We start from the raw sequence: 55,407 nt of genomic DNA, 5'->3' as shown, positions 1-55,407 counted from the left end.
CATCGTATGACGCCGATCACCGAGGTGGAGGGGCGGCGGCTGGCCCTCAGCAATCTCGACAAGGTCCTCTACACCGCATCCGGCTTCACCAAGGGCGAGATGCTGCACTACTACGCCAGCACCGCCCAGGCCCTCCTCCCCCATCTCCGCAACCGGCCCGCCTCCTTCCTCCGCTTCCCTGACGGGCCCGACGGCCAGCGCTTCTTCGCCAAGAACGTGCCGCCAGGCACCCCCGACTGGGTGCACACCGCCGACGTGCCGCGCTCGGACGGGAACACCCGCCAGATCGTCGTGAACGATCTGGCCACCCTGATGTGGGCCGCCAATCTGGTGACCGAGTTCCACACCCCCCAGTGGCAGGAGGACACCCCGGCCATCGCCGACCGGCTCGTCCTCGACCTGGACCCCGGCGCCCCCGCCACCGTCGTCGAGTGCTGCCGGGCAGGCCTCTGGCTGCGCGATCGCCTCCGTGCGGACGGCCTGTACGTCTACGCGAAGACCTCCGGCTCCAAGGGCCTGCATCTGCTCTGCCCCCTGGAACCGACGCCCTCCGAGCAGGTCACCGCGTACGCGAAGGAGCTCGCCAAGGAGGCCGAGGCAGCGCTGCCCGATCTCGTCGTCCACCGGATGACCCGTAGCCTGCGCCCCGGCAAGGTCTTCGTCGACTTCAGCCAGAACGCCGCGGCGAAGACGACCGCCACCCCCTACACCCTCCGCGCCCGCCAGGAACCGACCGTCTCCACCCCCGTCACCTGGGAGGAGGTCGAGGAGTGCGGCGACCCCGCGGACCTCGTCTTCCGGGCGGACGACATCGCACCCCGCCTCAAGCGATACGGCGACCTCCTGGCCCCCCTCACGGACCGAACCAAGAGTCATGACCGAGCCCGCCCCCTGCCCCACGGGGCGGGCCGGTGATCACCCCACCCCTCCGGGTCGCCCTCGCCGATTCCGTCACCGCCCTGCCGCAGGGCGACGGCTGGGCCTACGAACCGAAGTTCGACGGCCACCGGCTGCTCGTCTTCGCCGACGGCCGCCGCGTGCGACTGCAGGCCCGCTCCGGCCGCTTCGTCACCACCGCGTTCCCCGACCTCGCCCAGGCGGCGGAGCAACTGCCCGACGGGACCGTGCTCGACGGCGAGGTGGTCGTCTGGGCGGACGGCCGCATCGACTTCAGCGCCGTCCAGCAGCGCGCAGCCGCCACCCGCGCGCGCTCCACGCATCTCGCGCGCACGCTCCCCGCTTCGTACGCCGCCTTCGACGTGCTCGCCGACCGGGGCGAGGACTGCCGCGCCCTGCCGTACGAGGAGCGGCGCGCACGCCTCGTACGCATCCTCGAACCGCTCGGCCCGCCGCTCCAGCCCGTACCGATGACAACCGATCGCGAACTAGCCCTCACCTGGTACGAGACCCTGCCCGCCACCGGCATCGAGGGCCTGGTGATCAAGCGGCTCGACGGCGCCTACCGGGGCGCCACGCGCGCGTGGCTGAAGCTGCGGCACAGCGACACCCGGGACGCGGTGGTCGTCGGGTTCACCGGGAGCGGGGCCCGGCCGCAGGCGCTCGTGCTCGTCCTGCCGGGGGACGGCACGCCCGTGGTGTCGTCCCCGCTCTCCCCCGCGCTGCGCACGGCGGCCGGGGACGCGCTGCCCGCGGCCAGGGGCGAGGGGACCGCGATCGCCATCGGGATCGGCGAGGTCACGTACGCCGCCCTGCCCGCCGAGCCGCCCGTCACGGTGGAGGTGCGGCAGAACACGACCCGGCACGCGACCGCGGTGGTCGTCCGGTTCCGCTGAATCTTGCGCCTCCGCCGACACATCGCCTCCCGCCACATGTGACCGGCATCACTGCTAATCAAGTTTGACTAGCGCAAGAATCGAGCATACCTTTCTCCACGTAGTCAAACTTGATTAGGAGCCCACATGACCGTACTGCCCGACACCGGATACGTCCCGACCGACGAGGACCGCGCGAGCCTGGCCGCCTGGTTCGCCGAGTACGACGCACACAGCGCCAAGCGCGACGTGGAGCGCATGGCCGACCTGGCCGTCTTCCCGCTCAACCTGGTCAGCGACGACTCCGCGGGCGACGGGCGCTCCGCACAGTGGGACCGGGAGCAGTTCGTCGCGACCATGACGCACGTGATGGGGGAGGGGAGCGAGGACATCACCTTCGAGTCCACGCGCACGCCCGTCTTTCTCTCCCCCGCCATGGCCGTGGTCTTCACCGACTCGGTGATGACCGCGAACGGCGAGACGCAGCAGCTGCGGTACGCCGACATCCTGCTGAAGCGGGGCGGGGCCTGGGCGTTCCAGACCATGATCCAGGGCGGCTGGAGGGACAACCTCTGATGAAGAACTAGACCCATGACGAAGAACTAGACCCGCAGCCACGTATGCCGGTCGCGCGCCATCGCGTGCAGCGCCTCGACATCCGCCGGCTTCAGTACGCCGCCGACCCCCGCCACCGCCGCCACCTCCCCGTCGCGCACGATCCGCACCTCGCGCGGCAGGGCGGTCACGTCGAGGCCCGACGCGCCGGAGAGGGCGAGGACCGGGCGGATCTCGGCCGTCAGCGCGAAGGACGCCCGGTCGGCGTCGGCGCGGAGCTCCCGCAGGAGTGGACGCGGGTCCGCGCGGCCGACCGTGACCATCGGATCGGCGACGCGCACCCGCTGCTTGCGGGCCCAGAGGGCGTGGACCGCGAACAGGCCGCCGGGCCCGATCAGGAGGTGGTGGATGCGGGCGCCGCCCGGCAGCGGCACCGAGTGCAGGGTGTGCCAGCCCGCGCCCTCGAGTCCGTCGAGCACCTCGCCGATGGACTCCTCGGCGGCGAGCGCCCGCTGCCTGGGGTCGGCGCGAAGCCTGCGGGCGGGCGCGGGGTCGCGGTCCAGGGCGATCAGGAGGGCCTCGCCGGGGCGGTTCGGGGCGAGGTCGTCGTCCGGGTGGAGGGCGAGGCGTGCCAGCTCGGCGGGGGTGGGAACGGGTGGTGGGCCGATCGAGAAGCCGCCCGTCAGGAAGGGGGCGAGGGCGCGCAGGACGGCCTCTCTGTGGTCCTCGCTGAGCAGGTTCACGCGGGACGACTCCCTCTCGTACCACGCCACGTTCCTACCGTCCGTGCGACAGACGTACAGCCGCTCCTGCCCGTGCCGCCAGGTCGGTATGACGCGCAGTCCGTTCATGCACCATCACCCCACCGACCATGGGAGCAGCAAGGACATGCCTTGGGCAAGAACCTGTGCGGCGCGGAAGGAAGTTGAGCCGCTCGCGCCGGGCGCGCCGCCCGGAATTGCGCCGCCCAGGGTTGCGCCGCCCGTAACAGCACCGCCTCCGCGGGTACGGCTCGTTGTTACATAGCCGATGAATTGCCGCAATGGCGGACATCTAGCATCACAGGTGCCCTTTCGCTCCCTCGCAGCGATCAGCCGCCAGCCGTAAGGACCGACCGCTCATGAGCAGCCACCGCCGCCGCGCCCTCTTCCGTTCCGCCGCCGTGACCGCCGTCGCGGGCGGTGCGCTGCTCGTGCCGGCCGTTGCCGCCGTCGCGGACTCACCCGCGCACGCGCAGGACACGAAGGCGGCACACGCGCAGGACACGAAACCGGTGCGCGCTCAGGACACGAGGACCGTCGCCCCCGGCGCCCCCGAGGGCGGCGTCAAGGCCGGCACCGAAGGGTTCCACGGCGGCGACCCGGTGTTCATCGCCGCCGGTGGCGCCATGGCGGCGGCCGGTGCGGCCGGTCTCGGGTACGCGATGCTGCGCCGCGGCCGTACCGACGCCTGAGCCCCCCCCTCCCCCACGCACCCGCAGGAGTCTCCGTGAACACCCCCACCGAAGAAGCCACCACCCCCGCCCCCGGTTCCGCGCCCGCCGCGATCAAGCGCCGCCGCCACCCCCGCCACACCACCCGCATCGCGGCCGCCGCCACTCTGACGGCCGCCCTCGGCGTCGGCCTGATCGCCTGCGGCCAGGGCTCCGGCGACCCGGCGCCCGACGTCAAGGTCCACAACGCCGCCGCCGCGCCGACCGCCGACCCGCACGCCCCGCTGAAGAAGTCCCGGCCCACGGGCCTGCGGATACCCGCGGCCGGTGTCGACGCCACGTCGATGCTCGACCTCGGCGTGGGCGCGGACGACGCACTGGAGGTGCCGCCCGTGGACAAGGCGGACGAGCCCGGCTGGTGGACCGGCGGTGTCACACCGGGCGAGAAGGGGGCGGCCGTTCTGGTGGCGCACTACGACACCGCGAAGGGGCCCGCGCTGATGAAGGACGTGGCGAAGGTGAGAATGGGGGACGAGATCGAGGTGCCCCGAGCGGACGGGAGTACCGCGACGTTCAAGGTGCGCGAGATCGAGCAGGTGGACAAAAAGAACTTCCCCACCCATAAGGTGTATGGGGCGACCGACCGGCCCGAGCTGCGCCTGCTGACCTGCGGCGGCCCGATCAAGGACGGTCACCGCACCGACAACATCATTCTCTACGCCGACCTCGCGCCGTAGCCGGACCCGGGCAACGGGACCCGGCCCCGCGGCGCCGCAACCGACCCCTCGCCGCAGCCAGCCGCCCCCGGGCGACTCCGCCGGCAGGCAGGAGTGCAGTGCAACGCAGCCGTCTCGCGCTCGCCGCGGGCCTCGCCCTGCCCGCAGCCCTGCTGGCCGGCGGCTGCGGCGACCCGGGCGACCTGCGCGGGGCGGGAGCGACGCCCACCGCCGAGGCGCCCACGCGCCTGTGGCCGAAGCTGCCGCCTCCGTCGGCGCCCGCCGAGGACTACGGCACCGTGGAGAGCGTGCCGGTGAAGGGTGTGGACGTACCGGGCGGGAATCTGCACGAGGTGGATCCCGTCACCGTCGCCAGGACCGACTTCGACAAGAACCCGGGGATATACAGCCGTTCGGACGCGGTCTACAAGGAGACGGCCGAGCAGTTGGACTCCTGCGGCACCAACCACACCGGCGACGCGAAGTGCCCCGTGCTCAGCGCCTACTACCGCGATCTCACCGGCGACGGCAAGGACGACCTCATCGTCGGCATCCGGCTGGCCCGCGGCCACGCCGAGAACCTCGACATCCGCGCCTACGCCATGGAGAAGCGGCAGTTGACGCAGATCATGGACATGGGGGACGCGGTGCTCGGCGTCGAACTGGCCGGTCACGAGGTGATCGTGCGCGCGGTCTCCGGCATGCAGGGATACGAGTACCGCACCGTCTGGTCCTGGGACTCCCACCGGAAGGCCATGCTGCCGACGACCGACGAGATCGTGCGCTCCCCGAACGCACCGTCGAGGAAGCCCGAGCGCAAGCCCGAACCCGCGGCCAGTGCCCACGCCACGCCGTCCGCGGGCGAGAGCCGATGAGCCACCGGCTGCCGCGCGGACCGCGGCTTCCCGCCTGGACGGCGACGCTGACCTGGAAGGCAGCGGTCTTCATCACCGTCATGTGCTGCGCGCTCGCCGCGCTGCTCGGCGCGCTCGTCCATGTCTCGGTGACCAACCAGACCGTGGGCCAGGCCCGCGACCACGCCCTCACCCGGCTCGACGACGCCACCGAGGCGTTCGAGGCGGGCGATGACCTCGGTCCCGGCGCGGGGGTCGACCCGGCGGGCCTTCCCGAGCGGCTGCGGGATCTCGCGGCGGGCGGGGAGCGCGGGACGATGGTCGACACGCACGACTCCCGGCCGACGATGTGGGCCGCGGGGCCCGCCACGGACGGGCGCACCCTCGCCGTCCGGGTCGACTACGCCCAGGGCGCCCGCACCATCGACGGACTCGACCGGGCCATCCTCGGCTCGTCCGTCCTCGCGATCGGGGCGACGCTCCTGGTCGGCGCGTTCGCCGTGACGCGCGTGACGCGGCGGCTGCACCAGACGGCGACGGTGGCACGCAAGATCAGCGCGGGCGACCTGGACGCACGCGTGAACGACCCGCGCACCCGCGAGCCCTCGCGCCATCAGGACGAGGTGGCGGCGGTCGCCGGCGCCCTCGACACGATGGCGTCCTCGCTGCAGGGCAAGCTCCAGAGCGAGCAGCGGTTCACCGCGGACGTGGCGCACGAACTGCGCACGCCGCTGACGGGTCTGCACGCCGCGGCGGAGCTGCTGCCGCCGGGCCGCCCCACCGAGTTGGTGCGTGACCGGGTCGCCGCGCTGCGCACGCTCACCGAGGACCTCCTGGAGATCTCCCGGCTCGACGCGAAGAGCGAGCGCGTGGACCTGGACGACCACCATCTCGCCCCACTGGCCGAGCGCGCCGTACGGGGTTCGGGGGTCGGTGCCGAGCTGGTCGTCGTACGTGACGTCTGTGTGGTGACCGACCGGCGGCGCCTTGAGCGGGTGCTCGGGAATCTCATCGCCAACGCGGACAAGCACGGGCGGCGGCCCATCGTCCTGACCGTCGACGGGCCCGTGGTCTCGGTGCGCGACCACGGCGACGGATACCCGGACTACCTGGTGGAACACGGGCCGCAGCGCTTCCGGACGGAGGGCACGACCAGGGGGCACGGGCTCGGTCTGACGATCGCGCTGGGCCAGACGGCGGTGCTCGGCGCCCGGCTCTCGTTCGCGAACGCGGCGGACGGCGGGGCGGTGGCGACACTGACCCTGCCCTACGAGGAGTCCGCGGAGAGCGGTGTCAGAGGTCCCGACGGGGCGGCTTGACGGGCGGTCTGACGGCGCGTGACCTTTTGCGCACTCAGCGAGCCGATTTTAGTGTGAATTGCGGCTTACGACCCGCATTCCACGGAGTCAGGGCCGCGTCGCATCCGCACCTTCCAGAGGAGGACCCCATGTCCCTTCGGCCCACCGCGACCAGGACCCGACTCGGCATACTCGCCGCCGGCGCCGCGCTCGCCGCCCTCACCGTCACCGGGCCCGCCTTCGCGGCCGACGACGCCGGAGCGAACACGAACGCCAACGCCAACGCCAATACCAACGCCAGCGAGAGTGCCGGTAACCACCCGCGCATCTACAAGGGCCGCGTCACCGCCAGACACGGACTGCTGCTGCGCACCGCCCCCACCCGGGGCAGCCACGTGATCCGCAGCGTTCCGTACGGAAAGGTCGTCTCCATCTACTGCAAGACGACCGGCGACCACGTGAACGGCAACAACCGCTGGTATCTGCTCACCAACGGCACCTGGGCATGGGGTGCCGCGCACTACATCGCCAACATCGGGCCCGCGCCGCGCTGGTGCTGACGCATCACGAGGGCACGGTGACATAAACGGACATTGGGGCCCATCGCTTGCTACGTTCCGGGCATGACCCGAACAGCAGCGGCGCCCCCGTCCGTACCCGCTGTTCGCGTACCCCGTCGCCGTGGCACCGAAGTCGCACTGATCGTCGTGGCCGTCCTGCTCTCGGTCTACGGCTACTGCGACGTCGGCCTCGCCAAGAACGGCACCGTCCCGCCCGGCGCCGCCGGTTACGGCGCCGGGCTCGGCGTGCTCGCGCTCCTGGCCCATCTCGCGGTCCGCTTCCGCGCGCCGTACGCCGATCCGCTGCTCCTGCCGATCGCCGTGCTCCTCAACGGCCTGGGCCTGGTCCTCATCTACCGGCTCGACCTGGAGACCCCCGGCGACGAGGCGGCGCCCACGCAACTCGTCTGGTCCACCGTCGGCGTGGCGCTCTTCATCGGCGTCGTGGTCTTCCTGCGCGACCACCGGGTCCTCCAGCGGTACGCGTACATCTGCGTGGTCGCCGCGCTCGTCCTGATGATCGTGCCGATCTTCTTCCCGGCCGTGAACGGCGCCCGGATCTGGATCAGGATCGGCGGATTCTCCATCCAGCCCGGGGAGTTCGCGAAGATCCTGCTCGCGATCTTCTTCGCCAGCTATCTGTCCGCCAACCGCAACGCGCTGGCCTACACCGGCCGTACGGTCTGGAAGCTGACGAGGCTCCAGCTGCCGACCGGCCGTGTGCTCGGGCCGATCGTCGCGATCTGGCTCCTGAGCGTCGGTGTCCTCGTACTCGAACGGGACCTCGGCACCTCGCTGCTCTTCTTCGGGCTCTTCGTGATCCTGCTGTACGTCGCCACCGGGCGCACCGGCTGGATCGCCGTCGGCCTGGTGCTCGCCGGGGTCGGCGCGTTCGCGGTGGGCTCGCTCGAACCGCATGTGCACAGCCGCGTCGAGGACTGGCTGCACCCCTTCGCCTCCATCGACGCGGGGGACGGGCCCAACCAACTGGCCCAGTCCCTCTTCGCGTTCGCAGCGGGCGGCATGCTCGGGGCCGGGCTCGGGGAGGGGCACTCCATCCTCATCGGCTTCGCCGCCAAGTCCGACTTCATCCTGGCTACGGCGGGCGAGGAGCTTGGTCTGGCGGGCCTCGCCGCGATCTTCCTGCTGTACGCCCTGCTCGTGGAGCGCGGCTACCGGGCGGGGCTCGCGCTGCGGGACGCCTTCGGGCGGCTGCTCGCGGTGGGGCTCGCCTCGATCCTCGCGCTCCAGGTGTTCGTGATCGCGGGCGGCGTGACCGGGCTCATCCCGCTGACCGGCATGGCGATGCCCTTCCTGGCGCAGGGCGGCTCCTCCGTCGTCACCAACTGGATCATCGTGGCCCTGCTCATCCGGGTCAGCGACTCGGCACGCAGCCAGCCCGTGGGCCCCCCGAAGGAGGACGCGTGACGAGGTACATCCGGCATGCCGCCGCCTTCTGCGCGCTGCTCCTGATCGCCCTGCTCGTGAACGCGACCCGCGTCCAGGTCGTCCAGTCCGAGCACTTCGACGAGAACTCCGCCAACCGCCGCCAGGCCATCGCCCGCTTCGGCCAGCCGCGCGGCGACATCATGGTCGACGGCCGCCCGGTCACCGGCTCCCAGGACACCGAGGAGCAGCTCCGCTATGAACGGACGTACAGGAACGGCCCGTTGTACGCCCCGGTGACCGGCTACGCCTCGCAGGTCTACGGCACGACCCTCCTGGAGAACGCCGAGGACGACATCCTCTCGGGCACCGACCCGATGCTCGCCCCGCTCCCCCTGTGGAACGACATCAGCCGCGCCCAGAACCCCGGCGGCGAGGTGCGGACCACCATCGACCCGGCGGCGCAGCAGGCCGCGTACGCGGGGCTCGGCGGCAAGAAGGGGGCGGTGGCCGCGATCGAGCCGTCGACCGGGAAGATCCTCGCCCTGGTCAGCACGCCTTCGTACGATCCCGGGCTGCTCTCCGGCACCAGCGACGCGGTGGCGAGGTCCTGGTCCTCGCTGAACGGCAGCGCCGACAAGCCGATGCTGAACCGGGCGATCCACCAGACGTACCCGCCCGGTTCGACGTTCAAGGTGGTGACGGCGGCGGCCGCTCTGGACTCCGACACGGTCACCGATCTGGACGCCGCGACCAAGTCCCCGGCCCCCTACACGCTGCCGGGCACGAGCACGCAGCTGTCGAACGAGGTCGAGGGCTGCAAGAACGCGCCCCTGCGCTACGCCTTCGAGTGGTCCTGCAACACGGTCTTCGCCAAGCTGGGCGCCGACACCGGCCTGAGTGACATGCTGGGCACGGCACGGAACTTCGGCTTCAACGACAGCGACCTGAAGATCCCTTCGCCGGTGGCCGCGAGCAACTTCGACGCCTCGATGGACGACGCCCAGCTGGCGCTCTCCTCGATCGGCCAGTTCAACACGCGGGCGACGCCCCTGCAGATGGCGATGGTCTCGGCGGCCGTGGCGAACGGCGGCCAGCTGGAGTCACCGCACCTGGTGGACGAGACCACGACGGACGACGGCGACGTGGTGCGCACCACCGGCACGAACTCCCTGCGCCAGGCGATGAACCCGGCCACGGCGATGCAGCTGCGGGAGATGATGACCGACGTGGTCGAGGAGGGCACCGGCGGCAACGCGGCGATCCCGGACGTGACGGTCGGCGGCAAGACGGGCACGGCCCAACACGGCATCGACAACTCCGGCACGCCGTACGCCTGGTTCATCTCCTGGGCCCAGAAGTCCGGCGAGGTCCAGCCGTCGGTGGCGGTCGCGGTGGTGGTGGAGGACGCGGCGGCGGACCGGGGGGACATCAGCGGGGGCGGGAGCGCGGCGCCGATCGCCAGGGCGGTGATGGAGGCGGTGGTCAGCGGCGGTTGAGGGTGGTGAGGTCGAGGCGCCCGCCGGCGCGTACTTGTGGCTTGACCTCCCGGTCACGCTCCACGGAGTCGTCCGACACCGTCATGTCGGGGCAGATTCGGGAGCGGGTCAAGGTCGTCCGACACCCATCTGCCCGCAGGCGGACGGGCCCACTCGTACGGGTCGTCGAGCCCGTACTCGCGTGCAGCTGTCATGATCACCCCCTGCGACGGAGTTGGCCCGGCATTCCCGGCGCGCCCATCGGGAATGCCGCGCCGCCCGCCCATCGATTGACCACCGCGCGCCGCGTTGACCTCAGTCCGAAGCCCCGCCGGCGGCGATCGCGTCAGCCACCTCCGCCACCCGCTCCCCCTCCTCCGCCGCGAACCGCTCCGCGTCCAGCTTCTCGGCGATCTCCTCGTCCTGGGCCATCAGCTGGTCGAGGTTGGCGTTGCCCATCTCGAACACGCCCATGTCGACGTACGCCTCCTGCAGCCGCTTGCCCCACAGGCCGATGTCCTTGACGCACGGCACGATGCGGCTGAACAGCAACTGCCGGAACAGGGCCAGGAATTCGGAGTTCTCGCTGGCCTCCTCCGCCTCCGCCTTCGGGATGCCGAAGTTCTCCAGGACCTCGACGCCGCGCAGGCGGTCGCGCATCAAGTAGCAGCCCTCGATGACGAATTCCTCGCGCTCGCGCAGTTCCGCGTCGGAGAGCTGCTTGTAGTAGTCCCGCAGGGCCATGCGGCCGAAGGCCACGTGCCGGGCCTCGTCCTGCATGACGTACGCGAGGATCTGTTTCGGCAGCGGCTTGTCCGTCGTGTCGCGGATCATGCCGAAGGCGGCGAGCGCGAGGCCCTCAATCAGGACCTGCATGCCCAAGTAGGGCATGTCCCAGCGGGAGTCGCGCAGGGTGTCCCCGAGCAGCGACCGGAGGTTGTCGTTGATCGGGTAGAGCATGCCGATCTTGTCGTGCAGGAAGCGGCCGTAGACCTCCGCGTGCCGCGCCTCGTCCATCGTCTGGGTCGCGGAGTAGAACTTCGCGTCCAGGTCGGGCACGGACTCCACGATGCGCGCCGCGCAGACCATCGCGCCCTGCTCGCCGTGCAGGAACTGGCTGAACTGCCAGGAGGCGTAGTGCTTGCGCAGCTCGCCCTTGTCGCGGTCGGTCATCTTCGCCCAGTGGCGGGTGCCGTAGAGCGACATGGACTCGTCGGGGGTGCCCAGAGGGTCGTACGGGTCGACCTCCAGATCCCAGGCGATGCGCTTGGCACCGTCCCACTGCTTGTCCTTGCCCTTCTGGTAGAGGGCGAGGAGCCGGGCGCGGCCCTCGTCGTACTCCCAGCTGAAGCGGGCCGCGCCGTTCGCCGGTATCTGCCAGGTGGTTCCGTCCGGAGGGTTCGTGTACAGCTCGTGCGTGGACACTGACGACTCCTAAGAATTGGCCTTGGATTCTCCGTAATCACTTGTACTGATTGGTAGTTGGAAGGCTCACACGGTCGTAGACACTCGGTCAACAAGTCGTGCGCAAGGGATTGACGCCCTTGCTGACAGGCAGTCTCATAAGTCGTGACCGCCGGTAACTGTGACGACGAAGCAGACGATGAGGCAGGGGCAGAGTCATGACGACCATCACGGAGGACGCGGCGATCGAAGGGCTGCGGGACGCGCTCGGACTGCTCAAGGACCGGGAGCAGGTGGCCGAGCGGCTGCTCGACTCCTCCGCCAAGCACTCCTTCGACCCCGACAAGGAGCTGGACTGGGAGGCGCCCTTCGAGGAGGGCAAGTGGTTCTGGCCCCCGGAGCTGGTCTCCCTTTACGGCACGCCGATGTGGCGGCGGATGAGCGAGGAGCAGCGCATCGCGCTCTCCCAGCACGAGGCCGCAGCGCTCGCGTCCCTGGGCATCTGGTTCGAACTGATCCTGATGCAGCTGCTCGTACGGCACATCTACGACAAGCCGGCGACGAGCGCGCACGTGCGGTATGCGCTCACCGAGATCGAGGACGAGTGCCGGCACTCGAAGATGTTCGCGCGCCTGATCACGCGCGGGGACACGCCGTACTACCCGGTCAGCACCGTGCACCGGAACCTCGGCCGGCTCTTCAAGACCATCTCGACGACGCCGGGGTCGTTCACGGCGACGCTGCTCGGCGAGGAGATCCTCGACTGGATGCAGCGCCTGACGTTCCCGGACGAGCGCGTCCAGACCCTGGTGCGCGGTGTCACGCGGATCCATGTCGTGGAGGAGGCGCGCCATGTGCGGTACGCCCGTGAGGAGCTGCGCCGCCAGATGGTGACGGCACCGCGCTGGTCCCAGGAGTTCACCCGCCTCACCTCCGGTGAGTTCGCCCGCGTCTTCTCGATCGCCTTCATCAACCCCGAGGTCTACGCGAACGTGGGCCTGGACAAGCGCGAGGCCATGGCCCAGGTCAAGGCGAGCGCCCACCGCCGGGAGATCATGCAGACCGGGGCCAAGCGCCTCACCGACTTCCTGGACGACATCGGGGTGCTGCGGGGTGCCGGGCGGCGGCTGTGGAAGAGTTCCGGACTCCTGGCGTAGCGAAGAGAGTACGGAGGGTTCCGGGGCGCTTGTTCGAACGGGCGGTTACGCTGCGGGGCATGACCTCGCCTGCTCCCACCCGCGCGTACCGGCGCCTCAGTGTCGAAGAGCGGCAGCGGCAGCTCAAAGAGGCGGCCCTGTCCCTCTTCGCGGTGCGCGCACCCGACGAGGTGTCCCTCGACGACGTGGCGGAGGCGGCCGGGGTGTCACGGCCGCTCGTCTACCGCTACTTCCCCGGCGGCAAGCAGCAGTTGTACGAGGCCGCGCTGCGGTCCGCCGCCGACGAGCTGGAGCAGTGCTTCGCCGAGCCGCCCGAGGGTCCGCTCACGCAGCGCCTTGCGAACGCGCTCGACCGCTATCTCGCCTTCGTCGACCAGCACGACGCGGGGTTCAGCGCGCTGCTGCAGGGCGGCAGCGTCGTGGAGACCTCGCGGACGACCGCCATCGTGGACGAGGTGCGCAGGACGGCCGCCGAGCACATCCTGGCCCACCTGGAGGTCGTCGGCGCCACGGGCCCGCGGCTGCGGATGACCGTGCGGATGTGGATCACCTCCGTCGAGGCGGCGTCCCTGATCTGGCTGGACGAGGAGAAGCAGCCGCCGCTGGACGAGCTGCGGGACTGGCTCGTCGAACAGTTCATGGCGGTCCTGGTGGCCTCCGCGGGCCGCGACCCGCAGACCGCGGAGGCGGTACGGACCGCGCTGGCCATGGAGACGCCCGAAGGACCCGCGGGCTCGCTCGCCCGGCGGGTCCTGCCCGTGGTGAGCGACGCGGCGCACCTGCTGTGAGGCGCGGCGGGCGCCTGCTGTGACACTGGCCGGGTGAAGAGCGAAGACACCCCCTTCGTGGGTGGCCCCCTGGACGGCCGCGTACTGCCCATCCTGCTCGGCCCGACCGGCCACCCCCCGAAGGTGTACCGCGTCCCGGTGCCGGACGACGCGGGCGGCCCGCCGACCGTGCTCGTGTACCGCCGGGTGGGCAGGGCCGGAGGAAAACGGCTCGGCCTTCACCAGGGCTGGACGTACGAGTACGACCCCGAGGGCGACAAGGCCAAGCCCGGCCTGAAGTGGCCGTGGTCGAAGCCGGACGGGGCCGCCTGAGGCCTCCCCGTGGCAAGCGAGCCGCGCCGTGGGGCCCTGGACGAGTGACCGCATTGCGCCAACCCGCGCACCTTCCGCAGGCGGGCTCCGCCGGGGCGGCTGATGCTCGCGGTGCGGGGCGGACGTGCCGCCGCGCGCCGGAGGTGATGGCATGTCAGGCAGGCTGCTGCGGTGGGTCGGTACGGGAGCCGCGGTCGGGGCGCTGCTGGCGACGGCTTCCCCCGCCTGCGCCGTACCGGAGCCGTCGGGCCCCGGGGGGCGCTCGGTGGCCGAGCTCCTGACGGACCTTCAGGAGCTGTACCGGAAGGCCGAGGAGTCGACGGAGACGTACAACGCGGCCCAGGAGAAGCTGAAGGACCAGCGCGCCGAGGTCACCCGTCTCAACGGCAGCCTGGCCCGCGCGAAGACCTCGGTCCGCGACAGCCGGGGCGAGGCGGGCCGCTTCGCGCGCCAGCAGTACCAGGGCAGGACGAACATCTCCCCCTACGTACACCTCCTCCTCGCCCGCAACCCGCAGCAGGCCCTGGACCAGGGTCATGTCATCGGGCGGGTGTCGGCGGAGCGGGCGGCGACCATGGAGCGGCTGGTCGGCGGGGAGAAGAAGGCATCAGCGCTCGCGGCCAGGGCGAAGGGGGCCCTGGCGACCCAAGTCGCCCTGGCCGCACGGGAGAAGGAGGCCCGGGACACGGCCGAGGACCGGCTGAAGGAGGTGGAGGAACTCCTCGCGTCGCTGAGCACGGAACAGCTGAAGGAGCTCGCGAAGGCGGAGGAGGAGGGAATGGCGGCGGCACAGAAGAAGTTCCTGAAGTCGGGCTCCCTGAGCGGCTCCCCGGGCTCGGCACCGACCCGGCCGCCCTCCCGGCGGGGGGATTCGGCCCTGGACTACGCGGTACGGCAGATCGGCAAGCCCTACAAGTGGGGCGCGGAGGGCCCCACGTCCTTCGACTGCTCGGGCCTCACTTCCCAGGCATGGGCGTCCGCGGGCCAGGAGATCCCCCGCACGTCACAGGAGCAGTGGGCACAGCTGAAGCGGGTCTCGCTGCGGAAGCTGCGGCCGGGCGACCTGATCGTCTACTTCCCCAAGGCCACGCACGTGGCGATGTACCTGGGCGACGGCATGGTGATCCAGGCCCCGCGCCCCGGAACCCGGGTCAAGGTCTCCCCCATCGCCTCGAATCCCCTCCTCGGCGCGGTACGCCCTGACCCCTCGGCCAAGCCGATGAAGGACTACGTCCCGCCGAAGCTGCCCCGCGAAGCGATGAAGGGGGACGACGCGGGTTACGGGCGAGCGGGAGCGCCCCCGGCGTGACCACCGCCGGGGAGCGGGCTCCGCGCGCCTTCAGGGAGACTCAGCCGGTCAGGCTCGCGAGGTACGCGCCCGTCTTCTCCGGCTCATAGAAGAAGTTCTCGAAGTCCGACGGGTCGTTGAAGCCGTTCGCGAAGCGGTCCGCCGCCGGCTGGAGTTGGCCCGCCGCGCCGATCAGGTTCAGGACGTGCTCCGGCGGGGGCGACAGCATCGCGTTCGTCCACTTGGTGACGTGCTGCGCGGTCTCCCAGTAGCGGTCGAACGTGGACTGCATCCAGTCCGCGTCGAACGGCTTGTCGCCGTGCGTGATGATCGAGTCGAGGTACGAAGCCGCGCACTTGGAGGCCGAGTTGGAGCCCTGTCCCGTGATCGGGTCGTTCGCGACCACCACGTCCGCGACGCCCAGGACGAGGCCACCGCCGGGAAGGCGGCCGATCGGCTTGCGCACCGTCGGGGCGTAGCGGCCGGACAACGTGCCGCCCGCGTCGGTCAGTTCGACCTTGGTCGCCCGCGCGTACTCCCACGGCGTGAACTTCTCAAGCAGCTCCAGCGTCAGCGCCAAGTGCTCGGAGGGGTCCTTGATGCCCTGGAAGGCGTCGAGCGGGCCGCCCGGTATGCCCTCCCAGAACAGGATGTCGGCGCGCCCGGACGTCGTCAGCGTCGGCATGACGAAGAGCTCGCCCACGCCCGGCACCAGGTTGCACCGCACCGCGTCGAACTCGGGGTGCTCGGGTCGCGGCCCCATCCCGTGGACGTACGCGACCGACAGGGCACGCTGCGGCGTGTCGAAGGGAGAGCGCGAGGCGTCCCGCTCGAACATCGAGACGAGCTCGCCCTTGCCCGCGGAGACGAGCACGAGGTCGTACGTGCGGGAGAAGTAGTCGAGGTCCGAGACCGCAGCGCCGTGGATGACCAGCTGGCCGCCCCGCTGCGCGAACGTCTCCATCCAGCCCGCCATCTTCACGCGCTGGTCGACGGACTGGGCGAACCCGTCCAGCTTGCCCACCCAGTCGATGACGCGGGAGGAGTCCGGCCCGGCGACCGAGACGCCGAGGCCCTCGATCTGCGGGGCCTGGGACTCCCAGAAGTTCACCTGGAGGTCGCGCTCGTGCTGCAGCGCCGTGTGGAACATGCACTGCGTGGACATCACACGGCCGGACCGGACCTCGTCCGCCGTGCGGTTGGACATCAGGGTGACCTCGTACCCCTGCGACTGGAGTCCGAGAGCGATCTGGAGCCCGGCCTGACCGGCTCCGACGACGAGTATCTTCCGCATGCGGCTGCTTCTCCTACGACGTACTGAAAACTGGAAATGCTTATTCGGGGGTCGCCGCGAGGGCGTGGCCGACCAGCGAGAGCAGTGACTCGACCACCGAGATCCGCTGCCTCGCGTCCATGATCAGCACCGGTATGTGCGGCGGGATCGTCAGCGCCTCGCGCACGTCCGCGGGCTCGAACTCCTCGGTCCCGTCGAAGTGGTTGACGGCCACGATGTACGGCAGACCGCAGCTCTCGAAGTAGTCGAGCGCGGGGAAGCAGTCGGGCAGCCTGCGGGTGTCGGCGAGCACGACGGCGCCGATCGCGCCGCGCACCAGGTCGTCCCACATGAACCAGAAGCGCTGCTGGCCCGGCGTACCGAAGAGGTAGAGCACGAGGTCGTCGTCGAGCGTGATCCGGCCGAAGTCCATGGCGACCGTGGTCGTGGTCTTGTCCGGGGTCGACGTGAGGTCGTCCGTGTCCTCGCTCGCCTGCGTCATCAGCGCCTCCGTCTGGAGGGGCGTGATCTCGGAGACCGTGGTGACCAGAGTCGTCTTGCCGACGCCGAAACCGCCCGCCACCACGATCTTCGTCGCGATCGGGGCCCGGGTGCGGTCCGTCTGCCAGGCTTGGAGGTTCTCGTCCGGGTCGGGGCCCGGGTGGCGGAGTTCAGAGACGGCGGAGTCCACTCAGCACCCTTTCGAGCAGTGCGCGGTCCGGCTGTCCCGGGCCGTGGCCCGTTCCGTACACGCGGATCTTTCCCTGGTCTGCGAGGTCGCTCAGCAGGACGCGGACCACGCCGAGCGGCATCTTCAGAAGCGCGGCGATCTCCGCGACCGTACGCATACGGCGGCAGATCTCGACGATGGCCCGCATCTCCGGCATGACACGGGCGGTGGCGTTGCCCTGCGGCAGCTCGCGGCGCTCCTCGGGGGCTTCGAGGGCGGCGACGAACGTCTCGACGAGCAGGACGTGGCCGAAGCGGGTGCGGCCGCCGGTGAGCGAGTACGGGCGTACCCGGGCCGGTTTGCGATCCGCGCCCCGCTGGGGGAGCTTGCCGGGGTTACTGCTCATCGGACGCTCTCCATCGACTGGCGCAGCTCACTGCGGAGTTCGGGGGTGAGGACATGCCCGGCGCGGCCGACGAAGAGCGCCATGTGGTACGCGACGACGCTCATGTCGCAGTCCGGGGTGGCGTGCACGCCGAGCAGCGAGCCGTCGCTGACCGACATCACGAAGAGGCTGCCCTCCTCCATGGCGACGACGGTCTGCTTGACCGATCCCGCGTCCATCAGCTTGCCGGCGCCGATGCAGAGCGAACCGAGGCCGGAGACGATCGTGGCGAGGTCCGCGCTGGAGCCCTTGGGGCCCGAACTGTTGTCGACCGCCTGCTCGTTGTTGCGTGCGGGGTCCGAGGAGAGCAGGAGCAGACCGTCGGAGGAGACCACCGCGACCGAGAGCAGCCCTGGCACCTCCTCGACGAGGTTCGTCAGCAGCCAGTGCAGGTTGCGTGCTTCGCTGCTCAGTCCGAACGCGGTCCCGGATTTGCTGCCGGTGGAAGAACTGGGCGAGCGCATGGGTGCAGTCAACTACTTGCCTCCTCGACTGTGTCCCCCATGTTGTTTTCGGTCTCTTTGGTCTCTTCGCTACGTCCGGTCAGCTCGGCCTCTACGTCGCGCCGGCCGCTGATGGCTCCCTGGTGGAAGCCGCCGAGCCGCTTGCGCAGCGCTTCGGCGTCGACGGAGCCGCTGCGCGCCTTGGGCACGGTGGGCTCGGGCGCGGTGATCTTGGGCGTGCGCTTGGGAAGCCCCTTGTCGGTGACGCGCTCCCACTTGGGGGCGGGCTCGGGGGCGGGCTCAGGCTCTACTGCCGGGTCCTCGGGGGCAGGCGGAGGGGTCAGCTCCAGAGTCGTCTCGGGCGAAGCCGCGGGCTCGGGCTCGGCCTCCGCCTCCCGCACCGCGTGCTCCGCAGCAGCGATCAGCGGATCGTGCGGTTCGTCATCGGCCCCCGCGGCAGCGGTCAGCGCCGCGCGCCCCCGCAGCACATTGGAGTTGGCCTCGGCCTCCGAGCCGGGGAGGTGCAGGGCGGGCGCCCCGCCGGCGACAGGCACACCGACCGGCGGAGCCGTCACCGCGGGCGCCGCGGCGAGGATCGACTTCGGCAGGACCACGACCGCCGCGATGCCGCCCTGCTTCTGCTCGCGCAGGCGAACCCGCGCCCCGTGCCGCGCGGCGAGCCGGGCCACGACATAGAGGCCGAGCCCCAGCCCGTCCCCGCTCTCCTGGTCGTACGCGTCGTCCGGACGGAAGTCCGCCAGGCGGGAGTTGAGCTCGTCCATCCGGTCCGATGTGACCCCTATGCCCTCGTCCTGAACGGAGAGCATGACCTCACCGCTCTCCAGGAGCCAGCCGGAGACCTCGACGGAGGCGTCCGGCGGCGAGAACGAGGTCGCGTTCTCCAGGAGCTCGGCGACCAGGTGGCTGATGTCGTCCGCGGCGAAGCCCGCGACGTGCGCGTGCGGCGGCAGCGTGGCGATGCGCACGCGTTCGTACCGCTCGATCTCGCTGACGGCGGCGCGTACCACGTCGACCAGCGGCACCGGGCCGGGGTGCTGGTGGCCGTGCTCGGCACCGGCGAGGACGAGCAGGTTCTCGCTGTGGCGGCGCATGACCGTGGCGAAGTGGTCGAGCTTGAAGAGCGTGGCGAGGCGGTCCGGGTCCTGCTCGCGGTCCTCGAGGTTCTCGATGACGGCGAGCTGCCGCTCGACCAGGCCGAGGGTGCGCAGGGCCAGGTTCACGAACGTGCCGTGGATGGACTGCCGCACCCGCTCCAAGTGGGCGGAGGCCTCGGTCAGTTCGGCGCGCAGCTTGTCGCGCTCCTCGGCCATGGACCGGCGCTGGCCGATGAGGTGCTTGCGGTCCGCTTCGAGCGTGGTGAGGCGCTCGGTGAGGCCTGCCGCGTGCTCGTGCAGCGCGTTGACGGACCGTACGACCTGGGCGAACTCGTCGTCGCGGCCCGTGAAGCGGATCGGCTCCTGGGGCGCGGGCTCGGTGGCGAGGCGGGCCGAGCCGATGCGCAGGACGGCGAGCGGGCGGGTCAGGCTGCGGGCCATCGCCATGGAGACGCCGACCGCGACGAGCAGCGTGACGCCGATGAGCGCGACGCGGATCTCCAGGGCCGTCACGTCGTCGTCGCGCTGCTGGGCGAGGCTCTTGGTGCGCTGCACGATGAGCGCGGACTCGGCTCCGCGCATCGTCTCGATGCGGGCGGAGAGCGCGGTGTCGAGTTTCTTGCGGTCGTAGCCGCGCTCCGCGGTGGAGAGCGTGGGCTGGTCGGTGAGGCGGGAGAGGTACTTCTCGGCCGTCGTCACCTCGTGGCCCGTGACCGCCGAGTCGTACGTGGTGCGGGCGCCGTCCGTGGCCGCGTCCCGGAAGTCCGCGAGGGCGGCCAGTTCGCGGATGTGGGCCTGCTGGCCGGCGGCGCTGAGGCCGTCGCGCTGCTTGCTTTCGGCGGACGACTCGTCGACCACCGTGGTGGGCAGGCCGGTGACGGGGTCGACGACGGTGTTCGTCCCGGTGGAGCGCGGTACGGCGAAGGTGGCGAGGAGCAGGCCGCGGGCGCTCGCCGCCTGTTCGACGGCGTGGTCGAGGTCGGCGAGCGCGTAGGCGCCGGAGCCCGCGCGGGGCGGGGTCTTCTCGGCGAGTTCGCGGGTGAGGCCGTGCAGCTCGGTGATGACGTTCGAGTACGCCGTGTGGGCTTCCAGAGCACTGCTCTTGCCGGTGAGCGCCGCTCTGCGCACGGCGCCGATCTCGGCGAGGTCCTTGCGCAGGCCCGCCGGGGCGTCGGCCGTGCGCAGCTCCTCGATCTGGCGGTCGACGCGGGCGCTGCGGCCCTCGGAGAGGCCACGGCCCTGCGGGCGGCCCGCCGCGATGAACGAGGTGACCTCGTCGCGCTCGTCGGCCAGCGAGTGGCCGAGGGATACCGCGTCCTGGGTGCGCTCGGCGAGAGTCACCAGGCTCTGCGCGTCGCTCAGTTGCCCGGAGGCGGCGACGATGGCGGGCGCTCCGGCACCGGCGATCGCGGCGGCCACCACGGCGACGGCGACGATCAGCCGATTGCGCACGCGTGCGGTGGGCTTGGAGTCGACGGACTTCGCGGACTTGGCGGACTTCGCGGGCTTCGAGGGACCGCCCGTCTCGACAGAATTCCCGGCAGGCTGCTCCGCGTTCATCCCCGCGTTCGTCCCCGCGTTCTTCTCCGCGGGCTTCGAGCCGTCAGGAGGCGTCACACCGGAGGCCGTGTGCTCCCCCGCCGTGTTCTCTGCCGCTGTCGCAGTGTGCTCGGGTGTCGCAGTGTGCTCGGGCGAGCGCTCTGTAGGGGTGGTCGCGCCCGGCGTGGCCCCTTCAGGAGCCGTCTGCTTGCCCTTGCGCCCAGGCCGCATCTTCTGCACCGGTGCTCGCATTCTTGTTTTTCGTCTGCCCATGGGCCCGGGTGACGATCCGTCAACACGCGCGCCCCCCGGTACGGCTCCTGACCCTTCCAGTGCCGATGGGTGGCAGTCGCGCATCACATGCCTGGCCACCCGAAGGAGTGAACATCGGCGGGGAGTTGGCGAGCAAGTCCCGGCGCGGACCGAAAGTCTCGGCCACGGTGCGCCGGTTGGACGTCGACCGCAGGCTTTGGCAGGATGCGCCGCCACACGCCGCCGGAAGCGATCATTCCGACTGAAATCCGACGTCTGACCTGCTGGTCCGGGCCAACTCCCGGCTGCCTGCGACCTCCGGACGGCCTTGTGAAGGCCTCGTGCAGACTGGCGGAATGCGTATCGAACTCGCCACCGAGCCCGGAGACCCCGCACGCCCCAACGAGGACTATGCGGCGGTCATGCTTCCCGCAGCCGGACAGGGTGGATCGCTCATCCTTCTGGACGGGGTGACTCCGCCCGCCGGAGATGACGGTTGTCTGCATTCCGTCCCTTGGTTCACGGCGCGACTCGGGGGCGCACTGGGGGAACTGTCCGTTTCACGGCGGGATATGACGCTCTCTGAGATCCTCGCGGAGGCGATCGTGCGCACCGCGGAGGCCCACTGTCAAACCTGTGACCTTTCTCACCCGCGTACGCCTCAGGCCACCGTGGTCCTGGTGCGTTGGGACGGCGAAGTGGTCGAACACCTCGTCCTGTCCGACTCCGCACTCCTGGTCGCGGGACCGGACGGCCGGGTCACGCCGGTGCTCGACGAGCGCCTGGCTGAACTGCCGCCGAGGATCCGCGCGATGCGCGACGAGGTCCGCGCGCTGCCGCGCGGCTCGGCCGAACGCGCGGTAGCGGGCCGCGCGTACGGCGCCGCGGTCGAGGCCCTGCGGAACGCGGAGGACGGCTTCTTCACGGCGGCCGCGGACCCGTCGGCGGCGGCACGGGCCGTCACCGGCAGCTGGCCGCGCGCCGAGGTGACCGCGGTGGCGGCCCTGACGGACGGGGTCGGCCGCTGGGTCGAGACGTTCCGCGCGGGCGACTGGACGGAGTGCTTCGAGCTGCTGCGGAAGGACGGCCCGCAGCGCATGGTGGACCGGGTGCGGGAGCTGGAGCGGGCGGATCCGGAGGGCACGGCGTTCCCGCGGGGGAAGAGGCATGACGACGCGGCTGTGGTGTACGCGGAGTTGTGACCGGGCCGGCCCCTCGGCCCGAGGCGTCGTCCGCTGGCACGTCGTGGCTGGTCGCGCCCACGCGGCGGAGCCGCACACGTCAGAGCCCCGCGCCCCTACGGGGCTCGACGCCCCTCAGGACTCCGGCGACTCGTTCAGCTGGCGCAGCAGGCGGGCCAGCTCCGCCACCTCCGTACGGTCCCACGCGGCCAGCTTCCGCACGTACCGCTCCCGCCGGGCGGCCCGCACCGTACGGAACCGCGTCCCGCCCTCCTCCGTGAGGTGGACCAACCAGGCCCGTCCGTCGGCGGGGTCGGGCTCGCGGGCGACGAGCCCCAGCTCTTCGAGGGCCCGCAGCTGACGGCTCATCGTCGCCTTGCCGACACCGATGTACGCGGCGAGGTCCGTGGCCCGCTGCGGGCCCGAGTCGTCGAGGCAGACCAGGAGTCCGTACGCGGCGGGCTCCAGGTCGGGGTGGACCTGGCGCGCCATCTCGCCGGACGAGGCACGCGCCCGGCGCAGGAGCAGCGACAACTCCCGCTCCAGGGCGAGGAACTCGCGGTCGACCCCCACGTTCACGTCGGGCCCCCTGTTCACGTCGGCCCCCCTGCTCACGTCGACTCCACCGTCGTTCTCGCCCTCGTGCACTTCAGCACCCATGGCACGCTTTCTTTCCGGATCAGAGAAGATTCCGCCCCGCACGGCGGCAGACATCCGCGTCGGCCCATCGCCGCAGCTCGACCAGTATTTCGCAACGCCCCGAGCGGCCACGCCGAGGACACCGCCGCAGGAGTAGACCACCGGCAGACACCGGGCCCCCTTCCCAGTCACGGGTCTACGTGCGTAGCGTCATGCGTGACATGTTCACACCACGAACCTGTCGACAAGGTCCCCCCACGAGCTCGATCGAGCTCAATCGAGGCCTACGGAGGCACGCACATGCCCGTGCACAGACCCGGAACGCCCCGCCGCTCCCGCTGGTCAGCGGCCGGAATCCTGCTCTCAGTCCTCTCCGCCCTCTCCCTCCTCCTGACCCTGCCCGGCGCCGCACAGGCCGCCGACGGCGACGACGTACCGCCCCGCGGTTCCGCCCGCATGGGCCAGGGCGTCATCGAGCACGACGGGCAGGGCAGTCTGCCGCCCGGAGGCGACGCGGTACAGACCGAAGGCGTCGACGTCAGCAGCCATCAGGGCAACGTCTCCTGGCCGACGCTCTGGAACAGCGGCGTGAAGTGGTCCTACGTGAAGGCCACCGAGGGGACCTACTACAAGAACCCCTACTTCGCCCAGCAGTACAACGGTTCGTACAACGTGGGCATGATCCGCGGCGCGTACCACTTCGCGACACCCGACACCACGGGCGGCGCCGCCCAGGCCAACTACTTCGTGGACAACGGCGGCGGCTGGTCCAAGGATGGCAGGACGCTGCCGGGCGCGCTCGACATCGAGTGGAACCCGTACGGGGCGGCCTGCTTCGGCAAGTCCCAGTCCGCGATGGTCACCTGGATCCGTGACTTCCTGAACCAGTACAAGGCGCGCACCGGGCGCCACGCGGTGATCTACACGGCCACCAGCTGGTGGAAGCAGTGCACCGGCAACTACGCCGGCTTTGCCGCCAACAACCCGCTCTGGGTCGCCCGTTACGCCAGCGCGCCCGGTGAGCTGCCGGGCGGCTGGGGCTTCTACACGATGTGGCAGTACACCTCGACGGGCCCGACGGTCGGGGACCACAACAAGTTCAACGGCGCGCTCGACAGGGTCAAGGCACTCGCCAACGGCTGAGCACGCCCGCTGCGCGTGAGGGCCCGGAACCCCTCTCGGGTCCCGGGCCCTCACTCACCGGCTCCGCGGGCGGAGCCCGCTGACGGGCACCGCCGTCACGCGGCGGCCGGAATCCTCACCTCGGCCTCCGTCAGGGCCAGTTCGAGCACCTGACGGACATCCGTCACCGGGTGCACGTCCAGCTTCTGGAGGATCTCCGCCGGGACGTCGTCCAGATCGGCCTCGTTCCGCTTCGGGATGATCACCGTGGTGATCCCGGCGCGGTGCGCGGCGAGCAGCTTCTGCTTGACGCCGCCGATCGGCAGGACGCGCCCGGTCAGCGAGACCTCGCCGGTCATGGCCACATCCGTACGGACCAGACGGCCGCTGAGCAGCGAGGCGAGGGCGGTCGTCATGGTGACGCCCGCGCTCGGCCCGTCCTTGGGGACCGCGCCCGCCGGGAAGTGGATGTGCACGCCGCGTTCCTTCAGGTCGGCGACGGGCAGCTCCAGTTCGGCGCCGCGCGAGCGCAGGAAGGAGAGCGCGATCTGTGCGGACTCCTTCATCACGTCGCCGAGCTGACCGGTCAGGGTCAGTCCGGCCGCACCGGTCTCCGGGTCGGCGAGCGACGCCTCGACGAAGAGGACGTCACCGCCCGCGCCGGTGACCGCGAGCCCGGTCGCCACGCCCGGCACCGCCGTGCGCCGCTCGGCCGGGTCCTGCGCCGACTCGGGCACGTGGTGCGGGCGCCCGATGAGACCGCGCAGTTCCTCGTCCGTCACCGTGAACGGCAGCTCCCGCTCGCCCAGTTCGTGCTGCGCCGCGACCTTGCGGAGCAGCCGCGCGACGGACCGCTCCAGGTTCCGTACGCCCGCTTCGCGGGTGTACTCCCCCGCGAGCTTGCGCAGCGCGCTCTCGTCCAGGGTCACCTCGTCGGTCTGCAGCCCGGCCCGCTCCAGCTGGCGCGGGAGCAGGTGGTCGCGGGCGATGACGACCTTCTCGTCCTCGGTGTACCCGTCGAGCCTGACCAGCTCCATGCGGTCGAGCAGCGCCTCCGGGATGGATTCGATGACGTTCGCCGTGGCCAGGAAGACCACGTCGCTGAGGTCGAGCTCGACCTCCAGGTAGTGGTCGCGGAAGGTGTGGTTCTGCGCAGGGTCGAGGACTTCGAGGAGGGCGGCGGCCGGGTCGCCCCGGAAGTCGGAGCCCACCTTGTCGATCTCGTCGAGGAGCACGACCGGGTTCATGGACCCGGCCTCCTTGATGGCCCGCACGATCCGTCCGGGCAGCGCCCCCACGTACGTACGACGGTGTCCGCGGATCTCCGCCTCGTCGCGTACGCCGCCGAGTGCGACCCGCACGAACTTGCGGCCCATGGCGTGCGCGACGGACTCGCCGAGCGAGGTCTTGCCGACGCCGGGCGGACCCACGAGGGCGAGCACGGCGCCGCCACGACGGCCGCCGACGACCCCGAGGCCGCGGTCGGCACGCCGCTTGCGCACCGCGAGGTACTCGGTGATGCGCTCCTTCACGTCCTCAAGGCCCGCGTGCTCGGCGTCGAGGATGTTCTGGGCGCCCTTGATGTCGTACTCGTCCTCGGTCCGTTCGTTCCACGGGAGTTCGAGGACGGTGTCGAGCCAGGTCCTGATCCAGGAGCCCTCGGGCGACTGGTCGCTGGACCGCTCCAGCTTGTCGACCTCCTTGAGGGCGGCCTCCCGTACGTTCTCGGGGAGGTCGGCGGCCTCGACGCGGGTGCGGTAGTCATCGGACTCCTCACCATCCTGCTCGCCGTTGATCTCGCGCAGCTCCTTGCGCACGGCGTCGAGCTGGCGGCGAAGGAGGAATTCGCGCTGCTGCTTGTCGACGCCTTCCTGCACGTCCTTGGCGATGGACTCGGCGACGTCCTGCTCGGCGAGGTGCTCGCGCAGCTGCTCGGTGGCGAGCTTCAGACGGGCGACCGGGTCGTCGGTCTCCAGGAGCTCGATCTTCTGCTGGGTGGAGAGGAAGGGCGAGTATCCGGAGTTGTCGGCGAGCGCGGAGACGTCGTCGATCTGCGTGACGCGGTCCACGACCTGCCACGCGCCGCGCTTCTTCAGCCAGCTGGTGGCGAGCGCCTTGTACTCCTTGACCAGCTCGGCGACGGCGCCGGGGAGCGGGTCGGGCACGGTCTCGTCGACCTGGATCCCCTCCACCCAGAGCGCGGCACCGGGCCCCGTCGTGCCGGCGCCGATCCGCACCCGGCCACGGCCGCGGATGAGCGCGCCGGGGTCGCCGTCGGAGAGGCGGCCGACCTGCTCGACGGTGCCGAGGACGCCGGTCGCGGCGTACGTCCCGTCGATGCGCGGAACAAGAAGCACCTGCGGCTTGCTGCTCCCACTGGAGCGGGCTGCCGCTTGGGCGGCCTCCACCGCGGCGCGTACGTCGGCATCGGACAGGTCGAACGGAACCACCATGCCGGGCAGGACGACCTCGTCGTCGAGCGGCAGCACGGGCAGGGTCAGCGGCGTGGACGCGTTTGACTGAGCAGACTCAGCAGACATGATCTCCCCTTCGGCATTCAAGTTGAGCTATGTGGACTCAATGCTCATGAGTCCTTGAATGTTCCCCAAGGGTTGTTCGCTGTGAGCGATCAGTTCGATACGGGTCGACGCCACCGTCGCACCAGCGGCCACGTACTCACGCCGATCAGCAGCGCGAGGAGATGACCCCAGTTCGTCATGGGGTCCTCGAACGCGATCAGGTCGTCGACGAGCATGCCGCCGAACCCGGCGAGGACCAGCCAGCGCAGCCACGGCCTGAACAGGCCGGCCAGAGCGCCGACGCTCGCCGCGACGCCGAAGCTGATCCCGTAGTCGAGGCGGTGCAGCGAACTGTCGGGCAGATGCCCCGCAAGGACCGAGAAGCCGACCGGCACCTCGGTCGCGAGGGTGGCCACGACATGGCCGAGCAGGAAGACGCCCGCCGTGCGCAGCGCGCCGATGCGGCGTTCCAGGGCCGTGAGCACCAGCAGGAAGCCGATCGCGTACGGAGACGCGATGCCGCCCGCGATCCACAGCGCGCTGGCCACCAGGACGAGCAGCGGCTCCTGCGCCAGGTGCGCCACGTCCGTGCTGGAGTGCCGGTGCAGGGTCGAGATCAGGGACGCGTCCGCGTACTGCGTCAGGAGCGACGTCAGGGTGAGGACCGCGGCATAGCCGAACGTGAAGGGCGTACCCGTAGGCGTCGGCAGCAGGCGCCAGGGGCGCAGACGGCTCAGGCGGCGCGCGCCCCCGTCGGACGCGGATGCCGTTCGCGCCTCATGAGGGCGCGCCTCATGAGCTTCCGGGGGCGCCGCGTCCGGTCCGTCGCACTCCCGCTGGCGCGGGATGCCGTCGAGGCCGGGCGGGGTGATCCCCTCGGGTGCCGTGGGGGCAGCCGACGCACTCCGGTTCACGCTGAGGCGCTCCTTCCGTTCCGTCCACCCTTTGCCGTTATTTCGGGCGCTGTCTATGATCGGCGCCACGTGAGACGCGAATCACATGAACCTCACAGGTCATAAACGCGTCCGCACCGACCGGCGTATTCCGGGGGCGCCCCGGGCCCGCCCCCATACGCTGGCGGCCATGCACACCCACACCACCACCCCCGTCGTCATCGACCGGCGTGAGGGGCCGTACGGCGAAGTCGTACTGCGGCGCCATGGTGCGCTTCTGCAGATCATCGCCAATGGCTGTTTCCTCATGGACACTTCGGACGGCCGCTCGGAGCGGCTGCTCATCGACGCGGCGTACGACGCGCTGGACGGCCGCCCGCAGCCCGGCCTCCTCATCGGCGGCCTGGGCGTCGGCTTCTCCCTCGCCCACGCGGCGGCCGACCCGCACTGGGGCCGTATCAGCGTGATCGAGCGGGAGCGGGCCATCATCGACTGGCACTGCTCGGGGGCCGACGCCCCGCTGGCCGAGCTGTCCCGCGCCGCGCTCGCCGATCCGCGCACGGAGATCCTGCACACAGATCTCGTGGCCCACCTCCGCGGCGCCGACTCCTCGCACGGCGCCCCGAAAACGTACGACGCGCTCTGTCTCGACATCGACAACGGCCCGGACTGGACGGTGACCGAGGACAACAACTCCCTCTACTCTCCGGCCGGTCTGGCCGCCTGCCGCTCCCGCCTCAACCCCGGCGGAGTGCTCGCCGTGTGGTCGGCCCAGCCCTCGTCCGCTTTCGACGTCGCTCTACGGAATGCCGGATTCCAGGCGGTACGGACGGAAGAGATCCCCGTTGCCCGAGGCGTACCGGACGTGGTTCATCTCGGCGTAAGCGCTGCGTAGCCGAGGCCCCTTCGCGACCCGTACCCTGCTGGTCGAACACAAGCGATCAGTGTCAGGGGCGGGCGATGGAGCAGACACACACCTCCCACAACGGTGCGACGGCGGCGATGCCAGGCGCCCAGCGCCGGGTTCTGGTGGTCGAGGACGACCCGACGATCGTCGACGCCATCGCCGCCCGGCTACGCGCCGAGGGTTTCGTAGTGCAAACAGCGGGAGACGGTCCCGCGGCGGTCGACACCGCGCAGGCTTGGCAGCCCGATCTGCTGATCCTGGACATCATGCTGCCGGGCTTCGACGGGCTTGAGGTGTGCCGCCGGGTGCAGGCCCAGCGGCCTGTTCCGGTCCTCATGCTGACGGCACGCGACGACGAGACGGACATGCTGGTCGGGCTCGGTGTCGGCGCCGACGACTACATGACCAAGCCGTTCTCCATGCGGGAGCTCGCGGCCCGCGTGCACGTCCTGCTGCGCAGGGTCGAGCGGGCCGCGCTCGCCGCGACCACGCCGCGCAGCGGGATCCTGCGGCTCGGCGAGCTGGAGATCGACCATGCCCAGCGGCGGGTCAGGGTCCGCAGCGAGGACGTACATCTGACGCCGACGGAGTTCGACCTCCTCGTCTGCCTGGCCAATACGCCGCGTGCCGTGCTCTCGCGCGAGCAGCTGCTCGCCGAGGTGTGGGACTGGGCGGACGCGTCGGGCACCCGGACCGTCGACAGCCACATCAAGGCGCTGCGCCGGAAGATCGGCGCCGAGCGGATCCGCACGGTCCACGGCGTCGGGTACGCCCTGGAGACCCCGACCCCGTGAGGCCGGGCAGCTGATGACCAGGCCTTTCGCGGGACTGCGGCCCTTCTCCATCAAGACCAAGCTCGGCACCTTGGTGGTCGTCTCGGTCTTCATCACCACGGGTCTGCTGATGGTGGCGATGGAGACGGAGACGGAGCTGCGCTTCATCACCGTCTTCTCGGTGATCGCCACGCTGCTGATCACGCAGTTCGTGGCGCACAGCCTCACGGCACCGCTCGACGAGATGAACTCCGTCGCGCGCGCCGTCTCGCACGGCGACTACACGCGCCGGGTGCGCGGCGCCGACCGCCGCGACGAGCTGGGCGATGTGGCCACCACGATCAACCGCATGGCGGACGACCTGGAGGCCCAGGACCAGCAGCGCAAGGAGCTCGTCGCCAACGTCTCGCACGAGCTGCGCACCCCCATCGCGGCGCTGCGCGCGGTCCTGGAGAACGTCGTCGACGGAGTCTCCGCCGCCGACCCGGAGACCATGCGTACGGCCCTGAAGCAGACGGAGCGGCTCGGGCGCCTGGTGGAGACCCTGCTCGACCTCTCCCGCCTGGACAACGGCGTCGTACCGCTGCGGGCGCGCCGCTTCGAGGTGTGGCCCTACCTGTCGGGCGTCCTGAAGGAGGCCAACATGGTGGCCTCGGCCCGCGCGGGCATGGCGTCGGGCTCCGGCAGCCACACCCGTACGGACGTGCATCTGCACCTGGACGTCACGCCGCCCGAGCTGACCGCGCACGCGGACGCCGAGCGGTTGCACCAGGTGGTGGCCAACCTCATCGACAACGCGGTCAAGCACAGCCCGCCGCACGGCCGCGTCACCGTGCGCGCCCGGCGCGGCCTCTACCCCGAGTCCCTGGACCTGGAGGTCCTCGACGAGGGCCCCGGCATCCCGGAGTCGGAGTGGCACCGGGTCTTCGAGCGCTTCAACCGCGGCAGTCACGCCAACATCCCGACGCAGGGGCCCGGCAGCGACGGCGGCACCGGCCTCGGGCTCGCCATCGCCCGCTGGGCCGTGGATCTGCACGGCGGGCACATCGGCGTGGCCGAATCCCCTCGCGGCTGCCGCATCCAGGTCACTCTTCCGGGCCTGCCCGAAGTGCGAAGTTGACGTAGGGTTCGAAACGGAAGCGATTCGCGGGCGCATCGGAAGCGCGCCCGGGTGACGCCGCCGCGCTGGGCAGGGCCCGCGCGGCCGCCCTGCGTTCCGGAACCTCGCTTGTTTCCCGCCATTTACACCGCCGAAACCATCCGTCCAATGTGACTTACGCGACGGATGACGGGCCCGGCCTGCACCTGGCGGCGATGGAGGCGTAGCCTTGATTCCCGCTGTCCATCACCTTGTGAAGCGGAAGAGGGCGGTTACCGCCGTGTCGTCACAGTCCCCCAGTAGCTCGAGCGTCTCGACCGACCAAGACGGGCAAGGCAAGAGCCCTGCTGCGGCCTTCGGTCCCAATGAGTGGCTCGTCGACGAGATCTATCAGCAGTACCTCCAGGACCCGAACTCGGTCGACCGAGCCTGGTGGGACTTCTTCGCCGACTACAAGCCAGGAGCAGCGGGCGCGTCCGTCGCCACTCCTCCGGCCAAGCCGGCGGGTGACGCAGCCGCGGGGGCTGCGGCCACCAGTGCTCCCGCCGCACCGGCGAAGCCCGCGGCCCCTGCCGCGCCCGCCACCCCCGCGGCTCCTGCCGCGAGCAGCTCGGCCACGCCGAAGGCCGCTCCCGCCGCGGCGAAGCCCGCAGCGGCAAGCAGCGCCGCAGGCGCCCCCACCACCAAGCCGGCGGCCGCTGCCGCCAAGGCAGCTGAGCCGGCCAAACCCGCTGCTGAGGCCCAGGGGCCCGAGTACGTGACGCTGCGCGGCCCCGCCGCCGCCGTTGCGAAGAACATGAACGCCTCCGTGGAGGTCCCGACGGCGACGTCGGTCCGCGCGGTCCCGGTGAAGCTGCTCTTCGACAACCGCATCGTCATCAACAACCACCTCAAGCGCGCCCGCGGCGGGAAGATCTCCTTCACGCACCTCATCGGGTACGCGATGGTGCAGGCCATCAAGGCCATGCCGTCGATGAACTACTCCTTCGTGCAGAAGGACGGCAAGCCGACGCTGGTCAAGCCGGAGCACATCAACTTCGGCCTCGCCATCGACCTGGTGAAGCCCAACGGCGACCGCCAGCTGGTCGTCGCGGGCATCAAGAAGGCCGAGACGCTGAACTTCTTCGAGTTCTGGCAGGCCTACGAGGACATCGTCCGCCGCGCACGCGACGGCAAGCTCGGCATGGACGACTTCACCGGCGTCACGGTCTCGCTGACCAACCCCGGTGGCCTCGGCACGGTCCACTCGGTCCCCCGCCTGATGCCCGGCCAGTCGGTCATCATGGGCGTCGGCTCGATGGACTACCCCGCGGAGTTCCAGGGCACGTCCCAGGACACCCTGAACAAGCTCGGCATCTCGAAGGTCATGACGCTCACGTCGACCTACGACCACCGGGTGATCCAGGGCGCCGCGTCCGGCGAGTTCCTGCGCATCGTCGCGAACCTGCTGCTCGGCGAGAACGAGTTCTACGACGAGATCTTCAAGGCGCTCCGCATTCCCTACGAGCCGGTCCGCTGGCTCAAGGACATCGACGCCTCGCACGACGACGACGTCACGAAGGCCGCCCGCGTCTTCGAGCTGATCCACTCCTACCGCGTCCGCGGCCACGTCATGGCCGACACGGACCCGCTGGAGTACAAGCAGCGCAAGCACCCCGACCTGGACATCACCGAGCACGGCCTCACCCTGTGGGACCTGGAGCGTGAGTTCGCGGTCGGCGGCTTCGCCGGCAAGTCGATGATGAAGCTGCGCGACATCCTGGGCGTGCTGCGTGAGTCGTACTGCCGCACCACCGGCATCGAGTTCATGCACATCCAGGACCCGAAGCAGCGCAGGTGGCTGCAGGACCGCATCGAGCGCACCCACGCCACGAAGCCCGAGCGCGAGGAGCAGCTGCGCATCCTGCGTCGGCTGAACGCCGCCGAGGCCTTCGAGACGTTCCTGCAGACGAAGTACGTCGGCCAGAAGCGCTTCTCCCTGGAGGGCGGCGAGTCCGTCATCCCGCTGCTCGACGCCGTGCTCGACAGCGCCGCCGAGTCCCGCCTCGACGAGGTCGTCATCGGCATGGCCCACCGAGGCCGCCTGAACGTCCTCGCGAACATCGTGGGCAAGTCGTACGCCCAGATCTTCCGCGAGTTCGAGGGCAACATGGACCCCAAGTCCATGCACGGCTCCGGCGACGTGAAGTACCACCTGGGCGCCGAGGGCACCTTCACCGGCCTGGACGGCGAGCAGATCAACGTCTCGCTCGCGGCGAACCCGTCCCACCTGGAGACGGTCGACCCGATCATCGAGGGCATCGTCCGCGCCAAGCAGGACATCATCAACAAGGGCGGCACGGACTTCACGGTCCTGCCGGTCGCCCTGCACGGTGACGCGGCCTTCGCCGGCCAGGGTGTGGTCGCCGAGACCCTGAACATGTCGCAGCTGCGCGGTTACCGCACGGGCGGCACGGTCCACATCGTCATCAACAACCAGGTCGGCTTCACCGCCGCCCCGGAGTCGTCGCGCTCCTCCATGTACGCCACGGACGTGGCCCGCATGATCGAGGCGCCGATCTTCCACGTGAACGGCGACGACCCCGAGGCCGTCGTCCGCATCGCGCGGCTCGCGTTCGAGTTCCGTCAGGCGTTCAACAAGGACGTCGTGATCGACCTCATCTGCTACCGCCGCCGCGGTCACAACGAGTCGGACAACCCGGCGTTCACGCAGCCCCTGATGTACGACCTGATCGACAAGAAGCGCTCGGTACGCAAGCTCTACACCGAGTCCCTCATCGGTCGCGGCGACATCACCCTGGAAGAGGCCGAGCAGGCCCTTCAGGACTTCCAGGGGCAGCTGGAGAAGGTCTTCACGGAGGTCCGCGAGGCCATCTCGCAGCCCGCCGAGGCAGAGGTCCCGGCCCCTGAGGCCGAGTTCCCGGTGAACGTCGACACGTCGATCACCCAGGAAGTCGTCAAGCGGATCGCCGAGTCCCAGGTCAACATCCCCGACCGGGTCACCGTCCACCCGCGTCTGCTGCCGCAGTTGCAGCGCCGCGCGTCGATGGTCGAGGAAGACACGATCGACTGGGGCATGGGCGAGACCCTCGCCATCGGTTCGCTGCTCCTCGAGGGCACGCCGGTCCGCCTGTCGGGCCAGGACTCGCGCCGTGGCACGTTCGGTCAGCGCCACGCGGTCCTCATCGACCGCGAGACGGGCGAGGACTTCACGCCGCTCCTATACCTCGCCGAGGACCAGGCGCGCTACAACGTCTACGACTCGCTCCTGTCCGAGTACGCGGTGATGGGCTTCGAGTACGGCTACTCGCTGGCCCGCCCCGAGTCCCTCGTCATGTGGGAGGCGCAGTTCGGCGACTTCGTCAACGGCGCGCAGACGGTGGTGGACGAGTACATCTCGGCCGCCGAGCAGAAGTGGAACCAGCACTCCGGCGTCACGCTGCTGCTTCCGCACGGCTATGAGGGCCAGGGACCGGACCACTCGTCCGCCCGTATCGAGCGCTTCCTCCAGCTGTGCGCGCAGAACAACATGACGGTCGCGATGCCGACCCTTCCGTCGAACTACTTCCACCTCCTGCGGTGGCAGGTGCACAACCCGCACCACAAGCCGCTGGTGGTCTTCACGCCGAAGTCGATGCTGCGTCTCAAGGCGGCGGCCTCGAAGACGGCGGAGTTCACGACGGGTGGCTTCCGCCCGGTCATCGGCGACGACTCGGTCGAGGCGTCGGCGGTCCGCAAGGTCGTCTTCTGCGCGGGCAAGCTGTACTACGACCTCGAGGCCGAGCGGAAGAAGCGCGGCGACACGGGCACCGCGATCATCCGCATCGAGCGCCTGTACCCGCTGCCGGGTGCCGAGCTCCAGGCGGAGATCGCCAAGTACCCGAACGCCGAGAAGTACCTGTGGGCGCAGGAGGAGCCGGCGAACCAGGGCGCGTGGCCCTTCATCGCCCTCAACCTCATCGACCACCTGGACCTGGCGGTCGGCGCGGACATCCCGCACGGCGAGCGCCTGCGCCGCATCTCGCGGCCGCACGGCTCGTCCCCGGCTGTCGGATCGAAGAAGCGCCACGAGCAGGAGCAGGAGCAGCTCCTGCGCGAGGTCTTCGAGGCGTAAGCCTGAGCGGTTCGTTCGTACGCCGGTGGGCCCGGCCCCGAGTGCTTGTCACCCGGGGCCGGGCCCACCGGCGTTCCCGCTTATCCTGAACGTCGAGAGCACATCGTTCGTCCGATCGCGGAGCCTGTCTTGTACTTCACCGACCGTGGCATCGAGGAGCTGGAGAAGCGGCGCGGCGAGGAGGAAGTCACCTTCGAGTGGCTCGCCGAGCAGCTCCGCACCTTCGTGGACCTCAACCCGGACTTCGAGATCCCGGTCGAGCGCCTCGCGACGTGGCTGGCCCGCCTGGACGACGAGGACGAGGACGAGGACGAGTAAGCCGTCCCTTGCCCCGGGCACAGAGCGAGGGCACGGCCCGGCCCGCAGGGACCTGCTCGCCGCCGACGTGGTCCAACTGCGACATGGTCCAACTGCAACATAGTCCAACTGCGACATGGTCCAACTGGTGGCGGGAATCGCCCTGTCGGCCCCGCACGACTCGTCAGACCCCGACCAGTCGGCCCGCCTGCCGGCCCCTCACCCCGGAGGCCGTCCACGCGCGCGGCCAGCCGGCTCCCCCAACCCGCTCACCCGAGGGGAGACTTCGGGCGCCCTTCCCCGTCGTCAGCCGCCCGCACCCTGTCGTACGCGAAGCCCAGCGAGCCGTGCACCATCAGGAGCACCCCCGCGACGGCCCACCCCCCGCTGCGCCGCCGCACGGCCCACGCCACCAGGGGCAGCCCCGCGGCGAGCTGCGCCACCGCCAGCGCGCGAGCGCGAGGGCCGCGCAGCCACGGCCCGAGGCGCCCGCGCTCGACCACGTCCAGCTCCGCCCGCACCACGTCCCGCCACCCCGACCACTCGATCTCCCGCACTCCCGGTGCCACGCGCGCCACCTCGCGCAGCCGGTCCGCCGGTTCCCCGGGACCGAGCCCGGTCGGCAGCGCCACTCCTGCCCGCGCGAGAACGGCGAGCAGCCCCAGGAGCCGCGCGCGGGCGTCGGCCTCCGTGTCGGGGCGCCCCAGGGCTTCGAGGGACTGCAGGTCCAGTACGGGGTCGAGCCCCAGCCGGGCGGCGAAGGTGCGCAGCGCCTCGTCCTCGCCGACGGGCGTCCCGTTCGCCAGCCACACGTATTCGACGGTGCGCCGGAAGCCCGCCGCGAGGGTGCAGCCGGAGCGGTCGGAGTCCCACCACAGCGCGAGCACCGGCCAGGTCGAACCGACGGCCAGCGCGGTGGCCCAGCCCGTGAGGACCCGGTCCACCGGTTCGTCACCGTGTACCCAGGGCTTGCCCTCGGGCACGAGCACGCTCCACTCGCGCCCCGCCTCGGCGAGCAGCATCCGTTCGCGCAACAGGCGGGCGGCGGGCTCGACCACGTCGGGTTCGGCCCGGCAGAGCAGCAGCGCACCCGCGGCGGGGGGTTCGAAAGCTTCGGACGACATGGCCCCACGCTAGGTCAAATCGCCATATTTAGCGCAGAGAGTCGAGGGTGTCTTGACTTTCCGTGACCGCGATATATCGTGTATCTCAGAGACGCGATATGGCGCGTTGTGAATGGGTGCTTCCGCATCCTCCCGCCCGACACCTGCTCCGCCCTGTTCCCACCCTGCTTCACCCTCATCCCACCCATCCCACCGCCGCCAGCTCGCCCGAGGAGGTCAGCCCGATGTCAGAGTGGTCCGTCGCCGAGCCCCAGAAACTCACGTTCGAAGCCCCTGTGACGACCCTCCATGTGCGCGTCGTCAACGGAACGGTGAACGTCGTGGGCACCGACGAAGTTTCCGCCCGGCTCGAGGTCTCCGAGATAGAGGGACCGCCGCTGACCGTCACGCAGTCGGACGGCACCCTGTCCGTCGCGTACGACGACCTGCCCTGGAAGGGCTTCCTCAAGTGGCTCGACCGCAAGGGCTGGCGCCGCAGCGCCGTGGTCTCCCTGGCCGTCCCGGCGGGCACCCGAGTCGAGGTGGGCGTCGTCGGCGCGGGCGCCGTGGTCTCGGGGATCGATGGAAGCACGGAGGTCAAGGGCGTCACCGGCGACACGACCCTCGTCGGCCTCACGGGCCCGGTCCGCGCCGACACGGTCGCCGGCAGCGTGGAGGCCCAGGGCATCACCGGCGATCTGCGGTTCAACTCGGTCTCCGGTGACCTCACCGTCTTCGAGGGCGCGGGATCCTCCGTTCGGGCAGATTCCGTGAGCGGCTCGATGATCGTGGACCTGGACCCGGCGGGCGCCCCGACCGACATCGGTCTGACGAGCGTCTCGGGCGAGATCGCGATCCGGCTGCCCCACCCGACGGACGCGGACGTGGAGGCCAACACCGCGAGCGGCTCGGTGTCCAACGCGTTCGAGGATCTGCGGGTCAGCGGCCAGTGGGGAGCGAAGAGGATCACCGGCCGCCTGGGCTCGGGCAGTGGAAAGCTCAAGGCGACGACGGTCTCGGGGTCCATCGCGCTGCTGCGCAGGCCACCGACGGAGGAAGATCCGTACGACGAGGTACCCCTGACCGCGTCCCCGACGGACCCGGCAGACTCGACGGACACTTCCGCGACCGACGACGCCGCCCCGACCGACAAGAAGGTGCTCTGAGATGGCCCCCGTGTTCGCCCACGGCCGACTGCGCCTGTACCTCCTGAAGCTCCTCGACGAGGCCCCGCGCCACGGCTATGAGGTGATCCGCCTCCTGGAAGAGCGCTTCCAGGGGCTGTACGCACCTTCGGCTGGGACGGTCTACCCCCGCCTGGCGAAGCTGGAGGCCGAGGGCCTGGTCACGCACACCACGGAGGGCGGTCGCAAGGTGTACGCCATCACGGACGCGGGCCGCGCCGAACTGGCCGACCGCAGCGGTGAGCTGGCCGATCTGGAGCTGGAGATCCGCGATTCCGTCGCCGAACTCGCCGCCGAGATCCGGGACGGCGTGCGGGGCGCAGCGGGTGAACTCCGCCGTGAGATGCGCGCGGCGGCCAAGGAGGCGCGGTCGTCCGGCGGCGCACCCGAGGACAAGAAGGGCGCCGGGACCGGCAAGACCTTCCCCGACCCCTCGGACTTCTTCGACGGGCCCTGGGGCGACAAGGAGGGCTGGCGCCAGGCCAAGGAGGAGTTCAAGCGCGCCAAGCAGGAGTGGAAGGAACAGGCCCGGCGGGCGAAGGACGAGACCCGCAGGGCCCGCGAGGACGCCCAGCGCGCCCGCCGCCAGGCCCAGGACGCGCAGGAGACGGCCCGCGCCCAGGTGCAGGAGGAGATGCAGCGCATCGCGCGGAGCGTCCAGGACCAGGTGCAGGACCACTTCACGCGGGGCGACTGGCCGACGGGGGTCCGCGAGGGCCTGACGGAACTGGCCAAGGAGTTCACCGAGTTCGGCAAGAACGCGGACAACGCAGTGAAGGACTTCGGCCGCAAGGGCGCGCGGACCACCCCCGAGGAGCCCAAGTTCACCGGCGCCCGCGAGGACGAGGTCCCCACGGAGTACGTCCCGGACTGGGCCAAGGAGGACACCACCGGCAATCCGGAACGCGACCTGGACCGCCTCCTGGACCGCTTCCGGGACGACATCCGCGACGCGGCCCGGGACCACGGCGTGACGGAGGACCAACTCCGCGACGCCCGCCGCCGTTTGTCGTCTGCGGCAGCCCACATCGCCGCGACACTGCGCACACCGAAGGCCTGAGGGCTGGGCAGCGGGGCCCGCAGCACAAGAGCTGCGGGCCTAGGGCGTGTGGCCCTGGCCTTGGCCTTGGCCTTGGCCTAGGGCCTGTGGGCTTGGTCCGTGCACCGAATCAAGGCTTGGTCGCGACGTAGTAGACGTTGAGCGGATCGCCCTCCACGCTCTTGGCATCGACGCTCTCGAAACCGGCGTCCCGAAGCATCCGCTCTGCCGTCTCCTGGCCCCATGCCGTGCCCAGGCCTGCACCGCCGACACCGAGGGAGGTCGTCATGCAGTAGAAGACGGAGAAGGTGTAGAGCGCGGGACCGAAGGGGTGCCCGATGTTCTCCTCCAGCCTGCTGGAGGCGGCGATGTCGCCCATGAGGAAGGTGCCGCCCGGGCGCAGGGCCTTCGCGATCGCGGCCAGGGTCGCGGCCGGCCGCGCCAGGTCGTGGATCACGTCGAACGCGGTGATGACGTCGTACTCCCCGGCGATCCGCGTCGAATCGGCGAGGGTGTAGCGAACGTTGTCGAGCCCGGAGCGGGCCGCCTCGGCGCGTGCGGTCCTGATGGCGGCTTCCGACTGATCGAGGCCGTTGAAGCGGCCGGCGGGAAACGCCCGTGCCAGGACGAGCGGAGCGTGCCCCTGCCCGGTGCCCACGTCCAGGACGTCGATGCCTTTCCGTAGCCGCTCGGCGAGCCCCGGCACCAGCGGAACGATCGTGTCCACGAGCGCCATGTCGTACACCCGGGCGGTTTCCTCGGCCTGGAGCGCCTGGAAGCGCGGATAGGCCGAGTACGGCACGCCGCCGCCCTCGCGGAAGCAGCGCACCACCTGTTGCTCGACATCACCCATGAGGCCGATGTACTGCATCATCCCCGCCAGGTTGTCAGGGCCCGCCGCGGTCGTCAGGTGGGCGGCGTGTTCCGGTGGCAGGACGTATGTCCGCCGCTCCGGGTCGTACTCCAGGAATCCGCCGACGACCATGCCACCAAGCCACACGCGCACGTACCTCTCGTTCAGGTCCGCCGCCTCGGCGATCTCGGCGCTGGTCGACGGCGGGAGGGCGGCCATCGTGTCGAACAGGCCGCACTGGTGGCCGGCGCTGGTCAGCAGTGCGAGTGCGCCCTTGTTCAGGACATCGAGCACTTCGCCCGCGAAAGCTTCCTGCTTGGCGGCGTCCAGAGGAGGCTGCTGCGTTTCGAGAGTGGACATGGCCATTCCTTCCGCCGAGGCGGTGCGCAGGAGAAGAGCGACTCCCTCTCTCACGATACGTCCGGAATGTGATGCCAGGCCTTACGGCCGGGTGCGGTGTACGCGGCCCGGCCGCTTCGCACCCGCCTACTCGGCACCCTTGCCGTACAGGACCCGCTCCACCGCCTCATGCGTCACGCCATGGTCCGCGAGGACCTCGCTGACGGGACCGGGGCGGACCGTCAGGGCGAACAGGATGTGTTCGTCGCCGATCTGCCGGTCCCGGCGGGCGGTGGCGATGCGCAGGGACTTCTCCAGCGTGCCCTTGGCCTCGCGGGTGAAGGGCCGGTGCCCGCTCCAGGACCGGCCGGGCCGCTTGGCCCTGCTCCTCCCCCTGCCCGCCAACGCACCCACGCCGTGGGCCTCCTCGACCCGGGAGACGATCTCGGAGACATCGATGCCAAGCTCGGCCAGCGCGGCCGTGTCGGCCTGCGAGAGGCCCCCGCGTCGCCGCGCCTCACCCAGCGCGGCCGCGATCGACTCCCGGCGGGGCGTGGCCCCCAGCGAGGCCAGGGCGAAGGACGCCCGGCTCGCCTCGCGGTCGAGCAGCGCGAGCAGCATGTGCCCGTCGTCGATGGACCCCGCGCCCTCACTCTCGGCGTGCTCGACCGCGCCTTTGACCACGGCGCGGGCGTCCTTCGTGAACCGCTCGAACATCACTGCCTCCCGTACTTCTTGTGCACGGCCTGCCTGCTCACTCCGAGCTCCGCGGCGATCCCCTGCCACGACCAGCCCTGCTGGCGCGCACTGCGCACCTGCACGGCCTCCAACTGCTCCACCAGCCTCCGCAGCGCGGAGACGGCCCGCAGTCCGACTCGTGGGTCACGGTCACCCGCACGCTCGGCGAGATCCGTAGCTTCGGTCATGCATGTCAACTTACGTTGACGGGAGGCGCGTGTCAACCACAGTTGACACGCGTCCGGGCCGGCGTCAGACCTCCGGTCAGACCTCCAGCACGATCTTTCCGAACAGCTCGCCCGACTCCAGGCGCTCGAAGCCCTCCCGCGCCCGGTCCAGCGGCAGCACCTCGTCGATGACGGGACGTACGCCCGTGGCGGCGCAGAAGGAGAGCAGGTCCTCCAGTTCGTCCTTGGACCCCATCGTCGAACCGACGATCTTCAACTCCAGGAAGAAGACCCGGGTCAGCTCCGCGTGCGAGGGCCGGTCACCGCTGGTCGCCCCGGAGATCACCAGAGTTCCGCCCGGCTTGAGGGACTTGATGGAGTGCGACCACGTCGCCGCCCCCACCGTCTCGATGACGGCGTCCACCCGCTGCGGGAGCCGCGCGCCGGACTCCACGGCCTCCACCGCGCCGAGCTCAAGGGCCCGCTTCCGCTTGGCCTCGTCGCGGCTCGTGGCGAAGACCCGCAGGCCCGCCGCCTTGCCGAGCACGATCGCGGCCGTCGCGACGCCGCCACCGGCACCCTGGACGAGGACCGAATCCCCGGGTCGCACCCCGGCGTTGGTGAAGAGCATGCGGTACGCGGTGAGCCACGCGGTCGGCAGACAGGCCGCCTCGGCGAACGAGAGCCCCTTCGGCTTCGGCAGCAGGTTCCACGTGGGCACGGAGACCTGCTCGGCGAACGTCCCCTGGTACTTCTCGGTGAGGATGGAGCGGCCCTCGTCGTGGCCGACCCCGTACCCGGTCTGGCCGATGACGGAGTGCAGGACGACCTCGTTGCCGTCCGCGTCGATCCCCGCGGCGTCGCAGCCGAGGATCATCGGCAGCCTCCCCTCGGGGAGGCCGACCCCGCGCAGGGACCACAGGTCGTGATGGTTCAGGGAGGCGGCCCGGACGTTCACGGTCGACCAGCCGGTCCTGGCCTCGGGGGCGGGACGCTCCCCCAACTCGAGGCCACTGAGCGGCTGGTCACGGTCGATGCGGGCGGCGTAGGCAGCGAACATGTGGTGACGATAGGCCGCGGGCCGACCCGGACGTAACCACGCACGACTGTGACACGCGCCGCGCTCCCACCTCGGCTCACCCGCCCCGCACGCGCCGCGCCCCCGCCCCGTACGCGACGTATGCGTACGGAACGGGGGCGCGGTCACACCATGGAGTGCTCCGCTCAGCGGCGGGCGACACCCTCCGCGCGAGCAGCCGCAGCCACAGCGGCAGTCACAGCCGGGGCGACCCGCTCGTCGAACGGCGACGGAATCACGTAATCGGCAGACAGCTCATCGCCCACCACACCCGCCAACGCCTCAGCGGCAGCGATCTTCATCGTCTCGGTGATCCGCGAGGCCCGCACCTGCAGCGCGCCCGCGAAGATGCCGGGGAACGCGAGCACGTTGTTGATCTGGTTCGGGTAGTCCGAACGCCCCGTCGCGACGACAGCCGCGTACTTGTGGGCGATGTCCGGGTGCACCTCGGGGTTCGGGTTGGCCATGGCGAACACGAACGAGTTCGGCGCCATGGAGGCGACCGCGGGCTCGGGGACGGTGCCGCCCGAGACGCCGATGAACACGTCCGCACCCGCGAGGGCGCTCTCCAGCGAACCGCTGAGCCCGGCCTTGTTCGTGATCTCCGCGAGCTCACGCTTGACCGGAGTGAGGTCGTCCCGGTCCCGGCTCACGACGCCCTTGCGGTCCGCGACCGCCACATCGCCCAGGCCCGCCTCGAGCAGGAACTTGGCGATGGCGACACCGGCCGCACCCGCGCCGGAGATCACGGCACGCAGCTCACCGAGCGTGCGCCCGGTCAGCCGCGCCGCGTTCCGCAGCGCGGCGAGCGTGACGACCGCCGTGCCGTGCTGGTCGTCGTGGAAGACGGGAATGTCGAGCCGCTCCTGGAGCTTGCGCTCGATCTCGAAGCAGCGCGGCGCCGAGATGTCCTCGAGGTTCACGCCGCCGAAGGACGGCGCCATGCGCACGACGGTCTCGACGATCTCGTCCGCGTCCGTCGTCGCGAGCGCGATCGGCACCGCGTCCACGCCACCGAACTGCTTGAACAGAATGGCCTTGCCCTCCATCACGGGGAGGGAGGCCTCGGGACCGATGTCACCGAGGCCGAGCACGGCCGTGCCGTCGGTGACCACGGCCACGACGTTCGACTTCCATGTGTAGTCGTTCACCAGCTCCGGCTGCTCGGCGATCGCGGTGCACACTTTCGCGACGCCGGGCGTGTACGCCAGGGACAGGTCGTCCTTGTCCCGCACCGGCACAGTGGCCTGCACGGCCATCTTGCCGCCACGGTGCAGCGCGAACGCCGGATCGAAGGGCTCTTCAGCGCCTTCGTGACCCGTACTGCTGTCGCTGCGAGGATTGACGATCTCCGCTGCCACTTGTCTTACCCCTTAAGTCTTAAATCATCAGTTGAGGGTGTCCACTCCTGGTTGAGAAGTGGGCGGGCACCGCGTCTGTTCCCCGCCTGTCGGCGGAGGGAGGTACAGACACGCGAGCGCGCCGCACACGCGCTCTGGGCCCCGGATGAGGGGTGTAACGCACCTTTCTACCTGACGGCGCCGGGCACGGGCGAGTGGGATTGGTTACCTCAGGTGCCCGTGGTCCTTGTAGTGGTCCAACAAGAACGGATGACGGGCCGATGCCCGAATTTTCCGCAGAGCGACCGCCGCCGGTCCACATCGCGAGATTCACCCGAGATTCCTCGAAGATCTCAAATGGCGGTACTTCGTTCCCTGCCGGTTCGGGCCGGTTGTCCCGGCCTGTCTGGGGGTCGCGATCACCCGTTATCCGATTTTGACATCTCTGGCACCCAGAATCGGACGGTCCGAATGGCAAGATGCCGTCATCACACGAGGTCGCGACACCCGAAGGTGTGTGCACGACCGCTCGGCAACTCCCTCATCCGCCGGAGGACCCTCATGACCCCGCGCTTCATCCGCCGTACCACCACCGGTAAGTCCGCGAAGTCCCGGATGGCCACGGTCGGCGCGATCGCGGTCGCCGGCACGCTACTGCTGACCGGCTGCGGCGACCAGACCAAGAGCAAGGACGAGGGCGGCGAGAAGGTGAGCAACGCACCGCTCGCCGACAAGCTCCCCAAGGAAATCCGGGACGCAGGAGTCATCAAGGTCGGTTCGGACATCGCGTACCCGCCCGTCGAGTTCAAGGACAAGTCCGGCAAGACCGTCGGCATCGACCCGGACCTGGGCGAAGCGCTCGGCAAGCAGCTCGGCGTGGAGTTCCAGTTCGACAACGGCACCTTCGACACCCTGCTCGGCGGCCTGCGCTCCAAGCGCTACGACCTCGCGATGTCGGCCATGACCGACACCAAGAACCGCCAGGAAGGCGTCGACGAGGAAACCGGCAAGAAGATCGGCGACGGCGTCGACTTCGTCGACTACTTCACGGCGGGCGTCTCGATCTACACCAAGAAGGGCGACGACCAGGGCATCAAGACCTGGGCCGACCTCTGCGGCAAGAAGATCGTCGTCCAGCGCGGCACTGTCTCGCACGACCTGGCCAAGGCCGAGTCGAAGAAGTGCAAGAGCGGCAAGAAGATCGCCATCGAGTCCTTCGACAACGACCAGCAGGCCCAGACCCGACTGCGCTCCGGCGGCGCCGACGCCGGCTCCTCCGACTTCCCGGTCGCCGCGTACGCGGTGAAGACGTCGGGCGGCGGCAAGGACTTCGAGCTGGTCGGCGAGCAGGTCGAGGCCGCTCCGTACGGCATCGCGATCTCCAAGAAGAACCCCGAGCTGCGCGACGCGATCAAGGACGCGCTCGACGCGATCATCAAGAACGGCGAGTACGACAAGATCATCTCGAAGTGGGGCGTCGAGGACGGCGCGGTCAAGGAAGCCAAGATCAACGGCGGCAAGTGACCGCGCAACCGTCTCGCCGCTGAAAGGTCATCCACGTGACAACCGACATCACCAAGAAGGGCCCGGAGGACACACCCCCGTCCTCCCACCCTGAGGCCATCAAGGCCATCCCGGTCCGGCACTACGGCCGGTACGTCGCCGCGGTCGTCGCCATCGGCGCGCTCGCCGCGATCGTCTACGCGTTCTCCCAGGGCGACATCAACTGGAACGCGATCCCCGACAACTTCTTCGACGACCGCATCCTGCGGGGCGTCCGCGAGACCTTGATCCTGACCGCCCTGTCGATGCTCATCGGCGTGGTCGGCGGCGTCATCCTCTCCGTGATGCGCATGTCGAGGAACCCGGTGACCTCGTCGATCGCCTGGTTCTACATCTGGTTCTTCCGCGGTACGCCGGTCCTGGTCCAGCTCTTCGTCTGGTTCAACCTCGGCTTCGTCTTCGACTACGTGAACCTCGGCCCCGTCTACAAGGACGAGTGGTCGGACTTCATGACGCCGTTCCTGACGGCACTGCTCGGCCTCGGCCTCAACGAAGCCGCGTACATGGCGGAGATCTGCCGCGCGGGTCTGCTCTCGGTCGACGAGGGCCAGACCGAGGCGTCGCACGCGCTCGGCATGAGCCACGGCAAGACGCTGCGCCGGGTCGTGCTGCCGCAGGCGATGCGCGTGGTCGTGCCGCCGACGGGCAACGAAGTCATCAACATGCTGAAGACGACGTCGCTGGTCGCGGCGGTCCAGTACTACGAACTCCTGCGGTACGCCCAGGACATCGGCACGTCGTCCGGCGCGACGGTCGAGACCCTGCTGCTCGCCGCGTGCTGGTACCTGATCATGACGTCGATCCTCAGCGTGGGTCAGTACTACCTGGAGCGCTACTACGCGCGCGGTTCGTCGCGCACCCTGCCCTCCACCCCGTTCCAGAAGATCAAGGCGAACATGTTGTCGCTGGGCAACCGCTCGGGAGTTGGTCACTGATGACGACCGCCATGGTGAAGTCCGAAGGTGTCCACAAGTCCTTCGGCAGCGTCGAGGTCCTCAAGGGCATCGACCTGGAGGTCAAGTCGGGCGAGGTCTTCTGCCTCATCGGCCCGTCCGGCTCCGGCAAGTCGACGTTCCTGCGCTGCATCAACCACCTGGAGAAGATCAACGCCGGCCGGCTCTACGTCGACGGCGAACTGGTGGGATACCGGCAGAAGGGGGACAAGCTGTACGAGCTCAAGGACAGCGAAGTCGCCCTCAAGCGCCGGGACATCGGCATGGTCTTCCAGCGCTTCAACCTCTTCCCGCACATGACGTCCCTCGAGAACGTCATGGAGGCGCCGGTCCAGGTCAAGGGCGAGACGAAGGCGGCGGCGAAGGCACGTGCCGAGCAGCTCCTGGAGCGGGTCGGCCTCGCCGACAAGGCGAAGAACTACCCCTCGCAGCTCTCGGGCGGCCAGCAGCAGCGTGTGGCCATCGCCCGCGCCCTGGCGATGGACCCGAAGCTGATGCTCTTCGACGAGCCGACGTCGGCGCTCGACCCGGAGCTCGTCGGTGACGTCCTCGACGTCATGCGCGACCTCGCGGAGTCCGGCATGACGATGATCGTCGTCACGCACGAGATGGGCTTCGCGCGCGAGGTCGGCGACAGCCTCGTCTTCATGGACGAGGGCGTGGTGGTCGAGTCCGGCAACCCGCGCGACGTCCTGACGAACCCGCAGCAGGAGCGGACGCAGTCGTTCCTGTCGAAGGTTCTGTAAGGCGAAAGGGCTGCAAGGCGTAAACGCGCGAAGGGCGGTACGGATCCCGGATCCGTACCGCCCTTCGCGTACGCGCTACTTGAGAGCAGCTACTTGAGAGCCGCTACTTGAGGCCGAGCACCATCGCGTCCGACGGCGACGACCACACCGTCCGCGCCTCGCCGAAGCCCGCGTCGCGCAGCGTCCGCGCATGCCACTCGGGCGAGGGGGTGTCGCCGTCCGCGTGCTCGCCGTAGATCTCGAAGCGCTTGGCGGTGGGCTCCGCGAGGACCGGGTCCTTGGCGGCCAGCTGCCACCAGTCCCTCCAGTCCAGGGCGCCCTCGGCCTTGGCCTGGTCCATGCGGGCATGCCGCTGGGCCCGGTCGGCGTCGTTCAGGCGGGGCGTCGCGGGGTCGGGCATGTGGTCGGCGTTCATGAAGACGCCACCGTCCCGTACGACGCCCGCGATCTGCCCGTAGAGGGTCGTGAGGGGCTCGCTGTGCAGCCAGTGCAGGGCCGTGGCGGTGAGGACGGCGTCGTACGAGTCGTACGGGAGTTGGGTCGTCCACTCCGGGTCCTTGAGGTCCGCCGTCACGAAGGTGACCCGGTCGTCCCCGGCGAAGGTGCCCTCGGCGATGGCCAGGAGCGCGGGGTCGAGGTCGACGCCCGTGCTGACCGCGTTCGGGAACCTCTTGAGCAGCCGGTCCGTAATACTCCCCGTACCGCACGCGAGGTCGAGGACGCGCGGCTCGGTGCCGACGACTGCTTCGACCATGTCCAGCATGACCCGGAACCGCTCCTCGCGGTCGGGCAGATACCACTCCTGCTGCCGGTCCCAGCTGTCCTGCCAGGCGCGCCAGTCGGTTCCGGACACCGTTTCCGTCATCAGAAGTCCTCCCGTACGTAATACGCTCTCGTAATACCCTCGAAGCACGCGCAACTGTTACTCACGCACCTGACGAAGATAGCCCGCCCCGGTAAGGACTACAAGTGGAACTGGCCTATTACTCGGACTACGCCGTACGTCTGGTCAACAGCGAGGAGCCGGGTCGCAACAAGGACAAGCTGACGTCCGTCGACGCGGTCCGTGAGCTGTTCGGCGGCAACTCCCAGGCGGCACGCCGCGCCACGGACTCCGATGTCACCCGCTTCCGCGGCGTACGGGCCAGGCTCAGGGCGGTCTTCGAGGCGGCCGACGGCGGCGACGAGACCCTCGCCGTGGACCTGCTGAACTCACTGCTCATGGAGTTCCCCGTCAGCCCGCAGATCTCGGGGCACGACCACCGCGACGACGACGGCAACCCGCTGTGGCACATGCACTTGGCGGACCACCCGTCGAACGCGACCTCCGGGTACGCGGCGATCGCCGCGATGGGCCTCGCCTTCCACCTCACCGAGCACGGCGTCGACCGCCTCGGCCTGTGCGAGGCAGCGCCCTGCCGCAACGCCTATCTCGACACGTCGACAAACCGTTCCCGACGCTACTGCTCGGACCGCTGCGCGACCCGCGCCAATGTCGCCGCCTACCGTGCCCGCAAGCGCTTGGAGACGGAGCGGTCGGCCAGCACCGGCCGCGCGGCCGAGACGGCCCAGCGCAGCAGGGTGAACGGCGATCGGTGACCTGACCTGAACCGGGGCGGGCGGTAGCGGAACCACACCTTCCCCAGGACGAGTTCCTCGGGCACCGTGCCGTAGTCCGTGCTGTCCCCTCCCGCGTACGCGTTGTCCCCGAGCACCCACCAGCCGCCCTCGCGCCGTTCGGCTGCGCGCTTGACGACCAACAGGTCCTGCTGGAACGGATGGCGGAGCACCACGACGTCACCCGCTCGGACGCGCGCGCCCCACTGCACCACCAGGCGATCCCCGTGGTACAGCGTCGGAACCATCGAAGGGCCCGTCACCTCGGCCGCACCCAACGGCACGATGGCCCTTCTCCGTTCGCTCTCCTGCGACAGCTCCGGCATCACCGGCACCTCCCCGGTCCAATCCTCCACCAGTCCCAGTCTGACCCTGGACTTTTGTCCTAAGCCCAAGGGGGCACTCGCGAAAACCCGTCTCTCACGGAGTAATGTCCCACCTGAGAAGACGATCACGAGGAAGGACCGCTGCATGCTTTCCCGCCTGTTTGCCCCCAAGGTAAAGGTCAGCGCCCACTGCGACCTCCCCTGCGGCGTGTACGACCCGGCCCAGGCCCGCATCGAGGCCGAGTCGGTCAAGGCCGTCCAGGAGAAGATGGCCGGCAACGACGACGCGCAGTTCCAGACGCGTGCCATCGGCATCAAGGAGCAGCGCGCGGAGCTCGCCAAGCACCACGTTTCGGTGCTCTGGAGCGACTACTTCAAGCCCCCGCACTTCGAGAAGTACCCGGAGCTGCACCAGCTGGTCAACGACACCCTCAAGGCCCTCTCGGCCGCCAAGGGCTCGTCGGACCCGGCCACGGGCCAGAAGGCGCTGGACTACATCGCCCAGATCGACAAGATCTTCTGGGAGACCAAGAAGGCCTGACCTCCACCGGTCGGCCTCCGAGGTAACTCTGGGCACACGAAAGCACCCGGCATCCGCGCGGAGCCGGGTGCTTTCGGCTTTTCGTCATCCCTGCAGCGCGGCCAGGCCCTTCCGCAGGTCATCGGCGTTCATCACCGGGTAGATCTCGATCTCGGCACCGAGCTCCAGGAAGAACGGCTCCCCGATGGACGGCATCTCCGAGCTGTCCTGCATGTCGAAGACGAAGGTGGCGGTCCTGCCGCCGTCACTGGGGCCGAAGTACGCCGCCTCCGGCTTGAGCCGTTCCGTGATCGACTGCATCAGCTTCGGCATCGTGCCGTTCTTGATCGCCTCGTTCGAGACCTGGGTGTCCAGACGCGCTCTCAACATGACCCTCATGGCACTCACTCCTCCCTCCCAGGGTCCCGCCGAACGCCGCCGCCCGCATTAGATAAATCGGTTGCAGCCCCGCATCGCCCCCTGCTGCACTAGCCGTACGCCTCGACCCGTCAAGGAGATGCAATGCGCCGTTTGTCCATGTCCAGCCAGAAGGGAATCGCCATCAACCCAGAGGACATGACACTCCGTGCATCCGTCGAGCACGTCCAACACCCTGAATTTGGGGATCCTGGCGCATGTTGACGCCGGAAAGACCAGCCTGACCGAGCGGCTCCTGCACGCCGCCGGTGTCATCGACGAGATCGGTCGCGTCGATGCGGGCAACACCCAGACCGACTCGCTGGCCCTCGAGCGACGGCGCGGCATCACGATCAAGTCCGCCGTCGTCTCCTTCGCCGTCGACGACGTCACCGTCAATCTCATCGACACCCCCGGCCACCCGGACTTCATCGCCGAGGTCGAGCGGGTGCTCAGCGTGCTGGACGGCGCCGTACTCGTCGTCTCGGCCGTCGAAGGCGTCCAGGCGCAGACCCGCGTGCTCATGCGGACGCTGCGGCGGCTGCGCATTCCCACACTCGTCTTCGTGAACAAGATCGACCGACGCGGCGCGCGCCACGAGGAGCTGTTGCGCGACATCGCGGAGCGGCTCACCGCGGACATCGTGCCCCTGGGGACGGTCCGTGGCCCCGGCGGTCGCGACGCGGCCTTCGTGCCCTTCGCCGCCGGCGATCCCGCCTTCACCGCCCGCCTCGTCGACGTACTCGCCGCGCACGACGACGCCCTGCTCTCCGCGTACGTCGACGACGAGGCGGGCCTCCCCCACGAGCGGCTCCGGGCCGCACTCGGCACGCAGACCGGGCGGGCGCTGGTGCACCCGGTGTTCTTCGGTTCGGCCGCCACCGGCGCGGGCGTCGGTGAACTCATCGCGGGGATCCGGGAGTTGCTGCCCTCCGAGGACGGCGCCCTGCGCGCCGACGATCCCGTGTCCGGCACCGTCTTCAAGGTCGAGCGTGGCGACGCCGGGGAGAAGATCGCCTACGTACGGATGTTCGCGGGGACGGTGAGCACGCGCGACCGGCTGCCGTTCGGCGACGGGCGCGAGGGCAAGGTCACCGCGGTCAGCGTCTTCGACCGCGGGTCCGCCGCCCCGCGCGCGGGTGTCCGCGCGGGGCAGATCGGGAAGTTGTGGGGGCTCGGCGACATCCGGATCGGCGATGTCGTCGGCGCACCGCGCCCCGACGGCAGAGGAGGGGACGGTCAGCGCTTCTTCTCGCCGCCCACCCTGGAGACCGTCGTCGTCCCCGCCCGCCCCGGCGACAGAGGCGCCCTGCATCTCGCGCTCGCCCAGCTCGCCGAGCAGGACCCGCTGATCGATCTGCGGCAGGACGACCTCCGCCAGGAGGTGTACGTATCGCTGTACGGCGAGGTCCAGAAGGAGGTCATCCAGGCGACGCTCCTCGACGAGTACGGACTCGACGTCGCGTTCCGCGAGACCACGACCATCTGCGTGGAGCGCGTGACGGGCAGCGGGTCCGCGTACGAGATCATCGGCACCGACTCCAACCCGTTCCTGGCCACGGTCGGGCTCCGCGTCGATCCCGGTCCGCCGGATTCGGGCGTGGAGTTCCGCCTGGAGATCGAGCTCGGTTCGATGCCGTACGCGTTCTTCCGTGCCGTCGAGGAGACCGTGCGCGAGACGCTGCTCCAGGGGGTCCACGGGTGGCAGGTCGACGACTGTGTCGTCACCATGACGCACTCCGGCTACTGGCCCCGCCAGAGCCACGCCCACGGCACCTTCGACAAGAGCATGTCGAGCACGGCCGGGGACTTCCGGCAGCTGACCCCGCTGATCCTGCTGAGCGCTCTGCGGCGGGCCGGCACCGCCGTGCACGAGCCGCTGCACCGCTTCCGGCTCAGCGTCCCCGAGGACGTGTTCGGGCAGCTCCTGCCCGCGCTCTCCCGGCTGCGCGCGGTCCCGCACACCCAGACGGCGCGCGGGGCCTCGTACGTGGTCGAGGGAGAGATCCCCGCGGCCCGCGTCCACGAGCTGGAGCAGCTGCTGCCCTCGCTGACGCGCGGCGAGGGCGAGCTGGAGTCCGCCTTCGAGCGGTACCAGCCGGTCCGGGGCGAGGCCCCGGACCGGCCGCGCACCGACCGCAATCCGCTCTGCCGCAAGGAGTACCTGAGGGAGGTGGCGGGGGTCCGGCGCTGAGGCCGTCGCGGGGGCGGGCCCCGTGACGGAGAGAGGTGGCGGGGGTCCGGCGCTGAGGCCGTCGCGGGGGCGGGCCCCGTGACCGGCGTCGGCCCCGCGATCGGCGTCGGCCCCGCGACCGGCGTCTACCCCGCGGTCAGGCGCGGAACGCGGGGAGGCCGAGGGCGCGCACGCGGGCCGGGTCGACGAGGATGTTGAGCTCGACGATCCTGCCGTTCGAGATCGTGAACTCCATGACCGAGAACACCTCGTCGCCCGGCACCGCGACCAGGCCGAGCCTGCCGTTGACCATCGCGAACTCGGTACGCGGCGCTCCCTCGGCGAACATCGCGGCCTGCCCTGCGACCACCTGCGCGCCACGCACCAGCTTCGAGAGCCCGGAGGACAGTTCGCCGGTGTCGGCACGCAACACCACATCCGGATCGAGCAGTTCGAGCAGGGCGTCGAAGTCGCCGCCCCGCGCCGCGGCGAGGAAGGCGCCGACGACCTCGCGCTGGCGCACCGGGTCATTGTCGGGGGTGGGCGCCGAGCCCTGCACCCGGCGGCGGGCCCGGCTCGCCAGTTGCCGGGTGGCGGCCGGGGTGCGCTCCACGATGGGGGCGACCTCGTCGAAGGGCACGGCGAACATGTCGTGCAGGACGAAGGCGAGGCGCTCGGCGGGCGCGAGAGTCTCCAGGACGACGAGGAGCGCGAGGCCGACCGAGTCGGCGAGCAGCACCTCCTGCTCGGGGTCGACCACCTCTCCCCAGCTCACGACCGGGTCAGGCACGTGCGTGTCCAGCGAGAGCGACAGGGAGTCCTCGCGCCGCGACTGCCGCGCCCGCAGCATGTCGAGGCAGATCCGGCCGACGACGGTCGTCAGCCAGCCCCCGAGGTTCACCACCTCGCTGGTGTCGGCGCGGCTGAGCCGGAGCCAGGTCTCCTGGACCGCGTCGTCGGACTCGCTGAGCGAACCGAGCATGCGATAGGCGACGGCCTTCAGTTGCGGGCGGTGCTCCTCGAAGCGGGCCGCGAGCGCTTCGTTCTTGTCCACTGCCGCTTGGTTCTGGTCCATCTGTCACATTCCCTCGTCGCGATCCGTCGTAGAAGTGACGCACCGTGCAGCGCACTTGGAGGAGAACATTAATGAACACCTATTCGCGGCTGATGGGACAGGGCATATGAGCACGGAGACCGCAGCACCCCGCTCCCCCGAACAGCGCAAGCAGGACGCCCTGCACCGCCTCGCCCACGACATCGACGCGTGGGTGGCGACGGCCGACGCGGAGAGCGGGACCCCGTATCTGATCCCGCTGTCCTTCAGCTGGGACGGCGAGAGCCTGCTGGTCGCCACTCCGGAATCCAGCGTCACCGCCCGCAACCTCCGGGCGACCGGCAAGGCGCGGGTCGGCGTCGGTCCGACCCGCGACCTCATCCTCATCGAAGGGGCCGTACGCGCCCTCGGCGAGGACGAGTTGACCGCCGAGGACCGTGCGGCCTTCGCCACGAAGACGGGCTTCGACCCGGGCAAGCTCGCCACCGCGTACACCTACTTCCGCATCACCCCCCAGCGGCTCCAGGCCTGGCGCGAGGCCGACGAGCTCCAGGGCCGTGAGCTGATGCTTGGCGGGCGGTGGACGGTTCGGTGAGCCGGGCGGGGCCGCCGGGTTCCGGGGCCGGGGGTCAGCTGTCGCCGAGCACCGGGGCCAGCGCGTCCCGCAGGTCGTCGGGGCCCGTGTAGTGGAGCCCCGCCATGCCGAGTGCGACGGCCGCGTCCACGTTCTCCTTGCGGTCGTCCACGAACAGGCAGCGCTCGGCGGGGACCCCGGCCCGCTCCAGGGCGATCTCGTAGATCCGGCGGTCCGGCTTGACGACGCCGATGTCGGCGCTGCCGACCACGGTGTGCGCGAGGTCCGCGATGCCGAGCCGGGCCAGGTCGTCGTCGAGCCAGGGCGTCGCGTTCGTCACGAGGGCCACGTGCAGGTGCGCGCCGGCCCGCCGCAGCAGGTCCACCACGGTGGCGTCGGCGGAGAACCCGGCCTCGGCGAGCGCGGTGCCCAGGGCGTGCCCGCGCTCGTACGGCACCCGGTCAGCGAGGCCGCGCGCGATCGCCTCCACCCACTCCTCCTTGCCGATGTTCCCGAGCATCAGCGGCAGATCCGTCTCGGGCGCGAAGGCGACCTCGGCGGTGCTGCCGTGCGGGAGGCCTGCGGCGCGCTCGATCTCCTCCACCTGCGACATGTCGTAGAAGCGGATCACGCCGTCGAGGTCACAGAGCACGGCGTCGAACGGCAGCGGCGGCTCGGACGGCACGGTCTGGTCGGTCTGGTCGGTGTGGTCGGTGTGGTCGGTCTGCGCGGGCGGCATCGGCCAGGTGAAGCGCAGCTTCTCCTTGGCGTCGGCGCCGATCCGGCCGTAGAAGCGGATTGCGCCCTCGTTCCACGCGGGGGTCTGCCACTGGACCTCGGTGAGGCCCAGGGCGCGGGCCTCGGCCGCCACCGCGTCCGTCAGGAGCCGCCCGAGGCCGAGGCCGCGGTGTCCGTCGCGCAGGAAGAGGCAGTCCATGTGGAGGTACTCGGCGCCGTCCCACGTGGAGACCTCCGGCGCGCACGTGGCGTAGCCGACGACATCGCCTCCGGGCAGCTCGGCCACCAGGCAGCGCAGGCGCGGGTCGGGCACCCCGAAGAGAAGCGCGTCGAGTCGCCGATCCAGGCCGGGGGCGGGCGGCGCACCCTTCTCGTACGCGGCGTGCTCGGCGACGAGTTCCACGATGCGGGGGAGGTCGGCGGGGCGGGCTGGGCGGACGCGGGGCACTTCGATGGCCTCGGGGGCTTCGGAGGCTTCGGGAGCTTCGCCGTTGTGTGTGCCACCCTGCGCGCGGGATCCGTCGTACGTCATCGGGGTCCCCCCGCGCTCGCGAGCGCCGATTCCCCCGCGCTCGCGAACACCGATTCCTCCGCGATCGCGACCACCGATTCCTCGTCAAGCTCGGTCATGTCCATCCGCCCATCAGAGCACCCGCTCCACATTGGCCCGCATCCGGTCCTGGTCGGCGCGCACCGCCTCGTACGCGTCCTTGTGGCGGGCCACGTCGGCGCGCTGCTTCTCCGCCCTGACCGTCCACCACACACCGGCCGTGTTGTGCTCCCGCTTGCACTCGACGTCGGCGGTGGCCGTGGCCAGTTCCTTCTTCGTCCGGTCGGTGTTGCCGCCGTCGTTGTTCATACGGCCCCATGCCTTGTCCCGGTACGCGTCGCTCGGGGTCTTGTAGCGCTCGACTCCCTTGCTCTCCATGCACCCGGCCCAGGTGTCGATGGCCTCGCGCACCCGCTTGTCCTTGCCCACCGCCTTGTCCACGCTCAGGCTCCGCTGCGAGACGTACGTCCACATGCGCGTCCTGTCCCGTACGCCTTCGGTGAGGCGCTCGGCACCGCTGTTCGCGCAGCCGCCGGACTCGAAGGACTCGTACTCGGCCTCTGTCATGACGCGGCCCTTGGGTCGCGCCGCGTCGGCCGGGGAGTGGTCCGGGTCCGAGCCGTAGCCGTAGCGGCGGGCGCTGTCGAGATCGAGCGGTCCGTACGGATACGACGTGATCGACACCGCGATCAATGATGCCGCCTCCATGTTCTTCGGCTTCTTCGGATGGAGCGGGAAGTCCTCGAAGCCGAGCTTCCGCATGCAGCTCCGCGTCATGCGCGCCTGCGCCTCCGTCAGCCGCGTGCTGTCGCGCGTACTGAACTCGTAGCGGTCCAGCGGCAGTTCAGGAAGATCTTTCTCCTCCTTCACGGAGGGCACGCCGGGATCACCGTCACCCGCGCCTCCCCCGGACGTACCGGACCCGCATCCCGAGAGTCCCGCGAGGCCCGCGACCACAAGCCCCACGACAGCCCACCGGGTCATCCCCCGCAGCCCCATCAGTCCGTCCCCTCCCCAGGTGACTCACGAACCGGAACTGTCGGACCATACCCCCCGCAGTCGCGCGACCCATGGGTGTGCGCCGTACACGGTCTCCACCGCCCATGCCAGCCACACCCGTTGGGGCTCGGACAGCACGGGGAGTGCCGCGTCGAAGTCCCGCTCGTCCTTCGGGCGGAGTGACTTCGCCTTGTAGAAGAGCTGGATCTCCGGCGCAAGGCGGGGGATGCCGTCCGGGCCGACCAGGCCGATCTCTTCGAGGGGCCGCCGCACCCGCGGGTCACGGCACGACACCCACACGGGGCCGCCGGATTCCCCGACCTTCGCGGAGTCCTCGGACGCCTCGGACGCCTCAGACTCCTCAGACTCCTCAGACTCCTCAGACTCCTCAGACTCCTCCAGCATGATCTGAATGCGCCACGGCTCCCCCGCCCCGGCCCTGCACCAGATGTCGTGCACGCCTGACGGCAGCACCTCCCCCGGCAGCCACCGCCGCAGTGTCCCCGGTGGATCGGCGGCCCACCACTCCCAACGCGGCAGCACGTCCTGCACGGCCAGCTGATCGCGGCGCAGCAGGGCTACGTCGATGTCGGCGTGCTCCCGGAAAGCGTGCCCGACGGCCAGCTCCACCGCGTATCCACCGGCGATCCACCACGGGACGTCCGACTGCCCGAACAGGTCGGCGACTTCCGCCGGCGGGGCCGGTTCCCAGGGCCCCCACGGGGTCTCCGTACGCATCACCAGCCCCCTCTCACGCCCTCACACCTCACGCCCCCCATGCCTCACGCCCCCAGTTCCGCGTCCACCAGGGACCGCACCTCGTCCTCCGACAGCCCCAGCGCCCGCGCTTCGGCGACGAACGCCCTGACCCGCTCCCCCAGTTGAGCCCGCGCCTGCGCCACGGCGCCGTCCACGACGATCGCGCCGCGCCCCCGCCTCAGCTCGATCAGGCCCTCGTCGCGAAGCCGCTGGTAACCCCGCAGCACCGTATGGACGTTGACCCCAAGGGAGTCGGCGAGCATCCGCGCCGCGGGCAGGCGCTCGCCCGGCCGTAC

55 protein-coding genes (1 of these 55 running past the window's edge) are annotated in these 55,407 nt (G+C 70.3%); 30 read left to right on the top strand and 25 right to left on the bottom strand.

Annotation, left to right across the window (positions count from 1 at the left end; all coding sequences use genetic code 11):
- The first annotated feature begins 6 nt into the window (after window positions 1-6).
- The 3 genes from ligD to AC5P1C_RS31400 all read left to right on the top strand — a co-directional run bounded on the left by ligD (window position 7) and on the right by AC5P1C_RS31400 (window position 2,348).
- A complete protein-coding gene (ligD, locus tag AC5P1C_RS31410; RefSeq protein ID WP_493869329.1) occupies window positions 7-915 on the top strand; it encodes a non-homologous end-joining DNA ligase in 909 nt (302 codons plus the stop codon).
- Window positions 912-1,793, top strand: coding sequence for an ATP-dependent DNA ligase (locus tag AC5P1C_RS31405; RefSeq protein ID WP_493869328.1), 882 nt, complete (start codon window positions 912-914; stop codon window positions 1,791-1,793). The genes ligD and AC5P1C_RS31405 overlap by 4 nt, the downstream gene beginning before the upstream one ends.
- 126 nt (window positions 1,794-1,919) lie before the next feature.
- On the top strand, window positions 1,920-2,348 hold the full coding sequence (locus tag AC5P1C_RS31400) for a nuclear transport factor 2 family protein (protein ID WP_493869327.1): 429 nt from the start codon (window positions 1,920-1,922) through the stop codon (window positions 2,346-2,348).
- A 26-nt stretch (window positions 2,349-2,374) separates the two neighbouring features.
- Here AC5P1C_RS31400 and AC5P1C_RS31395 read toward each other — a convergent pair whose 3' ends face one another.
- Window positions 2,375-3,178, bottom strand: coding sequence for a nuclease-related domain-containing protein (locus tag AC5P1C_RS31395; RefSeq protein ID WP_493869326.1), 804 nt, complete (start codon window positions 3,176-3,178; stop codon window positions 2,375-2,377).
- Between the two features lie 269 nt (window positions 3,179-3,447).
- Between AC5P1C_RS31395 and AC5P1C_RS31390 the strand changes: the two genes are divergently transcribed.
- From AC5P1C_RS31390 to AC5P1C_RS31360, 7 genes are all read left to right on the top strand, one after another.
- Complete coding sequence (locus AC5P1C_RS31390; RefSeq protein WP_493869325.1) at window positions 3,448-3,780, top strand: hypothetical protein; 333 nt, start codon at window positions 3,448-3,450, stop codon at window positions 3,778-3,780.
- A 92-nt stretch (window positions 3,781-3,872) separates the two neighbouring features.
- Window positions 3,873-4,496 (top strand): class F sortase, encoded by a 624-nt coding sequence (locus AC5P1C_RS31385; RefSeq protein ID WP_493869342.1) that lies wholly within the window; start codon window positions 3,873-3,875, stop codon window positions 4,494-4,496.
- Window positions 4,497-4,594: 98 nt separating this feature from the next.
- A complete protein-coding gene (locus tag AC5P1C_RS31380) occupies window positions 4,595-5,350 on the top strand; it encodes a hypothetical protein (RefSeq protein ID WP_493869324.1) in 756 nt (251 codons plus the stop codon).
- A complete protein-coding gene (locus AC5P1C_RS31375) occupies window positions 5,347-6,648 on the top strand; it encodes an ATP-binding protein (protein WP_493869323.1) in 1,302 nt (433 codons plus the stop codon). Before AC5P1C_RS31380 ends, AC5P1C_RS31375 begins: the two co-directional genes overlap by 4 nt.
- A 128-nt stretch (window positions 6,649-6,776) precedes the next feature.
- Window positions 6,777-7,187 (top strand): SH3 domain-containing protein, encoded by a 411-nt coding sequence (locus AC5P1C_RS31370; RefSeq protein ID WP_493869322.1) that lies wholly within the window; start codon window positions 6,777-6,779, stop codon window positions 7,185-7,187.
- 63 nt (window positions 7,188-7,250) lie between these two features.
- Window positions 7,251-8,615 (top strand): FtsW/RodA/SpoVE family cell cycle protein, encoded by a 1,365-nt coding sequence (locus AC5P1C_RS31365; protein ID WP_493869321.1) that lies wholly within the window; start codon window positions 7,251-7,253, stop codon window positions 8,613-8,615.
- Complete coding sequence (locus tag AC5P1C_RS31360) at window positions 8,612-10,072, top strand: peptidoglycan D,D-transpeptidase FtsI family protein (protein ID WP_493869320.1); 1,461 nt, start codon at window positions 8,612-8,614, stop codon at window positions 10,070-10,072. The genes AC5P1C_RS31365 and AC5P1C_RS31360 overlap by 4 nt, the downstream gene beginning before the upstream one ends.
- On the opposite strand, the gene AC5P1C_RS31355 is transcribed toward AC5P1C_RS31360, so the two are convergent.
- Together AC5P1C_RS31355 and AC5P1C_RS31350 are read right to left on the bottom strand one after the other, a co-directional pair.
- Window positions 10,059-10,184, bottom strand: coding sequence for a hypothetical protein (locus AC5P1C_RS31355; RefSeq protein WP_493869319.1), 126 nt, complete (start codon window positions 10,182-10,184; stop codon window positions 10,059-10,061). The two genes, AC5P1C_RS31360 and AC5P1C_RS31355, sit on opposite strands and share 14 nt — an antisense overlap.
- 182 nt (window positions 10,185-10,366) lie before the next feature.
- Entirely contained in the window at window positions 10,367-11,476 is a 1,110-nt protein-coding gene (locus tag AC5P1C_RS31350; RefSeq protein ID WP_493869318.1) for a ferritin-like domain-containing protein, read from the bottom strand.
- Between the two features lie 197 nt (window positions 11,477-11,673).
- Between AC5P1C_RS31350 and AC5P1C_RS31345 the strand changes: the two genes are divergently transcribed.
- From AC5P1C_RS31345 to AC5P1C_RS31330, 4 genes are all read left to right on the top strand, one after another.
- The gene (locus AC5P1C_RS31345) at window positions 11,674-12,612 is read left to right on the top strand and encodes an AurF N-oxygenase family protein (RefSeq protein WP_493869317.1); all 939 of its coding nucleotides are present in this window, start codon (window positions 11,674-11,676) and stop codon (window positions 12,610-12,612) included.
- 59 nt (window positions 12,613-12,671) lie between these two features.
- Window positions 12,672-13,400: a TetR/AcrR family transcriptional regulator gene (locus AC5P1C_RS31340; protein WP_493869316.1), complete on the top strand. Its 729-nt coding sequence runs from the start codon at window positions 12,672-12,674 to the stop codon at window positions 13,398-13,400.
- Window positions 13,401-13,433: 33 nt separating this feature from the next.
- On the top strand, window positions 13,434-13,712 hold the full coding sequence (locus tag AC5P1C_RS31335) for a DUF8847 domain-containing protein (protein WP_493869315.1): 279 nt from the start codon (window positions 13,434-13,436) through the stop codon (window positions 13,710-13,712).
- Window positions 13,713-13,863: 151 nt separating this feature from the next.
- Window positions 13,864-15,021 (top strand): C40 family peptidase, encoded by a 1,158-nt coding sequence (locus AC5P1C_RS31330; protein WP_493869314.1) that lies wholly within the window; start codon window positions 13,864-13,866, stop codon window positions 15,019-15,021.
- 40 nt (window positions 15,022-15,061) lie between these two features.
- On the opposite strand, the gene AC5P1C_RS31325 is transcribed toward AC5P1C_RS31330, so the two are convergent.
- The 5 genes from AC5P1C_RS31325 to AC5P1C_RS31305 are packed head-to-tail and all read right to left on the bottom strand — an operon-like array spanning window position 15,062 to window position 20,506.
- Entirely contained in the window at window positions 15,062-16,294 is a 1,233-nt protein-coding gene (locus tag AC5P1C_RS31325) for a styrene monooxygenase/indole monooxygenase family protein (protein WP_493869313.1), read from the bottom strand.
- Window positions 16,295-16,334: 40 nt separating this feature from the next.
- The gene (locus AC5P1C_RS31320) at window positions 16,335-16,964 is read right to left on the bottom strand and encodes a GTP-binding protein (RefSeq protein ID WP_493869312.1); all 630 of its coding nucleotides are present in this window, start codon (window positions 16,962-16,964) and stop codon (window positions 16,335-16,337) included.
- Window positions 16,945-17,349, bottom strand: coding sequence for a DUF742 domain-containing protein (locus AC5P1C_RS31315; RefSeq protein WP_493869311.1), 405 nt, complete (start codon window positions 17,347-17,349; stop codon window positions 16,945-16,947). Before AC5P1C_RS31315 ends, AC5P1C_RS31320 begins: the two co-directional genes overlap by 20 nt.
- A complete protein-coding gene (locus AC5P1C_RS31310; RefSeq protein ID WP_493869341.1) occupies window positions 17,346-17,852 on the bottom strand; it encodes a roadblock/LC7 domain-containing protein in 507 nt (168 codons plus the stop codon). The genes AC5P1C_RS31315 and AC5P1C_RS31310 overlap by 4 nt, the downstream gene beginning before the upstream one ends.
- An 8-nt stretch (window positions 17,853-17,860) precedes the next feature.
- On the bottom strand, window positions 17,861-20,506 hold the full coding sequence (locus tag AC5P1C_RS31305) for a sensor histidine kinase (protein WP_493869340.1): 2,646 nt from the start codon (window positions 20,504-20,506) through the stop codon (window positions 17,861-17,863).
- A gap of 587 nt (window positions 20,507-21,093) precedes the next feature.
- Here AC5P1C_RS31305 and AC5P1C_RS31300 point away from each other — a divergent pair.
- A complete protein-coding gene (locus AC5P1C_RS31300; RefSeq protein WP_493869310.1) occupies window positions 21,094-21,939 on the top strand; it encodes a protein phosphatase 2C domain-containing protein in 846 nt (281 codons plus the stop codon).
- 114 nt (window positions 21,940-22,053) lie between these two features.
- Here AC5P1C_RS31300 and AC5P1C_RS31295 read toward each other — a convergent pair whose 3' ends face one another.
- Window positions 22,054-22,566 carry a MarR family winged helix-turn-helix transcriptional regulator gene (locus AC5P1C_RS31295; protein WP_493869339.1) on the bottom strand — a complete coding sequence of 171 codons (513 nt, stop codon included), beginning with the start codon at window positions 22,564-22,566 and terminating at the stop codon, window positions 22,054-22,056.
- 291 nt (window positions 22,567-22,857) lie between these two features.
- Between AC5P1C_RS31295 and AC5P1C_RS31290 the strand changes: the two genes are divergently transcribed.
- The gene (locus tag AC5P1C_RS31290) at window positions 22,858-23,700 is read left to right on the top strand and encodes a lysozyme (protein ID WP_493869309.1); all 843 of its coding nucleotides are present in this window, start codon (window positions 22,858-22,860) and stop codon (window positions 23,698-23,700) included.
- A 95-nt stretch (window positions 23,701-23,795) separates the two neighbouring features.
- Here the strand turns inward: AC5P1C_RS31290 and lon are convergent, their stop codons facing one another.
- The gene (gene lon, locus AC5P1C_RS31285) at window positions 23,796-26,219 is read right to left on the bottom strand and encodes an endopeptidase La (RefSeq protein ID WP_493869308.1); all 2,424 of its coding nucleotides are present in this window, start codon (window positions 26,217-26,219) and stop codon (window positions 23,796-23,798) included.
- A gap of 89 nt (window positions 26,220-26,308) precedes the next feature.
- The gene (locus AC5P1C_RS31280; protein ID WP_493869307.1) at window positions 26,309-27,112 is read right to left on the bottom strand and encodes a rhomboid-like protein; all 804 of its coding nucleotides are present in this window, start codon (window positions 27,110-27,112) and stop codon (window positions 26,309-26,311) included.
- Between the two features lie 169 nt (window positions 27,113-27,281).
- Between AC5P1C_RS31280 and AC5P1C_RS31275 the strand changes: the two genes are divergently transcribed.
- The 5 genes from AC5P1C_RS31275 to AC5P1C_RS31255 all read left to right on the top strand — a co-directional run bounded on the left by AC5P1C_RS31275 (window position 27,282) and on the right by AC5P1C_RS31255 (window position 34,302).
- Complete coding sequence (locus AC5P1C_RS31275; RefSeq protein WP_493869306.1) at window positions 27,282-27,986, top strand: spermidine synthase family protein; 705 nt, start codon at window positions 27,282-27,284, stop codon at window positions 27,984-27,986.
- 65 nt (window positions 27,987-28,051) lie between these two features.
- A complete protein-coding gene (locus tag AC5P1C_RS31270; protein ID WP_135330435.1) occupies window positions 28,052-28,792 on the top strand; it encodes a response regulator transcription factor in 741 nt (246 codons plus the stop codon).
- 13 nt (window positions 28,793-28,805) lie between these two features.
- Entirely contained in the window at window positions 28,806-29,891 is a 1,086-nt protein-coding gene (locus tag AC5P1C_RS31265; RefSeq protein ID WP_493869305.1) for a HAMP domain-containing sensor histidine kinase, read from the top strand.
- A 259-nt stretch (window positions 29,892-30,150) separates the two neighbouring features.
- Window positions 30,151-33,984 carry a multifunctional oxoglutarate decarboxylase/oxoglutarate dehydrogenase thiamine pyrophosphate-binding subunit/dihydrolipoyllysine-residue succinyltransferase subunit gene (locus tag AC5P1C_RS31260; RefSeq protein WP_493869304.1) on the top strand — a complete coding sequence of 1,278 codons (3,834 nt, stop codon included), beginning with the start codon at window positions 30,151-30,153 and terminating at the stop codon, window positions 33,982-33,984.
- 129 nt (window positions 33,985-34,113) lie between these two features.
- The gene (locus AC5P1C_RS31255) at window positions 34,114-34,302 is read left to right on the top strand and encodes a DUF6104 family protein (protein WP_493869303.1); all 189 of its coding nucleotides are present in this window, start codon (window positions 34,114-34,116) and stop codon (window positions 34,300-34,302) included.
- Window positions 34,303-34,550: 248 nt separating this feature from the next.
- On the opposite strand, the gene AC5P1C_RS31250 is transcribed toward AC5P1C_RS31255, so the two are convergent.
- The gene (locus AC5P1C_RS31250) at window positions 34,551-35,405 is read right to left on the bottom strand and encodes a hypothetical protein (RefSeq protein WP_493869302.1); all 855 of its coding nucleotides are present in this window, start codon (window positions 35,403-35,405) and stop codon (window positions 34,551-34,553) included.
- A gap of 224 nt (window positions 35,406-35,629) precedes the next feature.
- Between AC5P1C_RS31250 and AC5P1C_RS31245 the strand changes: the two genes are divergently transcribed.
- Window positions 35,630-36,550 carry a DUF4097 family beta strand repeat-containing protein gene (locus AC5P1C_RS31245; protein WP_493869301.1) on the top strand — a complete coding sequence of 307 codons (921 nt, stop codon included), beginning with the start codon at window positions 35,630-35,632 and terminating at the stop codon, window positions 36,548-36,550.
- A gap of 1 nt (window position 36,551) precedes the next feature.
- Window positions 36,552-37,628 carry a PadR family transcriptional regulator gene (locus AC5P1C_RS31240; protein ID WP_493869300.1) on the top strand — a complete coding sequence of 359 codons (1,077 nt, stop codon included), beginning with the start codon at window positions 36,552-36,554 and terminating at the stop codon, window positions 37,626-37,628.
- Between the two features lie 109 nt (window positions 37,629-37,737).
- On the opposite strand, the gene AC5P1C_RS31235 is transcribed toward AC5P1C_RS31240, so the two are convergent.
- The 5 genes from AC5P1C_RS31235 to AC5P1C_RS31215 all read right to left on the bottom strand — a co-directional run bounded on the left by AC5P1C_RS31235 (window position 37,738) and on the right by AC5P1C_RS31215 (window position 42,143).
- A complete protein-coding gene (locus AC5P1C_RS31235; protein ID WP_493869299.1) occupies window positions 37,738-38,820 on the bottom strand; it encodes a class I SAM-dependent methyltransferase in 1,083 nt (360 codons plus the stop codon).
- 126 nt (window positions 38,821-38,946) lie between these two features.
- Complete coding sequence (locus tag AC5P1C_RS31230; protein ID WP_493869298.1) at window positions 38,947-39,516, bottom strand: Clp protease N-terminal domain-containing protein; 570 nt, start codon at window positions 39,514-39,516, stop codon at window positions 38,947-38,949.
- Window positions 39,516-39,725 carry a helix-turn-helix domain-containing protein gene (locus AC5P1C_RS31225; RefSeq protein WP_160507185.1) on the bottom strand — a complete coding sequence of 70 codons (210 nt, stop codon included), beginning with the start codon at window positions 39,723-39,725 and terminating at the stop codon, window positions 39,516-39,518. Before AC5P1C_RS31225 ends, AC5P1C_RS31230 begins: the two co-directional genes overlap by 1 nt.
- Before the next feature lie 76 nt (window positions 39,726-39,801).
- On the bottom strand, window positions 39,802-40,764 hold the full coding sequence (locus AC5P1C_RS31220; RefSeq protein ID WP_493869297.1) for a zinc-binding dehydrogenase: 963 nt from the start codon (window positions 40,762-40,764) through the stop codon (window positions 39,802-39,804).
- A 164-nt stretch (window positions 40,765-40,928) separates the two neighbouring features.
- On the bottom strand, window positions 40,929-42,143 hold the full coding sequence (locus AC5P1C_RS31215) for an NAD(P)-dependent malic enzyme (protein ID WP_249587807.1): 1,215 nt from the start codon (window positions 42,141-42,143) through the stop codon (window positions 40,929-40,931).
- Window positions 42,144-42,683: 540 nt separating this feature from the next.
- Between AC5P1C_RS31215 and AC5P1C_RS31210 the strand changes: the two genes are divergently transcribed.
- Genes AC5P1C_RS31210 through AC5P1C_RS31200 form a run of 3 tightly spaced genes read left to right on the top strand, consistent with a single transcriptional unit; the run spans window position 42,684 to window position 45,384 of the window.
- Window positions 42,684-43,646: an ABC transporter substrate-binding protein gene (locus tag AC5P1C_RS31210; protein ID WP_493869296.1), complete on the top strand. Its 963-nt coding sequence runs from the start codon at window positions 42,684-42,686 to the stop codon at window positions 43,644-43,646.
- 35 nt (window positions 43,647-43,681) lie between these two features.
- On the top strand, window positions 43,682-44,620 hold the full coding sequence (locus tag AC5P1C_RS31205) for an amino acid ABC transporter permease (RefSeq protein WP_493869295.1): 939 nt from the start codon (window positions 43,682-43,684) through the stop codon (window positions 44,618-44,620).
- Window positions 44,620-45,384, top strand: coding sequence for an amino acid ABC transporter ATP-binding protein (locus AC5P1C_RS31200; RefSeq protein WP_493869294.1), 765 nt, complete (start codon window positions 44,620-44,622; stop codon window positions 45,382-45,384). Before AC5P1C_RS31205 ends, AC5P1C_RS31200 begins: the two co-directional genes overlap by 1 nt.
- A 103-nt stretch (window positions 45,385-45,487) precedes the next feature.
- Here AC5P1C_RS31200 and AC5P1C_RS31195 read toward each other — a convergent pair whose 3' ends face one another.
- Window positions 45,488-46,249, bottom strand: coding sequence for a class I SAM-dependent methyltransferase (locus AC5P1C_RS31195; RefSeq protein ID WP_493869293.1), 762 nt, complete (start codon window positions 46,247-46,249; stop codon window positions 45,488-45,490).
- Between the two features lie 104 nt (window positions 46,250-46,353).
- Here AC5P1C_RS31195 and AC5P1C_RS31190 point away from each other — a divergent pair, with 104 nt between their 5' ends.
- Entirely contained in the window at window positions 46,354-46,983 is a 630-nt protein-coding gene (locus AC5P1C_RS31190; protein ID WP_493869292.1) for a CGNR zinc finger domain-containing protein, read from the top strand.
- On the opposite strand, the gene sodX is transcribed toward AC5P1C_RS31190, so the two are convergent.
- On the bottom strand, window positions 46,887-47,327 hold the full coding sequence (gene sodX / locus AC5P1C_RS31185; RefSeq protein WP_493869338.1) for a nickel-type superoxide dismutase maturation protease: 441 nt from the start codon (window positions 47,325-47,327) through the stop codon (window positions 46,887-46,889). The two genes, AC5P1C_RS31190 and sodX, sit on opposite strands and share 97 nt — an antisense overlap.
- Window positions 47,328-47,472: 145 nt before the next feature.
- Here sodX and sodN point away from each other — a divergent pair, with 145 nt between their 5' ends.
- Window positions 47,473-47,868 (top strand): superoxide dismutase, Ni, encoded by a 396-nt coding sequence (sodN, locus tag AC5P1C_RS31180; RefSeq protein ID WP_190081992.1) that lies wholly within the window; start codon window positions 47,473-47,475, stop codon window positions 47,866-47,868.
- An 84-nt stretch (window positions 47,869-47,952) separates the two neighbouring features.
- Here sodN and AC5P1C_RS31175 read toward each other — a convergent pair whose 3' ends face one another.
- A complete protein-coding gene (locus tag AC5P1C_RS31175; RefSeq protein WP_493869291.1) occupies window positions 47,953-48,246 on the bottom strand; it encodes a hypothetical protein in 294 nt (97 codons plus the stop codon).
- Window positions 48,247-48,433: 187 nt separating this feature from the next.
- Between AC5P1C_RS31175 and AC5P1C_RS31170 the strand changes: the two genes are divergently transcribed.
- Window positions 48,434-50,458 carry a GTP-binding protein gene (locus AC5P1C_RS31170; RefSeq protein ID WP_493869290.1) on the top strand — a complete coding sequence of 675 codons (2,025 nt, stop codon included), beginning with the start codon at window positions 48,434-48,436 and terminating at the stop codon, window positions 50,456-50,458.
- A gap of 136 nt (window positions 50,459-50,594) precedes the next feature.
- On the opposite strand, the gene AC5P1C_RS31165 is transcribed toward AC5P1C_RS31170, so the two are convergent.
- On the bottom strand, window positions 50,595-51,512 hold the full coding sequence (locus AC5P1C_RS31165) for a sigma-70 family RNA polymerase sigma factor (RefSeq protein WP_493869289.1): 918 nt from the start codon (window positions 51,510-51,512) through the stop codon (window positions 50,595-50,597).
- A gap of 106 nt (window positions 51,513-51,618) precedes the next feature.
- On the opposite strand from AC5P1C_RS31165, the gene AC5P1C_RS31160 reads away from it, so the two are divergent.
- Complete coding sequence (locus AC5P1C_RS31160; RefSeq protein ID WP_493869288.1) at window positions 51,619-52,086, top strand: pyridoxamine 5'-phosphate oxidase family protein; 468 nt, start codon at window positions 51,619-51,621, stop codon at window positions 52,084-52,086.
- A 34-nt stretch (window positions 52,087-52,120) separates the two neighbouring features.
- On the opposite strand, the gene AC5P1C_RS31155 is transcribed toward AC5P1C_RS31160, so the two are convergent.
- The 4 genes from AC5P1C_RS31155 to AC5P1C_RS31140 all read right to left on the bottom strand — a co-directional run.
- Window positions 52,121-53,335, bottom strand: a complete 1,215-nt coding sequence (locus AC5P1C_RS31155; protein WP_493869287.1) for a GNAT family N-acetyltransferase — start codon at window positions 53,333-53,335, stop codon at window positions 52,121-52,123.
- Between the two features lie 111 nt (window positions 53,336-53,446).
- The gene (locus AC5P1C_RS31150; RefSeq protein WP_493869286.1) at window positions 53,447-54,337 is read right to left on the bottom strand and encodes a hypothetical protein; all 891 of its coding nucleotides are present in this window, start codon (window positions 54,335-54,337) and stop codon (window positions 53,447-53,449) included.
- A 39-nt stretch (window positions 54,338-54,376) separates the two neighbouring features.
- Complete coding sequence (locus AC5P1C_RS31145) at window positions 54,377-55,090, bottom strand: nucleotidyltransferase domain-containing protein (RefSeq protein ID WP_493869285.1); 714 nt, start codon at window positions 55,088-55,090, stop codon at window positions 54,377-54,379.
- 44 nt (window positions 55,091-55,134) lie between these two features.
- A protein-coding gene (locus AC5P1C_RS31140; RefSeq protein WP_493869284.1) for a GntR family transcriptional regulator crosses the window boundary here: on the bottom strand, window positions 55,135-55,407 show its 3' portion. Its footprint extends 87 nt past the window's final position; the window shows 273 of its 360 coding nt (coding positions 88-360); the start codon falls outside the window, past its right edge; it ends in the stop codon at window positions 55,135-55,137.

It is taken from the genome of Streptomyces sp. A18, assembly GCF_059026065.1.
This window is presented reverse-complemented; position numbering and strand designations above follow the sequence as displayed.

Excerpts from the sequence above, each read along its gene's own strand:
- ligD (WP_493869329.1), top strand. The coding sequence starts at position 7 with ATGACGCCGATCACCGAGGTGGAGGGGCGGCGGCTGGCCCTCAGCAAT.
- AC5P1C_RS31400 (WP_493869327.1), top strand. The coding sequence starts at position 1,920 with ATGACCGTACTGCCCGACACCGGATACGTCCCGACCGACGAGGACCGC.
- AC5P1C_RS31395 (WP_493869326.1), bottom strand. The coding sequence starts at position 3,178 with ATGAACGGACTGCGCGTCATACCGACCTGGCGGCACGGGCAGGAGCGG.
- AC5P1C_RS31390 (WP_493869325.1), top strand. The coding sequence starts at position 3,448 with ATGAGCAGCCACCGCCGCCGCGCCCTCTTCCGTTCCGCCGCCGTGACC.
- AC5P1C_RS31375 (WP_493869323.1), top strand. The coding sequence starts at position 5,347 with ATGAGCCACCGGCTGCCGCGCGGACCGCGGCTTCCCGCCTGGACGGCG.
- AC5P1C_RS31370 (WP_493869322.1), top strand. The coding sequence starts at position 6,777 with ATGTCCCTTCGGCCCACCGCGACCAGGACCCGACTCGGCATACTCGCC.
- AC5P1C_RS31365 (WP_493869321.1), top strand. The coding sequence starts at position 7,251 with ATGACCCGAACAGCAGCGGCGCCCCCGTCCGTACCCGCTGTTCGCGTA.
- AC5P1C_RS31345 (WP_493869317.1), top strand. The coding sequence starts at position 11,674 with ATGACGACCATCACGGAGGACGCGGCGATCGAAGGGCTGCGGGACGCG.
- AC5P1C_RS31340 (WP_493869316.1), top strand. The coding sequence starts at position 12,672 with ATGACCTCGCCTGCTCCCACCCGCGCGTACCGGCGCCTCAGTGTCGAA.
- AC5P1C_RS31330 (WP_493869314.1), top strand. The coding sequence starts at position 13,864 with ATGTCAGGCAGGCTGCTGCGGTGGGTCGGTACGGGAGCCGCGGTCGGG.
- AC5P1C_RS31325 (WP_493869313.1), bottom strand. The coding sequence starts at position 16,294 with ATGCGGAAGATACTCGTCGTCGGAGCCGGTCAGGCCGGGCTCCAGATC.
- AC5P1C_RS31315 (WP_493869311.1), bottom strand. The coding sequence starts at position 17,349 with ATGAGCAGTAACCCCGGCAAGCTCCCCCAGCGGGGCGCGGATCGCAAA.
- AC5P1C_RS31310 (WP_493869341.1), bottom strand. The coding sequence starts at position 17,852 with ATGCGCTCGCCCAGTTCTTCCACCGGCAGCAAATCCGGGACCGCGTTC.
- AC5P1C_RS31305 (WP_493869340.1), bottom strand. The coding sequence starts at position 20,506 with ATGAACGCGGAGCAGCCTGCCGGGAATTCTGTCGAGACGGGCGGTCCC.
- AC5P1C_RS31300 (WP_493869310.1), top strand. The coding sequence starts at position 21,094 with ATGCGTATCGAACTCGCCACCGAGCCCGGAGACCCCGCACGCCCCAAC.
- AC5P1C_RS31290 (WP_493869309.1), top strand. The coding sequence starts at position 22,858 with ATGCCCGTGCACAGACCCGGAACGCCCCGCCGCTCCCGCTGGTCAGCG.
- lon (WP_493869308.1), bottom strand. The coding sequence starts at position 26,219 with ATGTCTGCTGAGTCTGCTCAGTCAAACGCGTCCACGCCGCTGACCCTG.
- AC5P1C_RS31275 (WP_493869306.1), top strand. The coding sequence starts at position 27,282 with ATGCACACCCACACCACCACCCCCGTCGTCATCGACCGGCGTGAGGGG.
- AC5P1C_RS31270 (WP_135330435.1), top strand. The coding sequence starts at position 28,052 with ATGGAGCAGACACACACCTCCCACAACGGTGCGACGGCGGCGATGCCA.
- AC5P1C_RS31265 (WP_493869305.1), top strand. The coding sequence starts at position 28,806 with ATGACCAGGCCTTTCGCGGGACTGCGGCCCTTCTCCATCAAGACCAAG.
- AC5P1C_RS31250 (WP_493869302.1), bottom strand. The coding sequence starts at position 35,405 with ATGTCGTCCGAAGCTTTCGAACCCCCCGCCGCGGGTGCGCTGCTGCTC.
- AC5P1C_RS31245 (WP_493869301.1), top strand. The coding sequence starts at position 35,630 with ATGTCAGAGTGGTCCGTCGCCGAGCCCCAGAAACTCACGTTCGAAGCC.
- AC5P1C_RS31240 (WP_493869300.1), top strand. The coding sequence starts at position 36,552 with ATGGCCCCCGTGTTCGCCCACGGCCGACTGCGCCTGTACCTCCTGAAG.
- AC5P1C_RS31235 (WP_493869299.1), bottom strand. The coding sequence starts at position 38,820 with ATGTCCACTCTCGAAACGCAGCAGCCTCCTCTGGACGCCGCCAAGCAG.
- AC5P1C_RS31230 (WP_493869298.1), bottom strand. The coding sequence starts at position 39,516 with ATGTTCGAGCGGTTCACGAAGGACGCCCGCGCCGTGGTCAAAGGCGCG.
- AC5P1C_RS31225 (WP_160507185.1), bottom strand. The coding sequence starts at position 39,725 with ATGACCGAAGCTACGGATCTCGCCGAGCGTGCGGGTGACCGTGACCCA.
- AC5P1C_RS31220 (WP_493869297.1), bottom strand. The coding sequence starts at position 40,764 with ATGTTCGCTGCCTACGCCGCCCGCATCGACCGTGACCAGCCGCTCAGT.
- AC5P1C_RS31210 (WP_493869296.1), top strand. The coding sequence starts at position 42,684 with ATGACCCCGCGCTTCATCCGCCGTACCACCACCGGTAAGTCCGCGAAG.
- AC5P1C_RS31200 (WP_493869294.1), top strand. The coding sequence starts at position 44,620 with ATGACGACCGCCATGGTGAAGTCCGAAGGTGTCCACAAGTCCTTCGGC.
- AC5P1C_RS31195 (WP_493869293.1), bottom strand. The coding sequence starts at position 46,249 with ATGACGGAAACGGTGTCCGGAACCGACTGGCGCGCCTGGCAGGACAGC.
- sodX (WP_493869338.1), bottom strand. The coding sequence starts at position 47,327 with ATGCCGGAGCTGTCGCAGGAGAGCGAACGGAGAAGGGCCATCGTGCCG.
- sodN (WP_190081992.1), top strand. The coding sequence starts at position 47,473 with ATGCTTTCCCGCCTGTTTGCCCCCAAGGTAAAGGTCAGCGCCCACTGC.
- AC5P1C_RS31175 (WP_493869291.1), bottom strand. The coding sequence starts at position 48,246 with ATGAGGGTCATGTTGAGAGCGCGTCTGGACACCCAGGTCTCGAACGAG.
- AC5P1C_RS31165 (WP_493869289.1), bottom strand. The coding sequence starts at position 51,512 with ATGGACCAGAACCAAGCGGCAGTGGACAAGAACGAAGCGCTCGCGGCC.
- AC5P1C_RS31160 (WP_493869288.1), top strand. The coding sequence starts at position 51,619 with ATGAGCACGGAGACCGCAGCACCCCGCTCCCCCGAACAGCGCAAGCAG.
- AC5P1C_RS31155 (WP_493869287.1), bottom strand. The coding sequence starts at position 53,335 with ATGACGTACGACGGATCCCGCGCGCAGGGTGGCACACACAACGGCGAA.
- AC5P1C_RS31150 (WP_493869286.1), bottom strand. The coding sequence starts at position 54,337 with ATGACCCGGTGGGCTGTCGTGGGGCTTGTGGTCGCGGGCCTCGCGGGA.
- AC5P1C_RS31145 (WP_493869285.1), bottom strand. The coding sequence starts at position 55,090 with ATGCGTACGGAGACCCCGTGGGGGCCCTGGGAACCGGCCCCGCCGGCG.